This window comes from Bradyrhizobium sp. JYMT SZCCT0180, assembly GCF_018130165.1.
Taxonomy (GTDB): domain Bacteria; phylum Pseudomonadota; class Alphaproteobacteria; order Rhizobiales; family Xanthobacteraceae; genus Bradyrhizobium.
In genome coordinates this window covers 1-54,210 of record NZ_JAFCLZ010000037.1, presented here as the reverse complement: position 1 = coordinate 54,210, position 54,210 = coordinate 1, and the positions used below count along the sequence as shown (strand labels likewise).

The window sequence follows — 54,210 nt, the reverse complement described above, 5'->3', positions numbered from 1 at the left end:
CGCCAGCAGGCAAGCCAGGGATTTGAACACCTCGCGTCCCTTGCCGCCGCATTTCTTGACGACTTCGAACTCGCATTCCCGCCCGACGGTGGCGCGCGCCGCGATGCGTTTCTGGATCGCATCGAACGCCCGGGGATAATCGGTCTTGCACGCCGCCGACATCACGTCCTGGTTGCGGTAGAGACACTCCTTCAGGCGGGTGGAGTCGATATTGACGCCGCGGCAATTGGCGGTGATGTCAGGGGCGCAGCTCTTGCCGAGGATGGCTGCCCCCTCGCCAAAGCTGATGGTCTGCGCCGACGCCAGCGAGGGCGCCGTGAGCGCAAGGATCAGCAGGATGGATTTGCCCCGGAACATGGCCGCATCTCAACCGATGAATCCGCCGTTGGTCAAGGGCTTGGGCGAACAGAATGCCGTTCTGTCATATTGTCCGTTGTTCATGGTGTTTCCCTTCGCTCGGCAAGCGGGCCCGTCGTGGTCCCGGCTGGAATACAGGGGTCGGGAGGTCGAGCCCGACCGACCATGCGGCTGTGTGATTCGGACTCGAATATCGAACAGCGAGGGGATGTGAATCCGAATTCTCGCGGCGTGCCCAGGTCCGGATTGGTCTTCGCAGGCAAGGGCAGGGATGGTGCGTCTCCATACGATTCTGTCATCCCCCGCGCATGCGGGGGATCCAGTACGCCGCGGCTTCTCGGTTCTATCATCGGCGTCTCTGGAATACTGGGTCGCCCGGTCAAAGCCGGGCGATGACACCTGAATATGTGTACGCGTTCTCGCGGCGCGATACGCCCGAGGTTTTGCGTCCGTTGGACCCTCCGAGGATTCAGAGGGCGCAGGGAATGCCGGGTGCGCGCTGCACCCGCGGTCTCGTGTGCGAATAGTGCAAAGCTGCACACGAGCATACAGGGCAGCGGAGGCACTCCGACATTCCCTGCGCAATGGCTTTACGGCTTATGCCGTGCTCTCCCCGGAGACGAGTTCTTAGGTGACTCCGTCGCTGCCGTTTCCGCTCACGCTTCTCCGACAGCTTGACGCCTGCAACGGGCGCCAGGACCACACGGTTTTGCCGTACGCTTAATCCACGCCGTCGTCAGACGTGAACCAGGCGTCCATCGCGACCCGCCCCTCGTTGTGACGATGGCCAACGCCCTCTGAGTGGGGCGGGATGGGCGAGAATGTGCCGCTGATTTGGGTCGAAGGGAAGGGAAACATTTTTGATTTTCGTAAATTTTTGACTTGACATGATTTCCGTAAATCAGAACTGATTTGCCCGTCGGGTTGATTTGTCGCAGTCGCCGTATCCAAATTGCTCTTGCGCGCGGGGCGACGCAGGTCCGCCGAGCGCAGGTGAATGACTTCCGGCGTGAGCCTTCAGTGTCGGTTTGGGCCTCTGCATGAAAACGCCCGCGCGCGTTTCACTCACTCAAAGTACTCGAAGTGCGGTAGCGTGCGTTGGGTCGACCCGCGTCCGAGCTGGCGCGAGGTGATCGACTACACAAAGGCATTTAAAGGAGGCGTCCAATGTTTCGATTGGCTTTAGCTCTCTTTTTCGCTCTCGCCGCAACGGCCAATGCCCAAACCGCTCGGACCGAATTGAAAAAGGCCGATTTAACCGGCACTAACATGGAAATCATCGTCAGCTTTGTGGAATTGAAACCAGGTGATACTTTGGCCAGGCATACCCATCACGGCGAGGAAGCTGTTTACGTGTTGGAAGGCGCCACCCTGCAGCTACCCGACGGAAAGGAACGCCCATTCCCGACCGGCGCAGCGGTGATTAACGCGCGCGACGTTCCGCATGCCGGCTTCAAGGTAGCGGGAGACAAAGTCCTAAGAATGCTGACGGTGCACATTGTGGACAAGGGCAAACCACTCAGCGAGCCGGCGCAATAGACCCAAGCGCGGGACGCCGCCCCGTAGGCCAAGGTGGTTCCAGAAATAACCTGCAGCACCGATGTTCAGCTTAACAAGCTTTGCCAAACCGCTACGACAGCGTGGATTGTCTCGCTCGGAAGTGCATACCGCATGCCCGGGCATCAGGTCGCGGCAAAGCCGCCAGATGTTTTCATCATTTGACGGCTTTGCTCGTTCCCGTCCGTCACCCGTTCGCGAACGCTATACCGGGAGTTCCATTTGATTGTCGCGAACATTGGATGCCTCCTTCAAAGTAAGAAGCCTTCCGCCTATAGCGACGCAGTCCGCCTTGCACCACTAACGTTCCGCCGCGAACAATCTGACCCTTTCTGTGATGCCTTTCAGGGAATGGCTACCTTCGTCATGAAACCTGATGTTTGATCCGGCGACAAGGTCACGGACTGTATTCGACACCAGAACCTGCCCGGGCTTTGCCATCGTCGCGACGCGCGATGCAATGTGGACCGCAATGCCGCTCAGATCATCATCGGCCATTTCGACCTCGCCGGTGTGAAGGCCGGCCCTTACCTGCAGTCCAAGAGCTTCGACGCCTTCATTGATCGCCAGAGCGCACCGGATTGACCGAGCCGGCCCGTCAAAGGTTGCCAGGAAGCCGTCTCCCATTGTTCGCACCTCATGCCCTCTATGTCGCGAGATCTCCCGCCGCACGAGCGCGTTGTGCCGATCAAGCACGTCGTGCCATGCACGATCTCCGATCGTCTCGGCGCGCTTGGTTGAGTTCACAATGTCAGTGAACAGAACCGTCGCGAGCACGCGATCAGATTCGATTGCCGACCGCGAGCCTGTCAGAAATTCTTCGACCTCATCCAATATCCGTTCTGTCGCGCCAGTCCACAACATGTGATCGCTGCCGGGCAACTCGAGATATTTCGCGTTTGGGATTTGCCGGGCCATGAACCGCCCCGCTTCAACGTTGACGCGAACGTCCCCTTGTCGATGTATGATGAACGTCGGCACTCGGATCGACGGAAGGATTGGACGCACATCGATTTCGCTGTTCATTCGCATAAGCGCGACAACTGCGGAGGGGCTTGCGCCCAGACGTTCAAAACGGGCCCATGACAGCTTGAACGTCTCATCTGATGCCACACTGGGGGCGAACAAACGGAGGCTCTCGCCGGTGCCCCAATTTTTCTCCAGGCGATCCAGGGCGGCATCGATCCTGTCCGGAGGTATAACCCACGAGAGAAAGTGGCCATATGTGCCGTAAAGGACCAACGCTCGGGTACGCTCCGGATAGGTTGCCGCGAACAGGACTGACATCGCGCCACCTTCGGAGATGCCGAACAGGGCAGCCTGTTGCGAGCCCACGGCGTCCATGACCGCGCGAACATCGTCCATGCGCTCTTCGAGGGTTGGCACACCAACCGTTCTGTCGGAAAGCCCGGTGCCGCGCTTGTCGAACATGATCAGGCGGGCGAAGGCCGCCAGGCGGGTCCAAACCCGCGCCCGATAAGGCTCTTCCCAGGCAACATCGAGGTTCGAAATGAAACCAGGAACGAACACGAGGTCGAACGGCCCTTCGCCGACGACCTGATAGGCGATGCGAACATCACCGCTCTTTGCGTATTGGGTTTTCGGGACCATTTGCGCATCACCTCACGTTAACGTGGCGTGATCGGCTTCATCGACTTCCCGGTGAGCAGGTTTGACGGAAACCCTACCAATTTGCCGCGGTATGCGGAAGTCAAAACCGCGTAGCCCGGCCTCAGGATGCGGTAATCGGCTGCCTCAACCAGATATCACACAAGCGAATTTGGATTTGCAGGTGAAGCTTGCCAAGTCTGGGCGGCGCGCACTTGGCTTGATTCCGGTCCGCTCACACGGTTAGCTTCCACCGAACGTCCGGAAAAATCACATGACGCGCATTGTTGTCCTTGGTGCTGGATTTGCGGGGCTGTGGGCCGCCCTGGGTGCTGCGCGCAAGCGTGACGAGATCGGCGCGCCGGCGGCGGATGTCGAGATACTGGTCGTCGACCGCAACCCCTACCACAACATCAGGGTTCGCAATTACGAGGTCGACATCGGCGAGGCGGCGATACGGCTGGCCGAACTGCTCGACCCGGTAGGCGTCGATCACAGGGTTGCCGAGGTGAGGGCGGTCGATCCCGCCCGGCAGCAGGTGAGCGTCACCACGAATAGCGGCAGCGAGGTCATCGCATACGATCGGCTGGTGCTGACGCTCGGCAGCCAGCTCGCGCGCCCCGCGGTGCCGGGGCTGGCGGAATACGGCTTCGACGTGGATAGTTATGCGGCGGCCGTCCGGCTCGAGGCGCACCTCGCCGCGTTGGGCGGGCAGGCGGATGCCGAAGGCCGCGCGACGGTGGTCGTCGTCGGCGCCGGATTTACCGGCATCGAAGTCGCGACCGAGATGCCGGGCAAGCTTGAAAAGGCAGGTCTCTCCGGCGGGCGACGCATTATTCTCGTCGATCCAAATCCCATTGTGGGCGTGACGCTCGGAGAACAAGCGCGCCCGATCGTCAGTGATGCACTGGCGGCGCTGGGTGTGGAAACGCGGCTCAACGCAAGGGTCACGGCGGTCGATGCGAATACCGTCGCGCTGAGCTCCGGCGAAGTCATCCCGACGCGGACGGTGGTGTGGTGCGGGGGGATGAGGGCAAGCCCGGTGGCGCAAACGATTTATGTCGAGCGCGATCGGCTTGGCCGCCTCCATGTGGATCAGTTCATGCGCCTCACCGGTGCGACAAACATCTTCGCCGCCGGCGATGTGGCTTCCTGCATCGTGGACGGCGAACATGCCACCGTGATGTCCTGCCAGTTCGCACGGCCGATGGGCCGCTTTGCCGGAAACAACGTTGTGGCTGATCTGCTCGGGCAAGCGATGCTTCCGCTTGACATCGATTGGTATGTCACCGTGCTCGATCTCGGCGCCTGGGGCGCGCTGCACACCGTCGGATGGGATCGCCAGCTGCACGCCTCCGGCGCCGCCGCCAAGGCGACAAAACAGATCATCAACCGGCAGCGGATCTATCCGCCGCGGACGGGCGTTCGCGCGGATATTCTCGCTGCCGCCGCGCCGACGGTGCAGAAGCCGCCGGCTGTGCGCTAAAGCGGGAGGAGTTTAGATCAGATAGCAGCCGCGAAGGGACTGCGCTCCCTCTCCCGCTTGCGGGGGAGGGCTGGGGTGGGGGTCTATCCACACGACGCGCTTTCCAAGTGGAGAGAGCCCCCACCCGCCGCGCTTCGCGCGTCGACCTCCCCCGCAAGCGGGAGAGGTGCACCGAGCTTGCCGCCTGACCGGTTCAAACAATTTCATTATGCTCGAGCACAGCAGATAACCTCCGCTCACCGCTTACCTTCGATGGCGATCTCGACCAGATAGGGACGATTTCCCGCCACGGCACGCTCGATGACCGCGGCAATGTCGTCGGCCTTTTCGACCCTGACGCCTTCGACGCCCATGCCGGCCGCCAGATGAACGAAATCGAGGTCCGGGCCCGTCAGGTCCATCTGCTGATAGGGATGCTGCGTTCCCGCCTCGAAGTTCTGACGCCAGACGTCGACGTTGTGCTTGAGGATGCGATATTGCCGGTTTGAAAGAATGACGAACACGATCGCGAGCTTGTGGTGGGCGGCGGTCCACAGCGCCTGAATGCTGTACATCGCCGAGCCGTCGCCGGAGACGGCGACCACCGGGCGATCCGGCATCGCGACCTTCACCCCGATCGCGCCGGAAAATCCCTGACCGATGCCGCCGCCGCGCCCGCCGAAATAATCACCGAAGCCGCGATAATCGAACGACCGCGCCATGTCGAGGCTGGCGGTGATGCTTTCGTCCACGATGACGACATTATCAGGCAGCCCCCGCCGGAGCTCGGCCGTCACTCGCGCCATCGAGCTCGGCTCGCGGTTCCAGGCTTTCTCGAGCCGCGCCCGGTGCGCCTCCCGATCGCGGGCGCTCAACTCGGCGAGCGCCTGATTGCGGCGCACTGCGGCGAGCTTGAATTCGGCGTTTTGCCGGCTGCTTATGGTCTTCGTCAGCGAGCCGATGCTGGCCGCCATGGCGCCGACGATGCCGCCGTCGAGGCGGTGATTGAACGCCAGACGCTCGGGCGATTCCTCGATCTGGACGACGACGGCGCCGTCGGGGAAATGGCTGCCTTCCGCATGCCAGATGTCCTCGAAGAACGGACCTCCCAGCAGCAGGACGAGATCGGTATCCGACAGGGCTTTGCGAACCTGCGCAGCGTCGGCCGGGAGCGATTGGCGGTAGTTCGGATGGCTGGTCGGAAACGGCGCATGGGCGCGCAACCCTTCGAACCAAACCGGCGCGCCGATCGCCTCCGCCAGTGCGACGAGCGCTTGAGAGGCCTCTGATCGGGCCACGTCATCGCCGGCAACGATGGTGGGCCGCTCTGATTTCAGGAGAAGCGAGGCCAATTCCTCGATACCTGCGGGGTCCGGCTGTGGCGAACGCCACAATTTATCTGAGGCGATCGCCTCGATATTGGTTTCCTGCTCCAGCACGTTGATCGGAAGCGAGACGAAAACCGGTCCCCTGGGCGCATCGGTCGCGACCTTGAAAGCGCGCCGCAGCACGGGCGCGAGCTCATCCGCACGTTCCACCTGCACGCTCCATTTGGTGACCGGCGCGGCCATGGCGACGAGGTCGTGGCCCAGCACCGGGTTGGCCAGCCGCATGCGCGTATCCTGCTGGCCGGCGGTCACGACGAGGGGCGAATTGGCCTTGAGCGCGCCGTAGATCGCGCCGATGGCATTGCCGAGCCCGGGAGCTACGTGGAGATTGGCAACCGAAGCGCGGCCGGTGGCCTGTGCATGGAAACTCGCCGCGCCGACCGCCACGCCCTCATGGAGGGTCATGACATATTCGATCTGCGGATAGCTCACCAGACTGTCCAGCAACGGCGTTTCTGTCGTCCCGGGATTGCCGAAGATGTGGCTCACGCCGTTCGACACCAGCGAATCCATCACTACACGCCGTCCGCGCATTACTTGCTCCCTTTCAGGTTGGTTTTTTGGGACGATAACACGCGCGCAGCATCGCGAGCGAGCTCCCGGGCGCGCATGTGGGTTCCTCCTGGCGCGCTTGTTTTTGGAACAAACCTGGGTCAGGCTGGTTTCGTTTTCTCAACTGGAGAACGCACCGATGAAGCTGTTCGTGACGGCGTTCGCTGCTGCACTTGCAAGCAGCACCTTTGCGCTTGCTGACACCCCCGTGACACCGGCCGAGGCCGAGAAGATCAAGGCTGTCCTGGAAGGCCTTGGCTGCACGGGCGGCAAGATGGAAAAGGAAACCGAGGCCAGCAGCTACTTTGAAGTCGATGACGCCAAATGCAGGGATGGGCAGTTCGACATCAAGCTCGACAAGGACTTCAAGCTGATCGCCATGACCCGCGATTAAGCGGGCGGGACAGACCTTTGGTGCCCGTCGGGTTGAAGTGGCCACGAGTTGACGCCGCCTAAACAGCCATCAAAAAGCTGGCGCCTGTGTCGCACCCCGCGCATTCGAACGTGCGCAGTTCGATGTGGGAGCCGCTTGGTTCGATGAGGGTCAGCTTCATCGGCCTGCCGCATGTGGCGCACGGCAGCTCCGTGGTTTGGAAATGGGTACAGCTCGGCGGTGGACGCGCGATTTTCATGGTTGCCTCTTTCGACCTCGGAAGCCTTGTTCAATCCTCCCGGTCGACGCCGCCAGCTCAGTTCAAGACGTTAAAGGCAGAGTTTGAATTGTCCAAACCGCGCCCTGGTCAGAGCTGTGTAGACATTACTCTGCTCGACGACATCGCAGCCCTGCGATCCGTCAACCTGGCGGAGGCCATCGTCATCGATAATAAACGTGTTCCATCATGTGCATCGATTGCAAGAGTAGGCGCGGCTTCGTATTTTCCTGCTTCTCAACGGATTTTGAATCGGCTGGGGACGATGCTGCAGCATCTATTCAGCGTGCGGGTTACCAAGGTTGCCGGATTTCTCCGCCCGACCTCGCCATAACTCTATGGCCGTAGTCCACGCTGCCCAGCCGAAAGGTCGAAGAGGGGATCTGGTCGGATTGGTCGAAACCAACAGACCGTTATGGCTAAGGTTCCCGGAATCCCCTGACAAAGGCAGGATTGATTTTCCAGACAGAGCGACATTGATCAGCGAACGCCGACTTATAGCCGTCCCAAAGCCGGGTCAGTTGGACGACTCAATCGTCGCGGGCGACCAAGCTGCCTTCGCTTGCGATCTGAATGGTGCGGTGGCCGAACATTTCAACCGCATACCGGAGCCCCCCGGCCTGATCCTTGAATATCGCAACGACCGTTCCCTCGGCGTGGTTGCTGAATGCTTGATGGACCTTGTCACCGATCACGAATCTGGAAGCCATGGCGAATCCTCCACGCGACAGGCTTTGCCTCCAGTCAGGCTTATGTGCGGCTTCTTTGCGATCCATAAGTTGTCCACGGCGATGTGAAGTGCCCGGGCTCGGTGCTAGGAGCAGACTCGGACGTGGGCGCTTAGAACTTCGCTCTCTAAAATGGGGACTGACGGATTCAATTTTTTCGGATTCATTTTTTCCGACTGAGCCAAATTGACCATGCGGTGTTGCCGAAGCAGGCCATACTCAGACCATGACCTGGAGGCGACAATGCTGACCCATCAAGAATTCGCATCGCTGCTTGCGGTTGGCCATACCGCCGTAAATGACCGTCCGGCGGTCATCCCTGCCGAACACAGCGCCCGACTGATCGCGTTAGGCTACATGGCCGATATCGCCGGCAAGTTGCGCCTAACCACACCGGGCAGAAATCGGATTGCTGCCGGAATCGCAGCCTTGGCCTCGTAGCGGCCCGTGACACCCTCATTACGCTAACCGCGTCGGCGTTTCGGGATGCGTCGTTTTCGGATGGTGGTCGTGCAGGTACGACGCCAGATGTTTTCCGACTACAATGTCACCGGCCACAGCGGCTTCGAACAGGTTCTCTTGCACGTCGCGAGGAAGCTCCGGCCACAATGCGAGCACGGCCTTGCCCAGCAAGCGCTCGAACTCGAGAGTTGAGTTAGTCAACATCATTGGACCAATCTATTCAAAGCGGGCAGGGGCAGTCGATCCTCCTCATTCCGGTTCGCGGTGAACGAACTCGCGATAAATCTCTTTTCCGCTTTCGTTGACAACCAATATCTCAAGGTCCTGGTCGTCCCGCAGGCTGTTGTCGCGGAAGTCCTGCGCGATCTCCTTGCAGTGGCTGATCGCTTCAGCATTGGTGTTGAACTCGATGCCGATGCGGTCTCGCATCGGGACGCCGTCTTTCATATCAAAAAAGAATTTTTGCATGGTGAATGCTCGATTGAACGGGATGGCCGCGTATTCGCGACGGGCGTCGATGGCGCGTTGATGCCATACGATTGCTTCGTCGATCCAGTAGTCATGACGTGTTGGATCCCCGTGCGCGTTCTCACGACAGGTTGACGCTTTGGCGATGCACTCGTTGCGCCGATACATCAGGCCACCAATCCGCCGCGATCCAACCATGCATCAGTCACCGCGCTTTCGATGATGTGCCGTTGAATCCTCCTGCAATGCGGGCAAGTAAACGTTCGCAGGTCCTGGCCCGTATCGCTCGGTTCGATAGCGGTCAACTTCATCGGAGAACCGCAAGCCGTGCATTGTGGACCCTGGCTTTGTCTTTGGAGCATGGACGTTACCTCAGTTCGGTGTTCTGAGTTCTCCCCCGAGCCATCCGACCACCTTCGATCGCGAGCAGAAATTGTTGGGATGATGTCATGATGCTTCCCTGCATGGGGCGGGAGCGTTCCAGAACTCTCAGTCACCGGTAGATGCCGAAGCGGGCCGGTGATGGAACCAGCTTGGCACTCCCCCGGTCCCCCGTCTGCTCCATTTTGCTCACATTCCGAAAGTTAACGAGTTGGAGCGCCTTTCAAACAGCGATGCACAAACGTCGCGTCCGGGGCCGTCCCAATCAGGACCCGGCACATCTGTTTCGCATTGTGGTCAAAATTGAGCAGCGCCAGAGGCCGGGATGTGCTGACATTTGCAAAGGACGGGCGCGCCATTCGGCTGCGCCCGGTTCTCACAGACCGGCCCCAGCAGGAAGCCAGCCCCGGGCTGGGGCCGCTCTCATCGCGGCGCGCCGGCCGATCACATCGCCATTGCGATCACCAGAAATCAACGAGGCCGCGGCGCGACGTCGTCTCGCGTTCACGGTCGAGCGTGGTGAATTTGGACAGAATGACCCCGGCGCTTGGGCTTGGGGGCTGGTCACGCCGGGGCCACGTCTGGGAACGGCGCCGTTGCGGACAGCGACGTTCGGCTTCAAGCCGATCACATTCGGGGCGGCGGCGCTGTTCTCTTTTGCTCATTTCCAATTATAGGGACCAGAAATCCGGCAAGGTTGAACGTTCCGAAAGCTTCTGGAACTTGTGCGAGGGGCGGCGGTTGGTTCGCTCACAGGAGAGTTCGATGCATAAAGATGGAAAGCAAATCGTCGAGACGGCGGTGGAGGCAAGAGGAGGTCTGTTGGGCAGACCGGTTCTCCTGGTGCTGATCGTGAGCTGCATTCTGGCAGTCGCCGCACTTGTCGTGACGTATTCAGGGGCGTGAAGAGGTCCGTTGAAGCGACGCGCTCGATCGTTACGGTTCGCGCTTGATCTCGGGTTTGTCGTACAGGACCGCATTCAACAATGAACTATTGACCTCAATTTTTCCGTTGTAGCTGATGAACCCGAGCTTGCGGAATTTGTTCATGAAGAAGCTCACCCGGGACCGGGTGGTGCCGATCATCTCGGCCAGGGTCTCCTGGCTGATATTTGGAGTGATCGGCTGGGGACTGCCTTCCTTGCCGAAATTCGCCAGCAGAAGCAGCAGGCGCGCCAACCGCTTTTCGCTGGAGTTGAAGAGCTGATCGATCAGGTCTTCCTCAATGCGGCTGTTGCGGGTCAACAAATAGGCCATGAACATCTCGGAAAACGTCGGTTGATCGTGAAGGGCCGCAAGCATCGCTGCCTTCGTGATACCGGTAACCAGGCAGTCTTCCATCGCGGTCGTGGTCGCGATCCGCACCGAATGGCCGTTCATGCAGCCTTCGCCAAAGAACTGGCCGGGTCCAAAAATCCCCACCACCGCCTCTTTGCCCTGCTCGGATATGACAACAACCTTGACCCGGCCGCTTTGAATATAAAAGACGGTGTCTGCCGCGTCGCCCTGGGCGAAGACGACCTGATCCTTTTGAAATTCAAGGATAGTCTTGCCCTCGCCCACGATGGCGAGAAACGCCTTGGGATCAAAGGCAGCCTGATTGGTGTTGTTGGCCATATCCGGTTTGGTCCCGTGGCAGGACATCTACCTTAGCCGTTTTGGCCGTAGCGGTCCGGAATTTAACTACGTCCGAGGCGACCCTACTTATGGTCATCCACGGCATGGGCGGCCAGCCACTTTTTGTCGCAGGCGAGCGAGCGCATCGAAGCCGCTATCTGCCGGTGCTCATTGCGGGCGGGCCCGGGCGACATGGAGCGCGAGTGCCTGATAAGCAGCCGGCGCAGTTCGTAAAGCTCCGCCATCGTGTAGCGTTTGGTTTCGACGGAGTTATTTTCCACAAGCTCGCGGGCCCATCTCATCTGCCTGATCTTCCGATGTGGGGTGACGATACCATCATGCCGCGTCGCAACACCGACTCGCTGGTCAAAATTGCTCACATTGCCAAATAACGGGAAGGGAACCCCCTCAGGGCATCCTGCGCACGCCGCATGAGGTCCGAGAAGTGCCCAAACCGTCTCTCAATCCACGATTTTCCAGTACGAGTCCTTGCGGATCACCTTGCCGTCGCGGAACGTATAGAAGTCGCAGCCCTGGACTTCCTTTCGCGTGCCCTCGCGGGTGGTGCCCGTGAGGGTCCATTTCGAGATGCCGGTGTCGGCAGCCGCATCCACAAAATGCGCATCGTTGCCGTAATGGACGTCGGGCAAGCCCTCAAAGCGTGTCGCCAGCGCTTCCCGTACATTCCGCTTGCCCTCGAAACGGGAGCCCCACGGGCTGCTTCCCCTCGGCATCTCCAGCACGCAATCGTCAGAAAAGCATGCCATGATGCGATCGAGATCGTGCGCGTTGAAGGCTTCACACAGCTCCTTCAGTGCGGCGCGAATGTCCATTTGCCGTCTCCATCCCGTTTGGACAGTCCTGCATGCACGCGCATCAGAGGCCAAGCGTGATCTCGGCCCAGCGCATCACCCTATCGCCGTTGAGGAATTCGATCACGCTGGGCTCGGTCGCCGCCGGCCGGTCGTGGCCGAGCACAGCGGTTGCGGCGATCATGTCGCAGCGTTCGTTGAAGACGACCGATATCGCCGTTTTGCCGGGCGGATTGCGCGCGTTGAGCGCGTAGGCGCGGCTGCGGCCTTTCATCCACGCAATGTTGATCGGACGACCGGCGCCGAGCGGCGCAACGTCGCCGACGAGAACGAGATCTCCCATGCGATCCAGATCTTCATCATCCGCGACGCCGGTCGTGCAATTGCAGAACCCGATCTTGGCACGCAGATAAAGGCTCACCTCGGCGCCGCAGTCGGCCGCCTTGCAGCGGAACGCCTTGCCCTTGCCCCACTGATCGATCGGGAAGGGCCAGGCCACCTCGGTCCAAACAGGCGCCGTCGCAGTTGCCGCGGCGTGCCGTGGCAGACCGGACCACGCCAACGCCGCCGCGAGTACGCACCCCAGCGCGGCTGCTGCGACGGCGATAGCTACCCTTCTCATTGCACCACCGTTCTCGCTTCTGCGCTCTAGTTGCTGGCGAGATAGGTCTTTGCCGCCGCTACCTCGCGCCGCTCCGTGTCGGCGTTCGCCGCGAGCGCCATCAGTTGCTGATAGTTCTGTCGTGCCGCTGCCTTGTCACCGAGCGTGTCGGCGGCCTTGGCAGCCCCGGCGTAGCCCTGGAAGCGGTTCGGCTCCTTGGCCTTGGTGGCCTCGAATGCCACAAGCGCCTCCTTGGTCATGCCGCGATCGAGCAGCATGAAGCCGTAGAGCTCGCGCGCCGGCGCCAGCGGACCCGGCGTGACCACATGCTTCTCGGTCAGGTCCTCGGCGTCCGCTGCCGCGCTCATGGCCTTAAGGGCCTCGTCGTATTTGCCCTCCGCGTGAAGCACCCAGGCAGCGGCGACCTGATGCTGGATGTCGACGATCTGCGACCAATAATTATCCTTGGCGTCGCGCAATTTGTCGCGCAGTTCCGCGAGCTTCTGGACATCCGCCTTGGCGGCTTCCGGCTTGCCGGAGCGCGCCGCGCCGAGCGCGCGTGCGAAATGCGAGATCGCCATCGCGTAGTTCAGGCCGCTCGGCCTGACCGATAGTTGCGAGGCCGCGTCCCAGTCGCCGCGGTCGATCGCAAAGCGCGCCGGCGAGGCCGCCAGCGCGTAGTCGGCGGCCGCGACCGTCACCTTGAAGTCGGTCTCTTTGATCATGTCGTCGATGACGGCGCGCGCCTGCTGGTCCTGGGCGAGCTGAAGATGGGCATAAACCATGTAATCCTGCGCGTGCAGGTAATTGCCCACGGACTTCTCGGACTTCGCGGCTTTCACGGAGGCGGCGTTGGAGGCGATCGATTCCTTCCAATAGCCGACGCGGGTGTAGATGTGCGACGGCATGTGCTGCGCGTGTGGCGCGGCCGGCGCGATCTTGGCGTAGCGGTTGGCGGCGTCGAGGCCTTTTTGCGCGGTCGCCGGATAGTCGTAGAGGTGGATCAAATAGTGCGTCACACCCGGATGCTGCGGCAGCCGTACCGACATCGGCTCCAGGATGGCGGCGCCCTTGGTCTGCTGCGCGTAGGTCTTGTCCTTCAAGTCCGCCGACGTGTTGAGCGTGATGGCGTAGGCAATCTGGGCCTCGTCATCGTCTGGATATTTCGCCGCGATGTCGGCCTGCTTGTCGCGCAGCGCGCGCATGCGCTGGGCGTGGGGGATCGTTTCGTGGTCGGCGTACATCACCATCATCGCATCGATGTAGTCGCGTTCGCGATCGGTCTTGGCTCCGATCTCCCTGGCTTTGGTGATCGCGGCGAGGCCGGGCGCAAGATTCGGCCGAGGAATTGCGGCGTGCGGATTGTCCATCATCGTGAGCGCGATGCCCCAATACGCCATGGCGCATGTCGGGTCGGCCTTGATGGCCTCCTCGAAGATCTCCTTGGCATTGGTGTACCAGAACGAGTGCTGATAGCGCATCGCGCGATCGAAGCGACGCTGTGCAACATCGTTGCAGGAGGTTTTGAAGTTCACGTTACCGAGCTGCTGATCGACGTCGTCTTGCGCGGCGACCAGCGGCTGAGACGTAGAAAGCATAAGAGCCGCGACGGCGACACCGAATGGAGACTTCCGCATGGATTTCCTCCCTCTGGCTCATCTGGCAAAGGCTGGCTGGCACTATACGACTTTCGCCCCTTTGCCGTAACCACTTTGCCGTAACCACCGCATCATGGCAGCGCAATTGACCTTTCGGGCCCCCTCCGGGCAATCGGCTTGAATGCGCCTCGGCGAGACAATGGGGCGATCTAGATGCCGCGCATCTTGTGATCGGCCCAGTTCTTGAGATCGCGTACCGTCAGTACCTCGAGGAATGGGTTTGCCTTGACAAGTTTCTGGCGGGTGGTTCGACCGGTCGAGTCGGCGGCGGCCATGACGGATGCGGCGTCGGCATGTTCGGCGCCGGACAGCAGAGCGACGGCGCCGGCCGGTCCGGCAAAATAGGCCAGATAAAGCGAACCTGACGTGAGGGGCAGGCCGCGTTTGTTCAGTGTCCTGGCATATTGCTCAAGCAGCCGCGCAATGATCTCCCGCGTAAGTTCGGCGTCCTGCCGCAGTTCCAGCAGTTCCTTGTCGCTGCGGCCCTTGATCAGATCGCGGCGATGCTTTCGGATGGCTTCGAGCCAGGTGTCATCGAGAAATTGACCAGCCCCTGTGGCGCTGGACAGCTTGTTCTTTTTATTCGCAATTCCCGCCGATTCGACTTTGATGATGCGTTCCACCAGAGCCTTGACGTCAATCGACTCGATTGTCTGCCGGTTTGAAAGCAGCGTGCTGCGGAAGATGTAGAGGCTTGCAACAACGGCCAACGCTATCGCCGCCGCTAGAATGATTGCGGCGATTGATACGTAGCGTGAGTCTCGCGATCTATCAGGTGCGCATCGCTCGTCCGGGCGAGGCGGCCTGATTTCGACCACACGCTCTGCTTCCCTTGGGGCACGAGCGAGGCGCGCCGGTTCGGCGCCGGCCAACCCGAAATTGAACGAAAGCTGTTGTGCTAGGTCTGGCATCGGGCGGACAGCTTCAATGCTTGCAGCAGACCGTCGAAAGCGTTTGGACGACACGGCCTGGCCTCGACCATCGGCTTCGACCGAGCCATCCTTGCAGCTTTGTCGGGATTTGCGGATTTAGGTCTGGATTTGTCGGGCTCTGTGTACTTGGGTTCAGGCTTTGAGTTCCTGACAACAGGCTTTTTCTCGCCTTTACCGATTCCAACAGTGCCCGGATTCTTTTCTGGCGTTATGGCCGTCACATCCGGCGGCGGTGTTGGTTCGACAGATGAGATCGGCTGAACCGTTGCTTCATGCTGCAGATTGTGGATTTCGCGCCGATCAGCCGTCTCCAGGGTGTCACCTGATACGCTGACGCCGATAGTCACTTGCTCGAACCGATCTGGCGCGCTTGTCTTCGTGTGTCGCGGTGTCCCCAGCTCCATGATGGTCAGTGTGCTGAGGCCAACAACGATGAGACCTGCCCTCATCATGATTTACTGTTCCAGGACGAAGATGCTTGCCCCGAGCCGGGGGAAATAATCTGCCCAACGTCGCAGAGCGATTTCTAGGATCCAATGCGGCGGGTTAGCGGCAGAATTGACTTGCGTGCGGGAGCTGCGAAGTAAGTCTGACAACAGGGTTAATGCACCGAGCGCTTAAGCACTCCGTCGCGCTCACTGCAGGTCCGTTGAAGCTCAATGAAGGTTGAACAGCTCTCTCACCAGCTGCCCGGAAATGATATTCGCGAACGACAACCTGGTAGGCGGTGCGACCGGCGCCGGATTGCTACTCGCGACCACAGGCGTGTTGGTTACAGGCGTGCTGATTTGCGCATGGGGCGATGACGGGTGTTTGGCTGCAGCCTCCTTCACCAGCCTCTTCGTGGCCTTTGGCTTGCTTTTTTCTGCGCCAGTAACCGACGCATGAGAAGTTATCGGCGCGTATGATTGTGCTTGCGGGGGCGGCTCGTCCGGTATGGCTTCGGCGGCCGGCGCGGGCGGCGGAACGATCGTCGGAAGGTTGGTGTCGATGACGATCCGTTCCGGCGGCTGCTGCAGAGACGCGATCCGGATGACCGGCCTGTTAACCTCGTCACCGGCGGGCTCCGCCAAAGGTTGCGGAAAGAACCAGTTGGCCACGAACAGCAACACGAGCAACGATGCGCCGACCCAGGCTATGTATCGTCCGAGAGGCATAACCATCTCCGCCACAGAACCTGACGGAGAGCAAACGCCGTAATTCCTGACAGTCCGTAACTGAACGTGGTTACTGCCGGAATTGCTGCTGCTGAGTTCGATCACGAACTTCCGTGAGCTACTCGGTGTAGATTTGATGGGCGTTCGGCAGGTCCGGGAATTGACTGCCTGCTACCGATGAACCGGCATACGCGCATACCGCGATGACGAGCGCCCTGAAGATCGTGAACATTTGCTGCCTCTTGCTGTTGGAGGCAGCCTAGAGCGGATTCGTTTCAAGCCGCTTAGGGAAGGTGGTTTTCACGTCCTTGACCGACTTGGTAAACAGTCTGCCTGTATCCATTTTCCGTAGCGACACCGCCGGCGCAGCCCGTGCTGCACCGCATCAGGAGCGCCAGCGCTTCACCTGCCAGTTGCAGCGCAGCGGACCTCGGCCCCTCAGACGTACCAAGTCTGTTTCATGCCAACAGGTCTGTCTAATGCCAGGTCGGCCGGAACGATTTAGCCACCGCCAGCGCAGCCCACTCGTCGGTTTCCAAAGCAATTTTCTGTGCGAGCATGACGTCGCCGGGCACCAGTGGCTGGTTTGGCACAAAACACCAACCGGCTTTCGGGCGCCCATGCTGGTCAAGTTCATGAATATTTGTCGCGGTGCCATAACAGATCCGGTATCGCTTGCCGCTTTGGCAGCCCGTGACTTCGAACCACCCGTATTTGTTGAACTGAACCAGTTGTTCAGGCGATAGCCACGCTTGCAGCAACCTTATGCCGCGCACCTCCCTTTGAGGGCAGCCCAATTCCCGATATTGAGCCCGCAGCAATTGCCAGCGGTTGGCGCTATCCGCCAGCAATTGCCTGATGTTACGGACCGCATTACGTAGCGTTGTCTGCAACATGAGACGCTAACCGCCGACCAGCCTTGGATAAAACAGGGTTTCTTCGGCTTTCGGATCGAACCTGCGGGTTATCGTCGGATCGCCAGAGGAAGTTCTGATCGCCGCTGTGAAGCCGGCGCCTGTGAGCTGTTCAAAGCGCTTTTCCGCTTCAAGCAACGCCTTCGCGTCGTTCGCGTCAAACTCATGGCGGGTATCGCCGGTGTGGTCCATCACGATTTGGGTTGCCATTGCAAACACTCCTTGGGGTTCGCACCATCAGCAAATCTGCAATGGCAGAAGTTCCGAAAAGTTCCAAAGGCTCGCCAAAATACAATCGGCGCCCGCCGATTCATTCTCGAAATGCGGGCAGGATGCATTTTTCCGCCACGCTGGCCGAAATTGCACATATTCCGAACGGGGCAGGGCCGTTCAGGGTAATTCGCGTCGCTTTTGGTACATTTAAGGGCTGGGTGGGCGGCTACCCAACTGCTAATGAAATGGGCCTGCCACCATCATAGCCATCACCGGCCGGCACACCCGACAGAGTGTCGCCTAACCTCACTACGCACGATCAATCTCACCACGCATATGGATGCGAATAATGACCTTGACGACCTACTTGCTGTACCTGGCCGCCGTGGCCGTGTTGGTGCTGTCCCCCGGCCCAACCATGCTCACCTGCATGACGACGGCGCTGAACGAAGGCAAGTCGGGCGCGCTGGCAGCCGCGGCTGGCAGCATCAGCGCGGTTCTCGGCGTCATGGCGCTTTCTGCGCTGGGCCTCGGTGCATTGCTCGCGGCATCGGAGCTTGCCTTCACCGTGGTCAAGGTGATCGGGGCGATCTACCTCATCTGGCTCGGCATCAAGACGTTCGGCAACAACGCTGAAGCCGTCGATATCAAGAGCGCCCCAGCGGACAGCGGCCGGCGCTTGCGCACGCACTATGTCAGGGGCCTCCTGGTCGGGTCGAGCAATCCCAAGGCCATCCTGTTCTTCACTGCATTCTTCCCGCAGTTCCTCAATCCGGCCGAACCGTTCGCGCCGCAATATGCCATCCTCGCCCTCACATTCATCGCATGCGAATTCACTGTGCTGGCGATGTGTGCCTTCGGCGTTTCCGCGATCGCTCCGGTCCTGCGCTCCAGCTGGCACATGCGCTGGATCAACAGGGTGACTGGGGGACTGTTCGCGACGATGGGCGGCCTGTTGCTGTTCAGCCGGCGTCACGCCTGACAACGAGAGTTAGGTGTAGGGCCGTCACTCGGCCGCCTCCGCCAACAGTTCCGTCTGCTCGTGCAGGACAACACCCGACAGCGGATCGAATTCGCCGATCCACGGCTTGCGTTCGAGCACCGCTCTTGTGTGGCGATAGCCGGCGTCCCAGCGCTGCATGATGCCGGATGGGCTGAAGTCGATGTCCTTGGTGTGGTCTTCGCGGGCGAGCTGTGGAGCGAGCAGTCGCACCACATGCATCCGGGTCGGGCAACCATAGCTCGCCAGTTCCTTCACGACTTCACTGTTGCGCTCGGATTCCGGCAGGCGCGCGGCGAGCTGATTGATGACGTGGCGCAGCCGATGCGCCTGCTGCTGACGCGCGACGTGGCTGGCGATCCGGCTGGAATATTGCACGTCCTTGTGTCGATTCAGCACCTCCGCCATCGTGGTCGGCTCGCTGCCTGTCGGATTCCAGAGGTGTACGGCGAAGATCAGGGAATTCCGCCGCGGGTTGTCGTCGAACACGGCTTCCGTCGGCGTGTTCGAGAGAATGCCGCCGTCCCAATATAATTCACCGTCGATGCGAACGGCCGGGAACGCCGGCGGCAACGCGCCTGATGCCATGACGTGCTTGACGCCGAGTTCGCCATCGCGGCTGTCGAAATAACGCATCTGGCTGGTGCGGACATGCGCCGCGCCGACCGTCAGCCGCGGCCTGCACTGATTGACGAGATCGAAATCGACCAGTTCGGTCAGCGTGCGCTCCAGCGGCGCGGTCGAGTAATAGCCGGCCTGATCGGTTCCGAGCGGATAGAGGTCGCCGGCATGCGCCAGCGGGTTCGGCCGGAAGAAGCCGGGAATGCCATGGGTCACGGTCGACCAATAGGATAGCTTTTCGTTGAACCCCGGAAAGATGTCGCGAAGAGGCCAGGGCGTGTCCTGCTCCATCTTCTTCCAGAATTCGCGCAGCCGCGGCAGCCGCTTCTGCGGTGAATTGCCCGCGATCAGGCTGGCATTGATGGCGCCGATCGAGGTCCCGATGATCCAGTCCGGCTCGATGCCGGCTTCGTGCAGCGCCTGATAGACGCCGGCCTGATAGGAGCCGAGCGCGCCGCCGCCCTGCAGTACCAGCACGATCTGGCCCGGCTCGGATTTCGCGAGCGACTTCAGCGTTGAGAAACTGTCCCGGATGTCGTTCATGTCACGCTCCCTTGCTTCGCTATGTTCGGCACGTCAGTGCGCGGTCCAGCCGCCATCAACCGGCAGCGCGATGCCGGTGATCGATGCCGCGGCGTCGCTGGCGAGGAAGACGGCGAGCGCGCCCAACTCCTCGACTGTCGCGAAGCGCTTGCTTGGTTGCTGTGCCAGCAGCACGTCGTGGATCACCTGATCGCGGGAGATGCCGTGCGCCCTGGCCTGGCCGTCGATCTGCGCTTCGACCAGCGGCGTATAGACGTAACCCGGACAGATCGCGTTGCAGGTGATGCCTTCTTCGGCGGTCTCCAGCGCGGCGACCTTGGTCAGCCCGACGATGCCATGCTTGGCGGCGACATAGGCCGCCTTGAAGGGTGACCCGACCAGTCCATGGGCGGAGGCGATGTTGATGATGCGACCGAACTTGTTCTGGCGCATCGCCGGCAGGGCGAGCCGAATGGCGTGAAACGCGGATGACAGGTTGATCGACAGGATCGTGTCCCATTTCTCGACCGGAAACCGGTCGAGCGGCGCGACATGTTGGATACCGGCGTTGTTGACGAGCACATCGAGCCGGCCGTGCCCGGCGATGACAGCCGCGATCATCTCGGCGATCGCCTCCGGCCTCGTCATGTCGGCGGCGGAATAGCTGACCTGGACGCCAAAATCCGCCTCGATTTGGTCTTTGGTCCTGGCGACCTCGGAGGCGCCCCCCAGGCCGTTCAGCATCACCTCAGATCCGGCCTCGGCGAGTGCACGCGCTATCCCGAGGCCAATACCGCTGGTCGACCCGGTGACCAGCGAGACCTTTCCGGCGAGCGGCCGCGTGACCCTGGTATCCCGCGCCTTTACCTGAATGTTCATGACGGTCCCTTTCCTGCGGCCTCATGGGCCGAAACCTGCAGGATGGGCGCCGTGTTTTGAAATGCCATTTGGCTTCCTACACCATAGGCTCCCGCTATCGCGGTTTGAGTGTCATTAGGGGCCTCGATCGGCTAGTCTGCGTGCCAGTTGGATCGGGGCAGCACGATCATGGAAATGCATCAGGTACGATACTTCCTCGCCGTCACGCGGACGCTGAATTTCACGCGCGCCGCCGACGAGTGCAACGTCACACAGCCATCGCTGACGCGGGCGATCAAGCAGCTCGAGGCCGAATTGGGCGGCGACCTGTTCCGCCGGGAACGGCCGGCCGCGCAATTGACCGAGCTCGGCCTGCGGATGCACCCGCTGCTGCAGCAATGCTATGACGCCGCCAGCGGCGCGCGCATGCTGGCGTCGTCGTTCAAGAGCGGTGAAATCGGGGCGCTTCGGATTGCGCTCAGCCACTCGGTCGATTTGTCGATTCTGGTGCCGTTTCTCGACCAGATCAGGCGGCAGTTCAGCCAGCTCGAATTTCGCTTCTTGCGCGGCAACAGCGAGGAAGTCGGCGAGTATCTGAAGAAGGGCGACGCCGAACTCGGCATCGCTGCCGAACTCGGCGGCGACTGGGACCGGCTGGACACCTGGCCGCTGTTCACCGAGGATTTCGATCTCGTCGTCAGCCGGCGGCATCCGCTGGCGGAGCGCGACACAATCAGCTTCAACGACCTGCAGACAGAGCAATGGTTGTCGCGAAATTACTGCGAACATTCCGCTTCGCTAAGCCGGTCGCTTCGCGAGCATGGGGTTGCGGTTGATCGCAACCACGAGGTTTCATCGGAGCGCGACCTGATTGAACTCCTGGAAGCCGATATCGGCGTCGCCGTGGTCCCTCACACCGCGTCGCTCCCAACCACGTTGAAACGCGCACCGGTCGAGGGACTGGAATCGCGCCGCACGGTTCATCTCTATGGGGTCGCCGGGCGTGAGCGCACGGCGGTCGCGTCCGCCGTCATGAGGATGCTGCGCGGTTCGGACTGGCAGCAATTTCTGAGCAGGATCGCGTAAGCTTAGCGATGTCCTAGCGATCCTCGCTGGCGGTTCGAACCGCAACCAGCAGTTCGTCGATCTCCATCCGCTTGCGGAAATCGGGATCGACGAAGCGGGCTTTCACCAGCCCGTCGCGGCCGACCACGAAAGTCGCGGGAATCGGCAGCATGCAGCCGTCGTTGCCGTGAAAATCCGACAGGTCCAGATAGGAGAGCAGCTGCTGGATCTCCGTTCCAAGCCAGATCGCAAGATTGAGCGACAATGCATAGCCGTTGTCGAGGTCGGTCAGCACCGGGAAGGGGGCGCCGGCCTCGGATTTGAAGCGCTCGGCGTACTTCTGCGTTTCCGGCATAATCGCGACAATCTGTCCGCCCAGCGCGCTGATCTCGTCCTGAGCCTGCATGATCGCCATCACGTTCAGCCGGCAGTAGGGACACCAATGGCCGCGATAGAACATGACGATGACCGGTCCGTTGCCGGTCAGCGATGTCAGGCTGACAAGCCGGCCGGTCTCGTCCGGCAGCATGAACGGCGGCATCACCTCGCCCGGCCGTGGCGCGTTCTCGCCGCCGCCGTTCTCGTGAATTCGCGCGACCAGACGATCGACCGCCTCGCTGTAGGCCGGAAAGAAATCGCGACCGGCGGCGGCATAGGCTTGCAACCGTTTACCGAGCGAACCCTCCATGTCGCGGCAGCGCTGAAAGGCCTGCCGGAGGCGTTCGGCGTTGGCAGGCGAAAGCTGGGTCATGTCGTACTCCGGCCGGTCGGTTTGACTCGATACTATTTTCCAGCGCGGGCTCGCCCGCAAGGGGTGGCGCTGCCCCATCAGAGGGCGGATTGCTCCGCGTATGAAATGCCGTCGCCCAATGGGTTTGATAGCCGCGGCGTATCGAGCCGGGCACGGCATAGCGCCGCGCTATCGAGTCGAGAGCCAACCGGCATTTCATTCCTCAGGTGGTTTCAACGAATGTCGTGACGTAGCCGGCCAGATCATCCGGGCCCAAGGCAACGTAGAGGCAAACGAGGAGACAACGACATGTCCACATCCAACGTCACATCCCGCACGCTTTGGCAGGGCTTCGCGCTTGCCGGCATTCTCGCGGGCTCGCTCGCGACCGCACCGGCGGCTTTCGCCGGCGAATGTCCTGCCGGAAAGTTGCAGGCCAATGTCCGCGACAAGGTTGACCACAAGGCGGTCGGCGTCACCGACGTCACGCTCGGCGCGATCAACCTCGAGAAGCAGCCGGCCAATATCAGGGATCGCGAACTGCGCTTCCGCAAGCTGACGATCGAGCCCGGCGGCATCGTGCCGTGGCACAGCCATGACGACCGTCCGGCGCTGATCTTCGTGCAGCAGGGCGAAATCGTCGAATACGCCAGCAACTGCGCCGAACCGATCGTGCACAAGGCCGGCGAGATCAGACCCGAAGTCGCCGGCGTGGCGCACTGGTGGAAGAATCTCGGCAAGGAGACGGTCATCCTCTATGTCGGCGACGTTCGCAAGGATCCGCATGACCACCACATGTAACCGGATGTAACGCGCGCTTCCCGCGCCCGTTGCCGATGTGACGTCCTGGGATCCCCCGTGTTGCCCCGCACGCCCAGGCGTCACATCCCTTCCATCACCCAGCGAGACGCACCATGGCCGATACCTCCGCGCCAATGAAGACGCACGCCATAAACATGCGCGACCACTCGCCGGGCGTGGTGTTGCGCTCGCTCGCCATCGGCCTCACGGCCTTTCTCACCGTGGTCGACCTGTTCGCGACACAGGCCATCCTGCCCTCCCTGACCAGGCACTATGATGTAACCCCGGCCGCGATGGGTGTTGCGGTCAATGCCAGCACCCTGGGCATGGCGGTCGCAAGTATCGTGGTCGGCTTCCTCAGCCGGTATATCGACCGTCGGTTCGGCATCCTCGTGAGCCTCGCTCTGCTCGCGGTTCCCACGACGCTGCTGGCGGGCGCACCTGATCTCACCGCGTTCACCATCCTGCGTGTGCTGCAGGGTCTTTGCATGGCGTCGGCCTTTGCCTTGACGCTGGCCTATCTCGGCGAGCAATGCAGTTCGATGGACGCCGGCGGCGCGTTCGCGGCCTATATCGCCGGCAATGTCGCCAGCAATCTGATCGGCCGGCTGATGTCGGCCGCGCTGGTCGATACGTTCGGACTGGCGTCAAACTTCTATTTCTTCGCACTGCTCAATCTGGCCGGTGCGGCGCTGGTGTATTTCACGGTGTCGCGCGCCACGCCGATGCAGGCGATGCCGGCGGTGCTGTCTCCGTTCGAGGCAAGCATCGCCCATTGGCGCAACCCGTCGCTGCGCGCCGCCTACGCGATCGGATTCTGCATCCTGTTCGCTTTCATCGGGACCTTCACTTTCGTCAACTTCGTTCTGGTCCGCGAGCCGCTGTTGCTCGGACGAATGGATCTCGGGCTCGTCTATCTCGTCTTTGCGCCGTCCGTGGTCACGACGCCGTTTGCCGGAAGAGCCGTCGCACGGTTTGGCTCCCGGCAGGTGATCGCTGGTGCGCTCGCGTTCGCCGCGATCGGCCTGCCCATGATGTTGTCATCGCATCTTCCGTACGTTCTCGCCGGCATGGTGCTGGTCGGCGTCGGCACTTTCTTCGCGCAGGCCGCGGCGACGGGTTTCGTCGGTCAGGCCGCGCAGGACAACCGCGGCGTCGCCAGCGGGACCTATCTTGCCTGTTACTTCTTTGGCGGCATGGCGGGTAGCGCCGTGCTCGGCCAGTTGTTCGACCGTTTTGGCTGGAGCGCCTGCGTCGCGGGCGTCGGCGCGTCGCTCGCGATCGCGGCAATGATGACCACACAACTCAAACTTCCATCCAACAGAGGAGAGGCGCCAATGATGCCGGCAATGACGGCCGATTGATCACAGCGATTTGTTCACCACCGTTCGGTCGCCATTCGTAACGGAGGCCGATCGATCAACGTAATCGAAACAGCGGCTCACCGCTAACACGCACAACAAAGGGTATTGAACATGACAACCAGGAATCTGCGCACCTTGCTCTCGATTTCCGCTCTCGCTCTCTCGGTCGGGCTTGCCTCCGCGCCCGCTGCCTACGCGCAGGACAAGATGGGCAAGGAGGGGATGGCAAAGGACGCGATGTCCAAGGACGGCATGAAGAAGGACGATGCGATGTCCAAGGACGCGATGAAGAAGCACGACGGCATGTCGAAGGATGCGATGTCGAAAGACGGCATGAAGAAGTAAGGTCCGGTCACCAGAAAGCTGCAGGCTCGGTTCGGTGAAGCGAGCCTGCTATTCTTCCCTTGTCACGGCATGGGCGAGGCGCCGGATGACGGGCGCCGCGAACAGCACGACCGGCAGCATCAGGATCCAGGCGAACAGCCAGGCCTGCAGCCAGTGCATAACGAAATGGCCGGACCCGACCAGCGGAAAGCTGGCGATCGCCGCCGCTATCGCGCAGGTCAACCCTGACTGGATGAAACCAAAGACAAAGTGGCTGTATCGCCGCGGGATTCCCAACATGCGAGCCTCGACAGGGATTGTTCCCTGTCAGGAAGCAAGAGATATGCCTAACGCGGTTGCCGCGATTGCGTCCCCGCCGGACCAGCCACTTCTCCCGGCGAAAATCAGCCGCGCCGCGCGGCCTCGATCGCGGCGACGTCGATTTTCTGCATGGTCATCATGGCATCGAAGGCGCGCTTTGCTTCGGCGCCGCCCGCGGCCATGGCGTCCGTCAGCGTGCGCGGCGTGATCTGCCAGGAGACGCCCCATTTGTCCTTGCACCAGCCGCACGCACTCTCCTGGCCGCCATTGCCGACGATGGCATTCCAGTAGCGGTCGGTCTCTTCCTGGTCGTCGGTGGCGATCTGAAACGAAAATGCTTCGGTTTGCTTGAACATGGGGCCACCGTTGAGGCCGATGCAGGGAATGCCGGCGACCGTGAAGTCGACGGTCAGCACGTCGCCCTTCTTGCCCGAGGGGTAGTCACTCGGTGCGCGGTAGACGGCGTGCACGGCGCTGTCGGGAAAGACTTCGGCGTAAAAACGGGCAGCCGCCTCAGCGTCCTTGTCGTACCATACGCAAATCGTGTTCTTGGCAGTCATCTTGGCCATTTCTCATCCTTTCGCTTCGCTTGGGGCCGCTTGCGGTGTCCAGGCCGGCCCGATCGGCGTGACGAGACGACGAACGGGGTCGGCCGAATCCGACACCGTCCTGCGGTTTTTTTTAGGTTGAGTTACAGGGCGCCAACCTGTGTCTTCCACGTTCGACGACGCGGAACCTCCGCACGTCCTGCGCAAGTGGCGGCATATCAACCAAATACGCCCGACCAAGCCAGCCCGAAGCACACCATCAGGGCGCCGCCGAGCGCCAGGCTCGGCCGATCGGTGACGGCAAACGCCACGGGATCGTCGTGCAGCTCGCTGCGGCCGCATTTCAGCCAGATCCGGCACACGAACAGGAACAGGATGGCCGGAAAAGCCCAGAGCCAGGCGGTGTTGCCATAAAAGCTCTGCCGGAAGGCGTCATTGATGATGTAGAGCACCATGATGAGCACGGCGGCCACCCCGGTCGCCATGCCGATGCCCATGATGAGCGGCAGGTCGATGGACTTGTAGCCGCGGCCACGGACTTCGGTTCCGCCGCGCTCGATGACGCGGGCGACCTCGGTGTGGCGTTTTGCGAAGCTGAGCGAGGCGAACAGGAACATCGCGAACACCAGCAGCCAAGGCGACGGCGGTGCGCCCGACGCCACGATGCCCGCGCCGAGCCGCAACGTGAACAATCCGGCGAGAACAAAACCGTCGAGAATGGGGATGCGCTTGAGCGCGAACGAATAGGCCAAGGTGATGGCCAGATACAGCAGCACGACGGCAACGGTCGCCGGCCCGGCAAGCGCCGCCACGGCGATGCCCGCGAACAATCCGACCGGAACGGCGGCGATCGCCGTTGCGAGCGGCAGGCGTCCGCTCGCCAGCGGCCGGTTTCGCTTCGACCAGTGGCTGCGGTCGTCGGTCAGGTCCCAGATATCGTTGACGAGATAGGTGGATGAGGCAACCAGGCCGAGGGCGAGGAACGCGCATGTCGTCGCGTAGACGGCGTCGACATGAGAGACCAGTCCGGCGAGGATGAGCGGCACGAAAACCAGCGCGTTCTTCGCCCATTGGTGCGGACGCATGCTGCGCACCAGCGCACGGATCCGGGACGTTCGCGGAAACACCCTGACGACGGCCGCGACGCTTGCGGCGGCGTGCTCTACCGAACTCGCCGCTTCGACGACGATGGCGTTGTCGGCGCGGCGCCAGATCGGAATGTCGGCGCGCGCGTCGCCGGCATAGTCGAATCCATCTGGGAATCGTTCAGCGAGAACCTGGGCCTTCGCTTCGCCCTTCAGGTTGCGCAAGCCGTCGCTGCCGATGACGCCGCGAATGAACGCAATTCGCCGGACGACCTTTTCCGCTACCTTGGCATCGGCGGCAGTGGCGACATAGACCGGCCGTCCGCTCGCCGCGATATCGGCAGCGTAGGCGAGCAGTTCTTCATTGAACGGCAGAACGTCCGGCTCGATATTGGTTTCCTCGGCGAGACGGCGCTTGAGATAGGCGCGGCCACGCAGCATCCACAGGCCGATCTCGAACATCCGCCACGGCGCGGCTCGAAGCAGCGCGAGCACGGTTTCAAGCAGCATGTCTGCGCGCACCAGCGTGCCGTCGAGATCGAGGATCAGCGGCCGGGGTTGCGGCGCCTCGCGCCGATCGGAGAGTGGCGAATCGGAGAGTGCAAGCGGCAGGGGTAAGGTGGACATGCGGGCCCTTTCAGCGGGTACGGCTGTAGAAATCCCAGCAGGGATGCAGCTTGTGACGCGTGAACTCCCGTTCCAGCACGGTACGGAAGGTTGCGGGATTGGTGTCGGTCGCGCCGGGGAGGACACAGGTGCGGAAAAACACACCGTCCGCGTCCGCCAGATAGGCTGACGCTTCGGTTACGGAGAAGGCCGGCACGGTGCGGCGGAAATCCATCGCCAGCGTGGTGCTGCGCGCGGGCGTCAGGCCGAGCAGCCGCGGAAAGGATTCGGCGAAATCGATGGTCGTATAGCGCTGCGCCTTGGTCGCGTAGCCAAGCCGCTGAAAATTCGCGCCGGCCTCGGCAACGCTGACAGCCCACGCCGCGCGCGTCGCCGGGCTGGTGCTGCCGGGATCGCCGTCGAGGTCAAAGCCGTTGTTGGCGGTCTCGTCGAGGAAGGGCAGCCATTCGGATTGCAGGCGCGTCATCAGCCGGGAGCCGGCGAGGGTGGCTGTTGGCACGCGCATGCCCGGAAGGAATGTCGCAAAGCTGTGATCGGTCGTGCCCTGCCGTTCCCGGACGAAGGTCGAAACGACGCGCTTTTCGACGACATCGGCAAGCGGCAGCACCAGTGTCGCGCCCAGTACCGCTGCGGCGATCAGTCGCCAGCCGCGGGTCGTACGCAGGCTCGGGTGGAAAAGGACGGCCGCGGCGGCAATCAATCCGACGCCGCCGGTGTTCTGACTCTCCGCGGCCAGCGCTACCGCGACCAGCAGCGCTGCGTCCACGACGAAGGCTTCCCGCGCGATGGTATCGTGCACGAAATTGAACGGGCGTCTGACCGCCGCGGTGAAATCGAGTTCGCGGGCCGCGAGCACGACGATCGTGATCGTCACCGCAAGCGGCAGCCAGTTGCGCGCCGAGGAGGCGGCGAGCCGGAAAGCGGCGCCGCCCCGGTTCAAAGCGCTCATCGAGACGATGTCGTGCAGGTAGCCGGAGACGAGCCCCCCGGTTGCCAGTTCGACCAGTCCCGCCAACGCGGCGGTAACGAACAGCATGGCGAACAGCGCGGCGGGTCGCGCGCGTCCGAGCAGCACGGCCGCGACGACGAGGCCGAGCATTGCGATCGCGGCGGTGATCTTGATGAAAATCAGGGCGGTCAGCAGGTAACCCAGCAACACGCCGTCGCCACGGGCCTTCGGCAGCACATACCACAATGCTGCCAGGAACAGGATCGCGGTGGCGAAGCGGTTATAGGTGGCAAAATAGCTGATCTCGGAGAGCATGGTGGAGTCGAGCGTGTAGGGCACCAGCACCACCACCGCGAGAACCGCGAAGCTGGCGGCAAATCCCCAGGGCGATTGAATGCGCGACGCGATGACGGCGAACGGCGGCACCACCATGAGCCACGCCAGCGCGTGCAGGCCGATGAACGGCTGCCCGCCGGGAAAAAGCCGTTCGGCGAAATGGGTCAGGTAAAGCGTGAGCGGGCCGATCGGCGAAGCAAAGTCGACGTGCGGAACTTGCCCGACACCGATGCGATAGGCGCCATCGAGGATGAAGACGAAATCCCACACCGCGCGGCCGTAGGGAACGACGTGGACCAAGGCCGCAACTGCGACGACCAAAACGGTGAAGCCAGCAATCGCGGTGATCCGCCAATTGAAAGGTGCTGCCCGGGACCTGATGAGGTCATAACTTGCTTCCGACATATCGAACCCTCAGCTATCGCGCTTCGGTCGATATGGTCTTTTGGAGCGGGAGCAAACTCGATTTAAGAATTACGGTAACTATTTAAGATGAACGTTCATCGCACTGCTTTTCGGCGTCTCAGAGTGACGCTGTTGGCACAACAATGTCGATCATTGGCACACAATTTTTCGGCGATCGGTCGCTTGCAATCAGCGGCCCGCGAACCGCCCCAGCGTGTTGAAGCGCGCCTTCTGCTCGCTGGCCAGCGTGGCATAGAAATCATCGAGCGCCGGCTGCACCAGTTTGGCCGACTGCATCATGGCCTCGAGCCGCTTCTCCATCGCCTCCAGCCGCCCGACCGGTGTAAGCGGTACGTCCACCGGACAGGCAGCTTGCAGCGTCTGAACGGCCGTCTCCGTGGCCTCGCGAAGGCGGTCGAGCGCTTCCTTCTGTTTGCCCGCCGGACGTATCACCGTTTCGATCCGCTCGATCGGCAGGTTGGTCAGGCCGGGCTTTGGCTCGCCGCAAGTATCCGGCTGCGCGCTCGCTTCCTGCTGCGGCAGCGGTTGCGAACGTTCGCCGATGTCGGGGCCGAGTGCGTTGAAGCGCGCCTGTTGCTCGTCGCTGAGCGAGCTGTAGAATTTCTCCAGGGCCGGCCGCACGATCCGCACGGACTCGAGCGTGGCGCTGAGGCGGTTCATCATCGCCCGCAAGCGGCCGGGCGGGGTCATCGCAAACGAGTCGACGCAGGATTCCTTGAACGCATCAGCGGCCATTGCCGCCGCGTTCTTCAAATCGTCAAGCGCCGGGCGCTGCTCGGGCGTCGGCCGTACGGCCTCCTCGATCGAAGCGATCGGCCAGGCGGTGATACCTTTTTCAGGTTCCTTGCACAGTTGCTTGAGGGCCTGTGGGCTCACGTCCGAGCTTTCGCGCGGCCGGGAGCCGCCGATCACGCCGTCGCTCTCCGAGCGCCCGGTCGAGCCGAGCCTGGCGTAGGCGGAGTACGGACTGTCCGCGCCCCAGAACACGGTATCGACGAAGTCGTCGTAGGCGTAAGCCCAATAGCCGCTGTCGTACCCGGCGGGCCAGAACGTGTATTCGAAAATGTCGGAATAGGCGTAGGGCCAGAACACGTGGCCGGCCCACGGCACAAACGCGGCGCGCAGGCCGCGCTTCCAGGCGTGGCGGGGAGCCCAGCCGTGCCGCCCGCCCTCGAGTGCCGCCTGGACCTGCGGATCAGGATTGCTGCGGAAGCGCTCGGCAAACCGCCCGCGGGCGGCGGCCTGCACGGCGGCAGCGGCAGTCTCGGTCTGCCTGCCGGAGGGCGGCATTCCCAGTTCCTGCCGGCGCGCCACATCACGCTGCTGCAGGCGCTGTTCATGCTGGAGCTGTCGCTGCTCGGTTTGCAGCAACCGTTGCTGCGCGCGTTGTGCGCGCTGGCCTTCCGGCTGTCGCGACTGCAGCTCCTGCACGCGCCGCTGCAGCCGATCGATGCGCTGCTCGCGTTGCACGCTCTCCCGGCTGAGCGTGTCGCGCTGCCGTTCCTGCGTGGTTTGCTGGAGCCGCTGCAGACGCTCCTCACGCTGCAACTGCCGCTGTTCCGTCTGCAGCAACCGTTGCTGCACGCGTTGTGCGCGCTGGCCTTCCGGCCGTTGAGACTTCAAATCCTGCACGCGCTGCTGCAACCGGTCGATGCGCTCCTGGCGTTGCGCGTTTTGGGGCGAAAGCCTGTCGCGCTGCCGCTCTTGCACCTCTTGCACCGCTTGCTGCGGCGGTTGAATGCGCTGCTCGCGCTGGCCGATCCGATCCTGCCGGGATGGGCTCGCCGCGGCCGGTGCGCTCGGGCGCGACGGTGCTGCAATTCTCGGAGCGGCCGGGCGCGGTGGCGCGGCAATCTGTGGCGCCGGACGGGGCGCCATCGCCGGCCGCTGCAGCGGCGCGGCCGGACGGAACGCCGGCGCGGCGGGCCGCGCCATAGCGGGCGGCGGTGCAGGCCGTGCCATCGCGGGAGGCGGCGCGGGGCGGGCCATGGCAGGAGGTGGCGCAGGACGCGCCATAGCAGGAGGTGGTGCGGGATGAGCCATGCCGGGCGGCGGTCCCGCAGGCCGGCCCGCGCCCGCAGGCGGTCCATGCCTTTTCTCCTGGGCGGCGGAAGAGCCCACGCTCGCCGCTAGGATCGAAACGCCGAGAAGAATTGCTGAAAGGCGAAGGCTGGGTGCAAGCATGATCGTCGCTACCTGGCAGCTCGTTAGTCGCCCGTCTCTCTCAACGCGCGAGCGCGGCAATCGGTCTATGATCGCCATTGCGGCTTTGCGACGCAGGCTGACGGCGCACAAGCCTGACGAAACTCAAAACCTGACCAAACTCAAATCGGCGCAAGACCGTTTTACGGTTGGCGGGTCGATTGCACGTCGAGCCGCTCCGCTTCAGCGGTCGCAATCACCGCCGCTGTCGCAGTGACGGCAAGCGCCACGATTGCAAAGGCAAGTCCGATGAGTCTCAAGCCGCGCGTATCCGCCATCGGTCAGGCCCTTATCCGAACGCATATCGAAGCGACGTTGCGACGCTTGCCATCATGCCATCACCAATTCTCGGATCCCAGGCGATCCAGATACGAAAGTCCGGAGCATGTCAGTTCTTCAGGATCGCTTTCACCAGCTTGCCATTTTCCGCTCAGATATCTCTCAAGCGAGCAACGACGCGGATCGGCCGCGGCAACATCGTCGTGCGTGGCCAGATGCACTGTCCAGGCTCGATCGACAGCAGTCTTCAGCGGAAAATCGTCGTCCATTTCGAACTCCAAATCAGTCGCGTTTACATTCAATTCGATCGGGCGACAAAAGTTGCCGCTTTTTCCCGAAAATGTTTCATCCCGGCGGATCAGATGAAAGGCCGCCCCTGCCAGGTGCACGGGGGTATGTCGATCGAGGAACCGCAGAGCGGGAGCAACGTTTTATTCCGGTCAACATAGGGAGCATCGCTATGCGTTCGATCGTCCTGGTTCTGGTCATTCTGCTGACCGAGACTTCGCTGTCTTTTGCACAGGGTCAGAAGGGTACAGCGCAGGAACGGCAGGCCTGCACACGGGATGCGCAGCGCTTTTGTCGGCAGCAATTGGGCGATGATGGAGCGGTTCAAGCATGCCTGCAACAGAACAGGGCCAAGCTGAGCTCGAGGTGCCAAAAGGTATTTGCCAGCCGCGGCATGTGAGGCGCTGTGTTCTCGACAAGTCGGGTTTGGACCTGTAGCGGACTTGCGGGCGCTATTGTTTGCTCAGCGGATCACCCAGCCGGTCCCGGAATGAAGCAGCGCCACATAGGGATCATGCTTCCGCGGCTGTCGTAGCGCGGCCACCACCAAACCATCGCAATGCCGCTGAGGTTCGGCTGGTCGATCACGACGGAGTATGGCACGTCGAACCATTGCCCGGGTTCAGTTGGCCGATGCGGATGCTTCAGCAGGACCCTGTAACCACCTTTCGCCATATCCCACTCGGCCTCCACGTGCTGGCCATCTCCGGAGTCACAACAGCCTACGCCCGCCTTGTTCTTTAGGCTTTTGAACCACGTGTTGAGTTCTGGCCGCATCGCGTCATGCGGATAGGCTGTGCTGATCCCGAGAAAAGCAGCCGCACTCAATCCTGCCACACGAGCTGCGATCAACCGATAGAAACGCGTCGGTCGTCCATTCGAGTTGGTCATGGAAACCTCCGTTTCCCCCCAAACCCGCTCTTGTAGGTCATCGAGTCTACGCGACCTTTCAACCGGGCGGCGCCGCCACCTGGGGGTACTCCGTATGGCTGACCTGAACGGGAATAAGTGGCAGTTGGGCTGTGCTGCGGGACAAGGCTACGAACTTTCGCAGTGGTCACCACGGTCGCGTCGTTGAATCCGATAAGGGTACGTTAGTTCGGTCAGGCCCTCTGTCATATTTGATCCTAACAAGGGCCAGAACGCGTTCTGCCTTTTTTGCGCAGGAGTTAGTTTGCGTTTGGCAATGAACGTCTGAATTTGGCGCAGGCAGCGGACAGGCTCTCCAAGTCAGGTTGTGACCCGGAGCGGACGCCGGCCAAAAGCAATGCCGAGCTTGCGCTCCAGGATGTTGAGTGTTCCACTCGGTGCATCAGTTGCACCGATGGAGTGCCACTATTGCGGATTCAAGCGCTTCTGCTGCCGATCAAGACGCTGGTGCTCAGCAGACAGTAGGTCCTTGTTTAGCTGAGCGTGCGTCACCCTTCTAAACCTAAAAATCAGGAGATCGAGATGATGCAGGGCGACTAACCACATCACCACGGGAGGGAATAGTGGCGATTCTTTTCGAGATAAAACACGTCACCGGCTACAAATATGCGAACCCGGTTACGTTTGGCACACACCGCGCCATGTTCTTGCCGAGGCCTGCCGCACGCGGGCGCCTCCTCAGTTGGTCCGCAAGAACCAGCCTTGCTTCCAGGATTCGCTGGGTCAGTGACAGCCTCTCCAATAACGTGACAGTGATGGAATTCACTGAGCCCGGCAAGGAACTGACGTTTACGTTTCAGTTTCGGGGAATCCACTTCGGTGCAAAAGACGTTGAAGAGTTTCCGCTGGAGAAACGGGCTGAGCAAGTGCCGTTGCAGTACACCCCGGACGAGTGGACTGATCTTTCCGTCTATTTGCGCCCTCATGCCGAGGACCCTGATGCCAGTGTTGCCGCCTGGGCCAAGAGCTTCGTTGCCGACAACCAGGATCGCACGACGGATGTTCTACGACGGATGCTGGACACGTTCCACGATACCTTCCGCTACAATGCCAGGGACGCCGAAGGCACCCAGTCTCCCGGTGAAACGCTGAGCTCGAAGTCAGGAACCTGTCGGGATTATGCTTGGCTGATGATCGAGACATTGCGCCGACTCGGCTTCGCCTCGCGCTTCGTAAGCGGTTATATCTACGATGCCGCGCTGGATGGCGGCGAGGTGGGCATGACCGGCTCCGGCGCAACGCATGCATGGCTCCAGGTGTTTCTCCCCGGTGCCGGATGGATGCATTATGACCCGACCAACCGCATCAGCGCCGGCTATGATCTAATCGCAGTGGCGATTGGCCGCCATCCGGGCCAAGCGGTCCCTCTGGCAGGCTCGTGGGCTGGTAAAACGCAGGATTACCTGGGCATGTCAGTCAATGTCACGGTCCGAAAGCTCGGTGACGTCTCCGACTCGTCTGAAGGATAATTTGCGTCGATATCCTGAAACGGCGTGCTCCAATCCGGATTTCGTCGCCAAATAGATTCTGAAGCAGAGCGTTCAGCCGCCGCGCGGAAATCTCAGCTTTCGGTCGAGGCCAGCGCCGCCTGACCGGCAATCTCGTCGGCTCGCCAGCAGCGGACCGCGTGTCCGTCGGGCCGCGTTTCAAGCGATGGCCGGGGCTCGCGACGGCACACGGCTTCGGCGTAACGACAGCGCGGACTGAACGCACAGCCGTCCGGCGGATTGAGCGGATTGGGCAGCTCGCCCGGTATCGTAGCAAGCGGCGCGCGGCGCAGCGGATCGGGAATCGCGGATATCAGGGTCTGTGTATACGGGTGCGCCGGCCGTTCGAAGATTTCGCGCCAGTCGCCGCTCTCCACAATGCGTCCGAGATACATCACGGCGACCCGGTCGCTCATGTGCTCGACGACGCCGAGGTCGTGGCTGATCATGATGTAGGAGAGGCCGAGGGTTTCCTTCAATTCCAGCAGCAGATTGATGATCTGGGCGCGGATCGAGACATCCAGCGCCGATACGGGTTCGTCACAGATGACAATCCTGGGATTGAGGATCAGCGCGCGGGCGATGCCGATGCGCTGACGCTGGCCGCCCGAGAATTCATGCGGGTAGCGGCCGGCTTGTTCGGGCCGCAGGCCGACATGCCGGAGCATCGCGGCGACACGGTCGTCGACCTCGCTCTTGGCCCTCACGCCGTGCAGGCGCAGCGGGTCTTCCAGCGTGCGGCGAACGGTCTGGCGTGGATTGAGCGAGGCGTAGGGATCCTGAAACACGATTTGCACGATGCGGGCCAACGCCTTTCGATCGCCCGATTGCCGATCCGTCACGACCTGGCCGTCGAGCACGATGCGGCCGCGCGTCGGCGCCTGCAGGCCCAGTATCGAAAGCGCCAATGTCGACTTGCCGCATCCGGATTCGCCGACCAGACCGAGGCATTCGCCGCGCTTCAGTTCGAGATCGACGCCGTCGACCGCACGGAGCAGCCGCCGGCCGCCGCCCAGTAGGCCGCCACCGACGGGAAAATGGACCGCGAGATCCTCCACGCTGAGGATGACATCGTCGCCGGGTCTTGCCGCAGGTTCATGCATGGTGATGGCACCTGACCAGCCCGCCCGCACTGAGCAAGGTCGTCTCCGGCTCGGTGGTCCGGCAAATGTCGGTCGCCCGCGCGCAGCGTGGATTGAAGCGGCAGCCGTCCGGGAAATCCGTGATCGCGGGCACGACGCCCGCGATCTCCGTCAGCCGTGTCCGGCCAAGGGCCGCGCGGCTCCCCAGCCGCGGCAGCGAGTCGACCAGGCCTTGCGTATAGGGATGCGAACTGGTGCGGAAGATGTCGTCCGAGCCGCGCTCCTCGACGATGCGGCCGGCATACATGACGGCGACGCGGCGGCAGACATTGGCGACCAGGCCGAGATCGTGGCTGATCATCAAGATGGCGGTGCCTCTCTCGGCGCATAGATTCCGCATCAGCTCGATGATCTCCGCCTGCACGGTGACGTCGAGCGCAGTGGTCGGCTCGTCGGCGATCAGGAGATCCGGCCCGCAGGCGAGGGCGATGGCGATCATCACGCGCTGGCGCATGCCGCCTGAAAGCTGGTGCGGGTAATCCTTCACCCGTCGTTCGGGTGCGGGGACGCGAACGCTCGCCAGTGCCTCGACCGCCAACCGGTTGGCCTCCCGCCAGTCCTTGCCCTGGTGCAGCACGAACATCTCGGCGATCTGCCGGCCTACGGGCGAGACCGGATTGAGCGCCGTCATCGGCTCCTGGAAGATCATGGCGATGCGATTGCCGCGCAGCGCGCGTTGCTCGGCCGCCGAAAGCCTCTGGATCTCCCGGCCGTCAAATCGGATGGCGCCGGCGCCGATCGAAAGTGGCTGGCGCAACAGGCCGATCAAGGCCAGCGCTGTAATACTCTTGCCGCAGCCGGATTCGCCGACGAGTCCAAAAGTCTCGCCGCGGTCGATGCGGAATGAAACGCCCTCGACCGCCGCAACATGGCTGGATCGATAGTTGAGATCGATGCGCAGATCCTCGACTTCGAGCAGCGGAGGGCCCGTCATGTGCGCCGGCTCCGCGACTGTGGATCGAGAATGTCACGCAGGCCATCGCCGAGCAGATTGAGTCCGAGCACCGTCAGGAAGATGGCGAGGCCGGGGAAAATCGAGAGCCACGGCGCCGTTGTGATCTGGTCGCGGGCCTCCGAGAGCATGCTGCCCCAGCTTGGGTAGGGCGGGCGGACCCCGAGGCCGAGGAACGAGAGTGCGGCTTCGGCCAGTATCGCGCCGCCCATGCCCAGCGTGCCGATGACGATGATCGGGCCGACCATGTTCGGCAGCAGCTGCGTGATCATGATGCGCAAATCGCCGTAGCCGAGCACTTTTGCGGCCTGCACATAGCCCTGGCTCTTGAGCGACAGCGTTGAGGCCCGCGCGATCCGGCAGGTGAAGGACCAGTTGGTCAAGCCGAGCGCGATGAGCAGGCTGGTCAGGCCCGGTCCAAGCACCGCCATGATGGCCAGCGCGAAGATCAGCGACGGGATCGCGAGCATGAGGTTGGTCAGCCCGTTGACGAAATCGTCCCACCAGCCGCCCCAATAGCCCGCGGTCAGGCCGAGTGTCACGCCGATGACGCTGTTGACGAGTTGCGAGACGATACCGACCGTCAGCGAGATGCGCGCGCCATGCACGACGCGGGAATAGATGTCGCGGCCCTGCGCGTCGGTGCCGAACCACCAGATCCAGCTCGGCGGCTCCTCGGCATTCAAGAGGTTGGCATCCATGACGGGATCGGTATGCGCCAGCCAGGGCGCGAGCAGGCCGACGATGACCGCCAGCGCGAACAATGCCCCGCCGATGATGAGATTGGCCCCTAACCTCATGCGTATCGGATCCTCGGATCGATCACGCCATAGAGCAGGTCGATCAACACATTGATGGTCAGAAAGAACAGCACCACGACGAGGATGGAGCCCTGGACGGCAGGAAGGTCGCGCTGCAGGACACTGTCGACCAGCAGCGAGCCGATGCCCGGCCAGGAGAACAGTTTCTCGACGACCACCGCCTGGCCCATCAACGCGCCGAACTGCAGGCCGATCGTGGTGAGGATGATGACGAGCGCGTTGCGCATCACATGCCACTTCACGACCCGGGTTTCGCTCATGCCCTTCGAGCGCGCGGTGCGGACAAAATCCGCGGTCATGATCTCGAGGACGGCGGCGCGCGTCGTCCGCGCCAGCAGCGCCATCGGCGAGACCCCGAGGGTCACGGCCGGCAGGATCAGGTATTTGAGCCCGCCGTCGCCATAGCCGAAACTCGGCAGCCAGCCGAGTTTCAACGCAAACAGGTACATCAGCAGCAGCCCGAGCCAGAATTTGGCCATTGAAAGCCCCGACACCGCCAGCACCATCGAGAGCGTGTCGACGAAGCTGCCCGGCCGCAGCGCCGCGATGAAACCCAGCGGTACGCCGATCACGATCGCAAACGTCATCGACGCGAATATCAATTGCAGCGTCGGCCACATCCGTTTGGCGAGCATGGTCGTGACCGGCTCGCGCGTGCGGAACGACGTCCCGAAATCGCCGGTCGCGAGCTTGGCGACGTAGGAGCCGAAGCGGATATAGACGGGATCGTCGAGGCCGAGCTGTTTTTTCATGCGCTCCACGACCTGCGGGTCCGTCGGACCCCGTCCGTCATCGTTCATGCTCGATATGATGCTGCCTGGCACGACGCTGAACAGCACGAAGATCACCAGCACGACCGCCAGCACGGTCGGAACGGTTTGCAGGATTCGACGGATCGCGAACGAGAGCATCAGGCCTGTTCCTCCCTCCCTCTATCGTTTTTGCGTTTTTGCGATGGAGGGAGGGCGAGAGCGCGTGTCACTTCTAGGTCATTTGGCGGGCGAGGTCTCGGCGACCCAGAGGTCTTCGACATTCTGATGCGTCAGTTCGGTCGCGTTCAACTGAATCCCCTTCAGCCAGGGCTGCACCGCCATGACCGCCTTGTTGTAGTTGAAGAACCACACCGGCGCTTCGTCATAGAGCAGGGCATTGGCCTTTTGCAGCAGCTGGACGCGCTTTGCGGCGTCGTCGGTCTGCCCGGCCTCATCGAGCAGCTTGTCGAAATCCGCGTTCTTGAAAGCCGTGTAGTTGCAGGCCGATTGCGGCGTCGCCGAGTGGAAGCATTTCAGCGCGGCCTGAGGGTCCGGGCCGGTGGCCTGGGAATAGATGAAGGCCTGGAATTCGCCCTTGCGGGCGACCTCCGCCAGCACGGCGGTTTCGACCTGCTTGACCTTCACCTTGATGCCCACCCTGTCGAGCATCGGGATGATGGCCTCGACGATCGGCAGGCCCCAGCTTTCATTCTGGCTCGCCGTCCATTCGAATTCAAAGCCGGTGGGATAGCCCGCATCCGCGAGCAGCTGTTTTGCTTTCGCGGGATCGAAGGCGTAGGGCTTCATGGTCTTGTCGTAGGCGGGGGAGGTCAAAGGCAGCCAGCTCGTGGCGCGATAGGCCTTGTTCTTGACCAGCTTGCTGATGATCAGATCGGCATCGATCGCGTGGTTGATGGCCTGCCGCACCCGCTTGTCGGAGAACGGTTTGAATGAAGGATTGATGCCCATGTAGCGCGTGAAGACCTCGGCGACTTCGACGATGGTACCCTTGAGGGCGGGGTCGGCCTGATAGGCGACGTACTGCGCGGGTCCGAGCACCGAGGTGTCGATTTCCTTGTTACGGAAGGCGACATCGCGCGCCGCGGCTTCGCCCATGATCGACACGATCATCTTGTCGGCGTACGGCTTGCCGGGCTTGTAGAACTTGTCAAACCGCTCCAGCACGACGCGCGATCCCGGCACGTGCTCGACGAACTTGAACGGCCCAAGGCCGATCGGCTTCTGGATGAAGCTGTCCTTGGCGCCCTCGTCGGCCGGATAGATCGAAGTCAGCGCGGTGAAGAAGTAGAAGCCCGGATCGACCTTCTCGGTCAGCTTCATTTCGAGCGTGAAATCGTCGATTTTCTTCAGGCCGGAGATTTCCTTGGCTTTGCCCTTCTCGACCTCGGAGGCGCCCTCGATCATTCGGACAAAACGCGCGCCGGGATAGGCCTTGGCGCCGTCCATGATGCGGTTGTAGCTCCAGATGACGTCGTCAGCCGTCATCTTGCGACCATGGTGGAAATAGGCGTCGTCGCGCAGCTTGAAGGTATAAACAAGACCTCCGCCCGAGACGATGGCCTCCTTGGCGAGCTCCGGAACCGGCTTGCCCTCGGCCGAGTCCCAAATGTAGAGCGACCGATGCAGGCCCTTGGCGACGATCTCGTCCTGGGCGCGCTGCGTCGTATGAATGTCCATGCTGGTGAAACTCGAGCCATAGGGCGCCGTCATCCGAATGGTGCCGCCCTTGCGTGGCGTCTGGGCCTCCGCCGTGACTGATAGCGCCAGTCCCAAACCAGCCACGATCGCAATCTTCTTGAACATCATGTTTTCTCCAACCGTGCAGGAGCATTCCGGTTCGAGAGTTGATCACTCGCGGCATATCGAGCGCAAGGTTTTCGTTTGGTATCGTGCGCGATCCTGTGCGGCCTCAAGGCGAGGGCTGGGATGACCGCGGAAAGGCAGCACGCGGTGCGCCATCTGGTCCGGGATGTCGTCGCGTTCACCGGAATTGATTTGATCGCTCCCGCTCCTTGCCGGCAACTTGTGCGGGCGTGTAAGCGATTGCGATTGAATGGATTTTCGGTTCCGTGCTGAGTTCGTAGAGCCAGGGTTCCGAACGATGAAATGACCGTGGCAAGGTCTGATGCCGGCTCCTTACTCCGCTGCGTGAGCGCGAGCAGGATATTCGACGAACGCAACCACAGCGTCTTTTGCTTCTTCAAGAAATTCCGGGTTATTGCGAAGTTCGTCGATGGTGCTTGGGGCTTTGAAGCCCGTCGAGCCGTCAGGGTTGGTCCAGTCCTCCGCAGCAAATTGCAGGACTTCACGCGCCTGTTGCATGGCTTCGTCGACGGTGTCGCCGGCAGTGAATACGCCGGGAATATCGGGGAACGATACGCCGTAGCAACTGTCCGGATCTTTATGGATCAATGCGATGTAATGCGGCATCGCGAACTCCTAATCCCTGTCCCAGCCAACCTGGCGGTAAATCGCGCGGACTGTGCCAATTGGCATATCTCGCTTCGGATGAGTGACGATGGTCATCTTGTTCGATACCGGATGACGAAACTTATGGTGCGATCCTCTTACGCTAACCAGTCTGAAGCCATCCTGCTCCAGCGTCTTATAATATCACGGCTGTCCCTCAGCATCACTGCCTCCCCGTCGAACTATATGACGGAAAGCCAGTCGCGGCCAGACCGGGTCAAGTAGGAATTCACACCCGCTCCACAAAACTATCGACCACCTTCTTCTCGCCGGCTTTCTCGAACGCGATGGTGAGCTTGTTGCCGTCGATTTTCACGACGTTGCCGTAGCCGAATTTCTGGTGGAAGACGCGGTCGTCGAGCGAGAATTCCGAAACGGTGCCGGTGGATTTGGCGACCAGTTCGCCCTCGATCACCATCGGCCCACGCTTGGTGCGGGAGAAGCCGCCGCGCGCGTCGCCGGAGGATGAGAATGACGATTGGCTTTCCTCAAACCCGTCGCGGGTCTGGCCGTGACGGCCTCCTTGATTGTTGCGCGCGCGATTGGCCTGCGCGCGCTGCCAGCCCGGCGTGGTGTAGCTGGAGCCGAAGGATTCCACGTTGTCGAAGCGGGAGGCGCCGTAGCCACCGCTGCCGCCCCAGCCCGAGCCGCCCTTGGATTCCGTGATCTCGACATTGTCAGCCGGCAATTCGTCGAGGAAGCGCGACGGGATCGTGGTCGACCAGGTGCCGTGAATGCGGCGGTTGGTGGCAAAGTATAATTTGGCGCGGCGGCGGGCGCGGGTCAGCCCGACATGGGCGAGGCGACGTTCTTCTTCGAGGCCGGCGCGGCCCTGTTCGTCGAGCGTGCGCTGGCTCGGAAACAGGCCTTCCTCCCAGCCGGGCAGGAACACGTTGTCGAATTCGAGACCCTTGGCCGAATGCAGCGTCATCAGCGACACGGCTTCTTCCTCGGCGCCGCCGTCGCGGTCCATCACCAGCGAGATGTGTTCGAGGAAACCCTGCAGGTTTTCGAACTCTTCCATCGAGCGCACCAGCTCCTTGAGGTTATCGAGCCGTCCGGCGGCATCCGCGGAGCGGTCCTTCTGCCACATCTCGGTATAGCCGCTTTCGTCGAGCACGATTTCGGCGAGCTCCGTATGCCTGGTGACCTCGCGCTGGGCGCGCCAGCGGTCGAAATGCAGGATGAGATCGCGCAAGGACCCGCGCGCCTTCGGCTTCAACTCGTCGGTCTCGACCACGGCGCGGGCGGCCTCGAACAAGGGAATGCGGCGCTTGCGGGCGTGGTCGTGCAGCATCTGCACGGTGGCGTCGCCGAGTCCGCGCTTGGGTACGTTGACGATGCGCTCGAAGGCGAGATCATCCGCCGGCGAATTGATCACGCGCAAATACGCCAGCGCGTCGCGGATTTCGGCGCGCTCGTAGAATCTGGGACCACCGATCACGCGATAGGGCAGGCCGAGCGTGACAAAACGATCTTCGAATTCGCGCATCTGGAACGAGGCCCGCACCAGGATCGCGACCTCGTTGAGGTTCTCGCCGGCGCGCTGCAGCTCCTCGATCTCCTCGCCGATGGCGCGGGCTTCCTCTTCCGAATCCCAGGAGCCGGTCACGGTGACCTTCTCGCCGAGGGCGTCCTCGGTGCGCAGCGTCTTGCCGAGCCGGCCTTCATTATGCGCGATCAGATGCGAGGCGGCGGCGAGGATATGGCCGGTGGAACGGTAGTTGCGTTCGAGTCTGATAACCTTGGCGCCCGGGAAATCGTGATCGAAGCGCAGGATGTTGTCGACCTCGGCACCGCGCCAGCCATAGATCGACTGGTCGTCGTCGCCGACGCAGCAGATGTTTTTGAGGGGCGAGGAGGGAGCGAGGTTTCTCTCGTCATTCCGGGGCGCGCCGACAGGCGCGAACCCGGAATCTCGAGATGAGTCCTCTTCACCTCGAGATTCTCCGATGTGCAATTCCACATCGGAGTTCGCGTCTTCGACGCGCCCCGGAACGACGACAGGATCAAGCGAGCCCGGAATGACCGCAGCCAGGGCTTGCGCCTTGGAGGGTGACGACGGCGCCTGCGACAGCAGCCGCAGCCACAGATATTGCGCGACGTTGGTGTCCTGATATTCGTCGACCAGAATGAACTTGAACCGGCTCTGGTATTGCCGCAGCACGTCAGGGTGCTCGCGGAACAGGCGGATGTTCTCCAGCAACAGATCGCCGAAATCGGCGGCGTTGAGGACCTTCAGCCGCTCCTGATAGCTGGCGTAAAGCTTGCCGCCCTTGCCGTTGCCGAACACGGCGGCTTCGCCCGCCGGCACCTGCGCAGGCGTCAGGCCGCGGTTCTTCCAGCCGTCGATCAGGCCGGCCAGCATCCGCGCCGGCCAGCGCTTGTCGTCGATGTTCTCGGCCTGCAGCAATTGCTTGAGCAGGCGGACCTGGTCGTCGACGTCGAGCACGGTGAAATTGGATTTCAGCTGCACCAGTTCGGCGTGGTAGCGCAGGATGCGCCCGCCGATCGAGTGGAAGGTGCCGAGCCACGGCATGCCTTCGACGGCCTGGCCGAGCATCTGGCCGAGCCGCAGCTTCATCTCGCGCGCGGCCTTGTTGGTGAAAGTCACGGAGAGGATTTCGTGCGGGCGCGCCCGGCCCTGGCTCAGGATATGGGCGATGCGCGTGGTCAGCACGCGCGTTTTGCCGGTGCCGGCGCCGGCCAGTACCAGCACCGGGCCGTCCAGCGTCACGACGGCGTCGCGCTGCTCCGGATTGAGCCCGCTGAGATATTGCGGGGCCGCCGTGGCGCGCGCACGCGCGGCGATGCCGCCAGCTGCGGGCTGGTGCTCGGGAACGCCGTGATGGGGCAGCTTGCTCGGCTCTGTCATGCGAATCGTCTTGTCCCCACGATGGCACCGTGAGGCGGTGAAGGGGAGCCTTCTTAGCAGGGATTAAGGGCCATATAGGGCCTGTCCGGCCGTTTTGACAGGTTTAATCCGGCGTTATCCCGCGACCGATTTTGGCAGGCCCCCCGCGATTTTGTTCCGCCTTGTTGACAAATATTCCCGGTTTCGCACCCAGGAACCATCGCTTTCGGGCCGGATTGTTTTGGCATGAGCTGGTGCGAGCCGTCCGGGCCGCGCCGATCGCAACCAAACAGAGGTCGTGTCATGCTGAGCTGGGTCGTTACGTTTCTGGTCGTCGCGCTGATCGCAGGCATTCTGGGCTTCGGCGGCATCGCCGGCGCCTCGGTCGAAATCGCCAAGGCGATCTTCTTCATCGCCATCATCCTGTTCCTGGTCTCGGCGGTGGTCGGCCTGGTGCGCGGGCGAGGACAGGTTTAGCCCGCTCTATCTCCCGTCATCCCCGGACGAACGCGCTTGCGTTCGCTCGGGAGGTGCGCGCCCTTGCGCGCCTCGAAGGATGTACGGCCCGTGGCCCATCCTTCGAGGCTCGCTGCGCTCGCACCTCAGGATGACGATCGCATGCAGCGCTATTTCGAGGGCATCGCCACCTTTCGGCCGATGCCCTCGGGACGTGGAATGGCCGCGTGGCTATCCACCACCGCCTGGATGCGGGCGCGGATATCGGGCGGAAACGGCGCGGCCTTGCGCGCGTTCATGTCGATGTGAATGGTCATGTTCTCCGAAGTCGCGGAGATCCAGCCCTCGGTGGCGTGACGCAGCTCTTCAAACGTATGAATGCGTTTCTCGTCGGCCGCGAGCAGATAGACCGTGACCTGCACGGGATCGCCGAGGTGAATCTCGCGCAAATACCGCACATGGCATTCGGCGGTGAAGGTCGAGCCATGGCGCTCCTTCATGTACGCAGGGCCGATCCCGAGATGCAGCCACATCTGGTCGATCGCGCGGTCCATCATCACGTTGTAGTAGGCCATGTTGAGATGGCCGTTGTAATCGATCCATTGCGGCTCGATCTGCATCACCGACGACAGAAACGGTGCGGAAGGCAGGGGCATTTCGGATAGGTTATTTTTGGCGGCTGAAGCTGAAGTCATCATCCATCCCTGTTTGGCCGATCTCTCTTGACCCCTCATATATCCTTTGCCACGGTCCACTCAAAGCCGGGAGGAATTTTGCGTGGCGATGACGATATCGGGCAATGAGAAGCGGCCGGAGCCGCAGGCGCTGGCAAGCGCCGTTGAGGCGCTGGCGGCGCGGTTCGGCAACCGGCTGATCACCTCGCAGGCGGTGCGCGAACAGCACGGACATACCACCACCTGGCTGCCGAACCAGCCGCCCGATGCCGTGGTAATGGCGTTGGAAACCGTCGATATCCAGGATGTGGTGCGGATTTGCGCCAGGCATACCGTTCCCGTGATCGCGTTCGGCACCGGCACCTCGCTGGAGGGGCAGGTCAATGCGCCGGCCGGCGGCGTCTGCATCGATCTGCGCGACATGAACAAGATCCTGGAAGTCCACGCCGACGACCTCGACTGCGTGATCCAGCCCGGTGTGACCCGCAAGGCGCTGAACGAGCATCTGCGCGATCAGGGCGTGTTTTTCCCGATCGACCCCGGCGCCGACGCCTCGCTCGGCGGCATGGCCTCGACCCGCGCCTCCGGCACCAACGCGGTACGCTACGGCACCATGCGCGACAACGTGTTGGCGCTGAAGGTCGTGCGCGGCGACGGCGAGATCATCACCACGGGCACGCGGGCGAAGAAATCCTCCGCCGGTTACGATCTGACGCATCTGTTCGTCGGCGCGGAGGGCACGCTCGGCATCATCTCCGAACTCACGATAAAACTGCGCGGCATTCCCGAGACGATCGCCGCCGCCGCCTGTTCGTTCGAGACGGTGCGCGGCGCCTGCCAGGCGACGATCCTTGCAATTCAAACCGGCATTCCCGTCGCGCGCATCGAACTGCTCAACGCCGAGCAGGTGCGCGCCTGCAATTCCTATTCGAAGCTGACGCTGCCGGAGACGCCGCTGCTGCTGCTGGAATTCCACGGCAGCGCCAATGAGGTCGCAGAGCAGTCGAAGAATTTCAAGGAAATTGCCGGCGAATGCGGTGGCGGTGATTTCACCTGGACCACCAAGCCGGAGGACCGCACCAAGCTCTGGCAGGCGCGGCACGACGCCTATTGGTCGGTGAAGGCGCTGCGTCCCGGCGCCGGCGTGGTCGCGACCGACGTCTGTGTGCCGATCTCGCGGCTGGCCGATTGCGTCACCGAGACCGAGGAGGATCTGAAGCGGCTCAATCTGCTGTCGCCGATCGTCGGCCATGTCGGCGACGGCAATTTCCACTGCTCGCTGGTCTGCGACGTCGACAACGCCGACGAGATGGCCCGCGGCGAGGATTTCATGCACCGCCTGGTCGAGCGCGCGCAGGCGATGGGCGGCACTTGCACCGGCGAACACGGCATCGGACAGGGCAAGCAGAAATACCTGAAAGCCGAACTCGGTGATGAGGCGATCGACGCCATGCGCGCGCTGAAGAAGGCGCTCGATCCGCAAAACATCTTCAATCCCGGGAAGATCGTGCCGGCGGTTTAGCGCCGGGCGCAAACTCTCCTGCGAATTCCCCGAAGGCTCGTCCTCTTGCCGCTTCGCAAGTGGAACTTTCGCTCCCCGTCGGCGTCTGTCTGTTGCCGCAAATTATGACGAGTGGCGCAAGGGAGCGTGCCATGCCCAAACCGGCAATCGGAATTGTGGTCTTTGTAGTGGCGATCCTGCTTTCGAGCGTGGCGATCGGCAAGGGCGGAGGTCATGGTGGGGGTCATGGCCACGGGCATGGCGGGGGTCACCATGGCCGGGCCCACGGTGGTGGGCACGGGCATTTCGGCGGGCATCACCGTCATTTTCGTGGTCACCACGGCGGCGGGAAGTTCGCGATATCGCGCTCATATTCGCGAGGCAGTTTTCGCGGCCATCGCGGCTTTGCCGGGCGCAGCGGCCCGAATCTCAGCCAGATCCGCAACGCCTCGGTACGATCCGGAAACTTCCGCCATGCGATGAATTCGCTGTCGCGCGCCAGCGGGTCGCGTGGCGGGCGTCTGCTCAGCAATCCCATGGCGCGGGCACAGATCGCCGCCGGTCTCGCCGTCGCGGGCTGGCAGCAGGGCCGTGGCGGAGGCGGGTGGTGGCAACACGGTAATGGCGGCTATGGGTGGGTTGGTCCGCTGTTCTGGCCGTTCGCCTATCACGACATCTACGATTACACGATCTGGGGAGACCGCATCGGCTTCTGGGACTACGGCTACACTGATATTTACGCCGGAATATTCGCGCCCTACGGCTACGATGCCTTGACCGGCTATCTGGAACAGCGGCCGTCCGGCCGCAGACATCGTGGGCTCGCTCCGCTGGCGCAAATGTGCGGTGACGACAGGCGCGCCATCGCCGGCCTGCCCATTGATCAAATCCAGCTCACCGTTCTGCCGACCGAAACGCAATTTGCCGCGCTCGACGAACTCGGCAACGCATCGATCGCGGCTGCGCAGAACATTCGTGCGGCATGCCCGTCGCAAATCGTATTGACGGCGCCAAGCCGGCTCAGCGCCATGCAGCAGCGGATCGAGGCGATGATTTCGGCGGTCGCCACGGTGCGGCCACCGCTGGAGAAATTCTATGGAATGCTGGACGACGAGCAGAAGGCCCGCTTCAACGCGCTCGCGCAGGATCAGCGCCGGATATCCGTGGCCAACAATGCGAGGAGCCAATCTATCGAGGTGCCTGCGCAAGGGACTGCGCAGGGCTGTGGCGTGGCGCAGTCTGCCGCCATGGCATGGCCAGCCAGCGAGATCGAAACCAGGTTGCGTCCGAACGAGACCCAGCGCTCCGCCCTGCAAGTGCTTCAGGATACCAGCGCCGAGGCTGCCGAGACATTGAAGGCGGCCTGTCAGCCGGGCGAGGTGATGACGCCGCCGGCGCGGTTCGCCGCCATCGCCAAGCGGCTCGATACCATGCTGCAAGCCGTCAAGCAGGTCCGGGCCGCGCTTGAGGATTTTTACGCCACGCTGGACGATGAACAGAAGGCGCAGTTCGAGGCGATCGGACCAAGGCGACCGTCGTAGATAGCCGCCTGAGATCATGGAGGCCGGCTGCACGCCACGAGCAACGAACCGGATTTGCAAATCTCTGTTGCCGGAATGTCACCACCGATTGATTTTCCCGGATGAGAATGCGGCCGCTGATCGCAAGATCGCATTGTTTGTCCTGCAAACGCGCTGGCTGTTGATTCCATGCAATGGTTCAAAAAGGACGTACCCGCACCCAAGGAGATCTGGGACGAGCCCATCGAGGGGCCGATCGGCGATCTCCAGGCTGCGAACAAGATACGGGCAATCTGCCGTTCTGCGGCCAGCAGTGCGGAAAAGATCAGCGGCGCTGCCGACCGTTCGCACGCGAAAATCAAACCCGAAATCGAACGTTATGAGCGCGCGGCGAAAGTCGCGATGCAAATTGCCATGAAGATTTCCGATGGTCTGTTGCGTGACGCCGCCGTGCGCCAGATCCTCGAACTCTGCCTCCAGGCCAATCACACCACGACCGCGCGAACGCTGTTTCGCGCCATTCAGTCCAAATCGATCAGTGACGACGTGCTGAAGCAGCATCCTTCGCTGGGCACGGCGTAGCAGCCCGCTATTTCGCGCGCGGCGAAGTGATGGCTTTGCGGATCGCCGCCAGCGGGGCAGCGTCGTCGAATTCGAGGCTTTCGCCCTGCGGCTTGAGGCCGAGGTCGCGCCACAGGCCCGCGAGATCGGGCGTCACGGGCTTTGAACCCATCTCGTCATGAAGCCTCGTCAGTACGTCGACGCCGACGGCCTTGTCGGCGGTGGAGAGAAGGCGATCGAGCGGCCAATCCTTTTCATGATTGCCGCCCGCGGCGAGGACGCCGCGCATGGCGTCCTGCAGGCCGAGGCGGTTATTCGTTCGCTTGCGGATTTCGATGTCGGCGAGCAGGCAGAACAGCGCGCCGCCCCAATATCTCCGGCCCCAGGTGTCGGTGTTGTCGAGGCCCTGATCGCCGGCCTGTGGCAGGCCCTTCGGCATGTCGCGCATCATCGCCTGCCAGATCTCCGCTGCCGTGAGATCGCCGGCCTGCACCCGCGCCACCGGCTCGATATAGACGGCAAGACCTTCCGACAGCCACGTGTGGCGATGGTTCAGATCGGGCAGGGCGGTGTGCACCATCTCGTGCACCATCACCCAGTCGCGCCGCAAAACCTCTTCAGTGGAATCGCGGCCGAGCGGAATGCGGATCGCGGCGCCGCGATAGCCCCACGTCGTGCCGCCGCGAATGCGGGCGCCGTCGACCGGCACCAGCAGCAGCCGCAGCTGCTCGACGGGGAATCGGCCATAATAGGTGGCGACGGCCTTCGCCGACATCCGGACCCAGTCGAGCACCTTTTCCCTCGGCAGCGCCATCTCGCCGGGCGCGAAGCCGACATGGATAGTGCCGCCGGCGATTTCGAGATCGGTCTTGGGCATCCGGTCGAACGCGTCATACGGCATCCGGTCGCCGCGCAGATACTCCGATTGCGCATCGGCGCGGAACGAAATCACGCTTGCCGGCATGGCGGTGAGGACGGCGGTCAACACGATCCAGCTGATGCCGCCGAGGGTTTTCATCGCGACACGCTTCTGGTCGTAACGGATCGATCGGTGTCGGTGCCCATGTCTCGGGCCTCTGTTATCAGGTGGAAACCGCCGTCAGGGTTGCTGATGTAATCCAGCCGTGCAGATAGCCGGCGCCGCGCGGCGCCGCGCCATCGGGATCGTCATAGGTAGCTAACATCTCGCAGAGCACGCCGAACGGAATGCCGTTCGCGGCCTCGTCCCACATCATCGCCTCTTCAGGGGCAAGTTCGCGGAACATCGGGGTGGCGTCCTGGCGCCAGACCAGGATGCGCGACGGTTCTTCCAGCGTGGCCGCGTCCGGTGGTGTTTCGTCGTTCTTGAGCGCCAGCCAGACCGCGGAGGCGTTGGTGGAAAGATCAAGTCTCGCGGCACTGGGGTGCGGCTGGAACTTGAGATCGTTCCATTGCTCCGGCGCGAACGCGGCCATGGAGGCGAGGTCAAGCACTTCACCTTCCGCGGCGTCGAAGGCGTCGTTGAGCGCTTTCTCCAGCGCTGCGAGATCAGCGAGAACAGGATGATTGCAATAGGGCTCGGCCGATCTCAAAAACTCCGGCAGGCCTTGCGAGAACCAGCGCAGGTTCGGATGCTCCGAGGGACGCGCCTTGACATAGGCATGGCCCATCTCGTCGAACGTCTCGTCGCCGAGATACGAATGCAGCAGCCCGTGGTCGTTACGCAGCGCTTCCACCAGCCGCGAGCCATAGGCATAGCGATAGACGCCGTACAGCGTCTCGCGCTTCTCGCGGGGGCTGTCGAGGATTTCGGCGAGCACCGTGTCGTCGCCGGTCAGGATGCCGCGCTGGAAATCAGCCTGCTGCCGCGCGAAGTCGCTCATCCCGCCTGCTTGCCCAAAGGCGGCAAGACTCTTTCGGCGATCTCGCGGGTTCGGTTCACTTCCACGAGCAATTCGTCGAGCGGCGGGATGTTGTCGTCGCGCTCGATCATGGTCGAGACCCGGCCGAAGCGCTTGATGGCGGCGACATAGAGATCCCAGACGTCCTCGCAGACCGGATGATCATGGGTGTCGATGATGTGGGTGCCCATGTGGCTGTGGCCGGCCATGTGGAATTGCACGACGCGGTCGGCAGGAATCCCATTCAGGAAGGTCATGGGGTCATAGCCGTGGTTGAAGGCGCTGACATAGACGTTGTTGATATCGAACAGCAGCCAGCAACCGGAACGGCGCGACAATTCGGCAAGGAATTCCCATTCCGTCATTTCGGAATTGTTGAACTGGACATAGGTCGAGACGTTTTCGAGCACGATGGCGCGGCCGAGGAAATCCTGCACCAGCTGCACGCGGCTGACCACGTGGTCGAGCGCCTCTGCCGTATAGGGGATCGGCAACAGGTCGTGCAGGTTCTTGCCGTGCACGCCGGTCCAGCACAGATGGTCGGAGATCCATTTTGGTTCGACACGCCTGGCGAGATCTTTCAGGCCCTGCAGATATTCGAAATTCGGCGGCGCGGTCGATGCGATCGACAGCGACACGCCGTGCATCACGACGGGATAGCGTTCGCAAATCCGGTCAAGTACGCGCAGCGGCTGGCCGCCGGGCAGCATGTAGTTTTCGCTGATGACTTCGAACCAGTCGATCGGCGGGTTGCCGCCGAGGATTTCGTCGTAGTGTTGCGCGCGCAGGCCGAGCCCGAAGCCAAGGAAGGGAGGCTTATCCGACTGCAGCGGGCGCTCTGCAAGCGCCGCCGGGGAGCTGGGCAATCTGCTTGCGACGTTCATGTCGTCTCCGCTTCGCGCATCGCGATCAGGCGATGGGTATTGCCTCAAATTATCATGGAAAGGGGACCCGGCATACACCGGGCCCCGTTCCCGGAACGGAGCCCCGTTCCGGATGGCCTCGATCAGGCGGGCGAATACTTGCCCTTGGCGGCGTCGCACTTTTCCTTGGTCATGGCGGAGAAGCCCTGACCCTTGCAGGCGTTCTGACCCTTGCAGGCGCTCGCGCCGCTCTTGCAGGCGCTCTGGCCCTTGCAGGCGTTGGCGCCGACGCATTTGCCTTCGCCGGCGGCGTAGGTGACGGTCGACATCGTCGCGCCGGCCAGGAACAGAGTGGCTGCAGCGGCGGCAATCGTGGCACCGGATTTGGAAGTCATCTTCATGGACGTCTCCTCGAGAAAGAAGTGTGAAGGTGCACCACCCGCAAGCCACTGACATCAGGACCGACAGATGGTACCCGGGGATAAATACGCGGCGAGTTTGGCTTGGTTACACGGCGAGCGAAATTTATTTCAAGGATCGGGCGGGCTTAAGTGAAACATTCCCGGGCTGGAATTGAACCGTGAGGGCCCGGCATCGATGCCGGGCCCTTTTCACGTCAATTCGGGACGATCAGGCCTTGACGAACTTGCCGCCCATGGCGGTGCACGCCTTCTCGGTGGTCATCGAGAAGCCCTGACCCTTGCAGGCATTCTGTCCCTTGCAGGCGCTCGAGCCGCCCTTGCAGGCGCTCTGTCCCTTGCAGGCGTTGCCGACCATGCACTTGCCGGCGGCGGCGTTTGCCGACGTCGAGCCGGTCGACACAACCGCGCCGGCGAGGAACAAAGTGGCAGCGGCGGCTGCGAGCGTCGCACCGGATTTTGTATTCAGCTTCATGACCTTCTCCTTGATGATTGTTTGACGACAATAGGACGCCGTGAGCGTTCGATGACCTTGATGTCATCGACCCGCACAACGCTAAGGAAACAACGGATGCCAATCAGATCGCGGTGGCTCGCGAAGGCCGTTAGCCTCCGTGATTTGAATGCTCATCCGGACACAGCTACGGGGCATCGATCGATTTGGTTACAAAGTTTCGAAAGAAAGTTTTCTTTTTTCGATTTGGGTGACCCGGTCATGTCTAACCGCAGTGTCCCGGGAGTATTTCGTTGCGTTGCACAACGGAATTGTTGGCTGGTGCGCGTTTAGGGCGTGTGATCCATAAGACGCTGGCGTGCCATCCGACCTCAGACGGTGGTGCCGAGCTGAGCGAGCAACTCTCCGATCAGTTTGCGCCCGTCGGCATCTTGCGTCATCGCCAACGCGTTGCGATAGTCCGCGATCGCAAGGTCGAACCGCCGCATCATCCGGTAGGTCAGCGCGCGGTTGCGCAGAAAGGCGGGATTTGCGGGATTGATCTCGATCGCTTGCGTGAAGTCGGCGATGGCAAGGTCGTATCTGCGCAAGGTGTGATGGAGCAGACCGCGGTTGCTGATGGCGCCGGCGTGTCGCGGCGCGATCTGCAGCACCTTGCCGTATTCCGCGATGGCCAGCTCTTCGAAGCGGCCCTCGTTGACGAAGGCGTCGAAATCGGAGCCGGCCTTCTGCTGCAACGCCGCTGCACGGCCGAAGTAAGCATTGACCCACTTCGGATTGATCACGATCGCGGCGTCGTAGTCCTGCATCGCGCGGTCAACGCGGCCCTTGTCCCGATAGGCGTCGCCGCGGTTGGTTAAGGCAAGGGAATCGTTGGGATTGAGCCGGATCGCAGAATCAAACTCCGTGATGGCGCGATCGAGCTGCTTCTGGCGCAGGAACGCGACACCGCGGCTGTTGAACGGGCCAGGGGCGGTCGGGTGGGCTTTCGTCGCCGCGTCGAAATCCGCCACCGCCCGGTCGTAGACGCCGAGGGCCAGATTGGCATTGCCGCGGATGAGGTAGACACGGGCAAGTTCCCTGGCCTCGGCGGGCGGCGCATTCGTGATGACGAATGAGCAGGCCGCAGCCCTCGGGGCGGGTGGGGTGGCATTGTCCAGGCACATGCGCTGCTGCGCTTCGGCCTGCGCGCCTGCCGGCGCCAGGATGATTGTGACGGCGGTGAGAAGCACACTGGCAAGGACCCGCATCGCGCGCTCCATGTTTCCTGACTGTCCTGTTGCTGATCCGGGCCGCTGCGTCGCTTTCATGTCACGTGCGTCCTGGCTGGCGCGCGATCGTGTCGGAAGCCGTCTGCGGCGGGGACTTGGCACGCGCTTCGTCTTGCAGACGCCGGTTGGTCTCGGCGTTGCGGCGCATGAGTGTGTCTATTGCCCGCGCGATTTCGTCGTCGTGCCGGCCGAGCACGCAGCCGCCCATCGCGATCGCGCCATAGTCGAGCACCGCGTGACGCTTCGGATCGGTGGCTTCGACGAGGAGGTGGGGGACCACGTGGCCGGCCTGTCTCAGGGTCTGCACCATGGGGGTCTGCTGAGCGGCTGTCGGCACCTGCTGGTCATTCGGGTCGCTGATAACCATCATGCGCAAGGCGCGGTTCTGCGCGAGCCATTGCACCTTGCCCGTGATGTCGAAAAAAGTCCTTGCGGGATCGCCGGGCTTTGCGGGACCCCGGGTCACGATCTGTCCCGAGCCGGAAATCAGGCAGGCGACGTCGCGCCGCATCTGGGCCAGGCCGAACACAAGCCGGCCTCCGCCGGACTCCCCGAACAGATGGAAGCCTTCGAACTGGTAGCGTTGCCGGAGCGCCTCGAGCGCCATGTCCATCAGCTGCAGCTCGACGAGGGTCTTGCGTGACAGATGGGTGCCGGACGTGCCTTCGACGCCGATGCGTCCAAGATAGATCGCCGTGGTCTTCGCCATCTTCGAAAAATGGTCGGCGATAGCGACGAGTTTGTCGGTGTTGACGTCACTGGCCTTGGACGGATCCGCCCAGGTCCAACGGGCCGGATCAACCGGACCGTTGTGATCGCCGTTCAGAATGATGACCGGGCGCGAGCCCTGGCCTCCGGCGGTGGAAAGATAATAGCGGACACAGAAATCCTGGCTGTAGACGTTGAGCCAGAAGGTCTGCGGTTTCGCGGCGCACTCTTCGCGCGTCATCGTGATCCCGCGCAGCGAGTCTTCTTTCCTGATAATCTCCGCGCCGGCAGGGTCGGCCACAAACACCGAGATGGCCAGCAGCATCGCTGCGAGCGAGCCGCGCGCCACATTCGACCAGCAAGCATATTTTGAGCAAGCCATGACGACCAACACCGGTTCATTCCTGTTGGCCGTTTGTCGCTTGAAGCGGGTGGAGGCGCTGTGATGCCGGTCACACAGAATGGAGCTGGAGGCGAGTGGGACAGGTCAGATAGCAACCGCGAAGGAAGCGCACTCCCTCTCCCGCTTGCGGGCAGGGCTATCGCATATGGCTGAGGGTAGCCAAGAGGAAGGCGTCGTCCCAACCGGCGCGCTTGATTTTACGCCGG

At 62.2% G+C, this 54,210-nt stretch carries 59 protein-coding genes; 20 read left to right on the top strand and 39 right to left on the bottom strand.

Translation table 11 applies throughout. The features are described from left to right. Positions 1-1,524 precede the first annotated feature (1,524 nt). Complete coding sequence (locus JQ641_RS35930; protein WP_212001702.1) at positions 1,525-1,896, top strand: cupin domain-containing protein; 372 nt, start codon at positions 1,525-1,527, stop codon at positions 1,894-1,896. Between the two features lie 318 nt (positions 1,897-2,214). Here JQ641_RS35930 and JQ641_RS35925 read toward each other — a convergent pair whose 3' ends face one another. After that, positions 2,215-3,525, bottom strand: a complete 1,311-nt coding sequence (locus tag JQ641_RS35925; RefSeq protein ID WP_212001698.1) for an adenylate/guanylate cyclase domain-containing protein — start codon at positions 3,523-3,525, stop codon at positions 2,215-2,217. 271 nt (positions 3,526-3,796) lie between these two features. Between JQ641_RS35925 and JQ641_RS35920 the strand changes: the two genes are divergently transcribed. Then, on the top strand, positions 3,797-5,008 hold the full coding sequence (locus JQ641_RS35920; RefSeq protein WP_212001696.1) for an NAD(P)/FAD-dependent oxidoreductase: 1,212 nt from the start codon (positions 3,797-3,799) through the stop codon (positions 5,006-5,008). A gap of 236 nt (positions 5,009-5,244) precedes the next feature. Here JQ641_RS35920 and JQ641_RS35915 read toward each other — a convergent pair whose 3' ends face one another. Further along, a complete protein-coding gene (locus JQ641_RS35915; protein ID WP_212001694.1) occupies positions 5,245-6,909 on the bottom strand; it encodes a thiamine pyrophosphate-binding protein in 1,665 nt (554 codons plus the stop codon). Between the two features lie 157 nt (positions 6,910-7,066). Here JQ641_RS35915 and JQ641_RS35910 point away from each other — a divergent pair, with 157 nt between their 5' ends. Then, a complete protein-coding gene (locus JQ641_RS35910; RefSeq protein WP_212001692.1) occupies positions 7,067-7,321 on the top strand; it encodes a hypothetical protein in 255 nt (84 codons plus the stop codon). A gap of 143 nt (positions 7,322-7,464) precedes the next feature. Then, on the top strand, positions 7,465-7,911 hold the full coding sequence (locus JQ641_RS35905; RefSeq protein WP_212001689.1) for a hypothetical protein: 447 nt from the start codon (positions 7,465-7,467) through the stop codon (positions 7,909-7,911). A 196-nt stretch (positions 7,912-8,107) separates the two neighbouring features. On the opposite strand, the gene JQ641_RS35900 is transcribed toward JQ641_RS35905, so the two are convergent. Next, entirely contained in the window at positions 8,108-8,353 is a 246-nt protein-coding gene (locus JQ641_RS35900) for a hypothetical protein (RefSeq protein WP_212001687.1), read from the bottom strand. A gap of 195 nt (positions 8,354-8,548) precedes the next feature. Between JQ641_RS35900 and JQ641_RS35895 the strand changes: the two genes are divergently transcribed. Both JQ641_RS35895 and JQ641_RS35890 read left to right on the top strand, forming a co-directional pair. Next, complete coding sequence (locus JQ641_RS35895) at positions 8,549-8,746, top strand: hypothetical protein (RefSeq protein ID WP_212001685.1); 198 nt, start codon at positions 8,549-8,551, stop codon at positions 8,744-8,746. 45 nt (positions 8,747-8,791) lie between these two features. Further along, the gene (locus JQ641_RS35890) at positions 8,792-8,959 is read left to right on the top strand and encodes a hypothetical protein (RefSeq protein WP_212001683.1); all 168 of its coding nucleotides are present in this window, start codon (positions 8,792-8,794) and stop codon (positions 8,957-8,959) included. 57 nt (positions 8,960-9,016) lie between these two features. Here the strand turns inward: JQ641_RS35890 and JQ641_RS38320 are convergent, their stop codons facing one another. Next, complete coding sequence (locus tag JQ641_RS38320) at positions 9,017-9,433, bottom strand: DUF6894 family protein (RefSeq protein WP_249151126.1); 417 nt, start codon at positions 9,431-9,433, stop codon at positions 9,017-9,019. A gap of 948 nt (positions 9,434-10,381) precedes the next feature. Between JQ641_RS38320 and JQ641_RS35880 the strand changes: the two genes are divergently transcribed. Next, entirely contained in the window at positions 10,382-10,522 is a 141-nt protein-coding gene (locus JQ641_RS35880; RefSeq protein ID WP_212001681.1) for a hypothetical protein, read from the top strand. Between the two features lie 30 nt (positions 10,523-10,552). On the opposite strand, the gene JQ641_RS35875 is transcribed toward JQ641_RS35880, so the two are convergent. Then, the gene (locus JQ641_RS35875) at positions 10,553-11,233 is read right to left on the bottom strand and encodes a Crp/Fnr family transcriptional regulator (RefSeq protein WP_212001679.1); all 681 of its coding nucleotides are present in this window, start codon (positions 11,231-11,233) and stop codon (positions 10,553-10,555) included. A gap of 89 nt (positions 11,234-11,322) precedes the next feature. Between JQ641_RS35875 and JQ641_RS35870 the strand changes: the two genes are divergently transcribed. Beyond that, positions 11,323-11,625, top strand: a complete 303-nt coding sequence (locus JQ641_RS35870) for a hypothetical protein (protein ID WP_212001677.1) — start codon at positions 11,323-11,325, stop codon at positions 11,623-11,625. A gap of 69 nt (positions 11,626-11,694) precedes the next feature. Here the strand turns inward: JQ641_RS35870 and JQ641_RS35865 are convergent, their stop codons facing one another. The 8 genes from JQ641_RS35865 to JQ641_RS35830 form a co-directional block, all read right to left on the bottom strand. Beyond that, positions 11,695-12,066 carry a nuclear transport factor 2 family protein gene (locus JQ641_RS35865; RefSeq protein ID WP_212001675.1) on the bottom strand — a complete coding sequence of 124 codons (372 nt, stop codon included), beginning with the start codon at positions 12,064-12,066 and terminating at the stop codon, positions 11,695-11,697. A gap of 43 nt (positions 12,067-12,109) precedes the next feature. Continuing rightward, positions 12,110-12,667, bottom strand: coding sequence for a hypothetical protein (locus JQ641_RS35860; RefSeq protein ID WP_212001673.1), 558 nt, complete (start codon positions 12,665-12,667; stop codon positions 12,110-12,112). A gap of 26 nt (positions 12,668-12,693) precedes the next feature. Then, positions 12,694-14,283, bottom strand: coding sequence for a tetratricopeptide repeat protein (locus JQ641_RS35855; protein WP_212001671.1), 1,590 nt, complete (start codon positions 14,281-14,283; stop codon positions 12,694-12,696). Positions 14,284-14,453: 170 nt separating this feature from the next. Beyond that, positions 14,454-15,014: a lytic transglycosylase domain-containing protein gene (locus JQ641_RS35850; protein ID WP_249151125.1), complete on the bottom strand. Its 561-nt coding sequence runs from the start codon at positions 15,012-15,014 to the stop codon at positions 14,454-14,456. A 188-nt stretch (positions 15,015-15,202) separates the two neighbouring features. Then, entirely contained in the window at positions 15,203-15,688 is a 486-nt protein-coding gene (locus tag JQ641_RS35845) for a hypothetical protein (RefSeq protein WP_212001669.1), read from the bottom strand. Between the two features lie 204 nt (positions 15,689-15,892). After that, positions 15,893-16,393 (bottom strand): hypothetical protein, encoded by a 501-nt coding sequence (locus tag JQ641_RS35840; protein WP_212001668.1) that lies wholly within the window; start codon positions 16,391-16,393, stop codon positions 15,893-15,895. 476 nt (positions 16,394-16,869) lie between these two features. Then, entirely contained in the window at positions 16,870-17,289 is a 420-nt protein-coding gene (locus tag JQ641_RS35835) for a hypothetical protein (RefSeq protein WP_249151124.1), read from the bottom strand. Positions 17,290-17,295: 6 nt separating this feature from the next. After that, positions 17,296-17,517: a hypothetical protein gene (locus JQ641_RS35830; protein ID WP_192738037.1), complete on the bottom strand. Its 222-nt coding sequence runs from the start codon at positions 17,515-17,517 to the stop codon at positions 17,296-17,298. 41 nt (positions 17,518-17,558) lie between these two features. Between JQ641_RS35830 and JQ641_RS35825 the strand changes: the two genes are divergently transcribed. Then, positions 17,559-17,786 (top strand): hypothetical protein, encoded by a 228-nt coding sequence (locus JQ641_RS35825; protein WP_212001666.1) that lies wholly within the window; start codon positions 17,559-17,561, stop codon positions 17,784-17,786. An 83-nt stretch (positions 17,787-17,869) separates the two neighbouring features. Further along, positions 17,870-18,502, top strand: a complete 633-nt coding sequence (locus tag JQ641_RS35820) for a LysE family translocator (protein ID WP_212001664.1) — start codon at positions 17,870-17,872, stop codon at positions 18,500-18,502. A gap of 24 nt (positions 18,503-18,526) precedes the next feature. Here the strand turns inward: JQ641_RS35820 and JQ641_RS35815 are convergent, their stop codons facing one another. After that, positions 18,527-19,684 carry a patatin-like phospholipase family protein gene (locus JQ641_RS35815; protein ID WP_212001662.1) on the bottom strand — a complete coding sequence of 386 codons (1,158 nt, stop codon included), beginning with the start codon at positions 19,682-19,684 and terminating at the stop codon, positions 18,527-18,529. Positions 19,685-19,717: 33 nt separating this feature from the next. After that, a complete protein-coding gene (locus JQ641_RS35810) occupies positions 19,718-20,542 on the bottom strand; it encodes a 3-hydroxybutyrate dehydrogenase (RefSeq protein WP_212001660.1) in 825 nt (274 codons plus the stop codon). 168 nt (positions 20,543-20,710) lie between these two features. On the opposite strand from JQ641_RS35810, the gene JQ641_RS35805 reads away from it, so the two are divergent. Next, complete coding sequence (locus JQ641_RS35805) at positions 20,711-21,607, top strand: LysR family transcriptional regulator (RefSeq protein ID WP_212001658.1); 897 nt, start codon at positions 20,711-20,713, stop codon at positions 21,605-21,607. 13 nt (positions 21,608-21,620) lie between these two features. Here JQ641_RS35805 and JQ641_RS35800 read toward each other — a convergent pair whose 3' ends face one another. Further along, the gene (locus JQ641_RS35800; RefSeq protein ID WP_212001655.1) at positions 21,621-22,337 is read right to left on the bottom strand and encodes a peroxiredoxin-like family protein; all 717 of its coding nucleotides are present in this window, start codon (positions 22,335-22,337) and stop codon (positions 21,621-21,623) included. Positions 22,338-22,625: 288 nt separating this feature from the next. Here JQ641_RS35800 and JQ641_RS35795 point away from each other — a divergent pair, with 288 nt between their 5' ends. The 3 genes from JQ641_RS35795 (at position 22,626) to JQ641_RS35785 (ending at position 24,826) form a co-directional block, all read left to right on the top strand. Next, the gene (locus tag JQ641_RS35795; protein ID WP_212001653.1) at positions 22,626-23,117 is read left to right on the top strand and encodes a cupin domain-containing protein; all 492 of its coding nucleotides are present in this window, start codon (positions 22,626-22,628) and stop codon (positions 23,115-23,117) included. A 113-nt stretch (positions 23,118-23,230) separates the two neighbouring features. Then, a complete protein-coding gene (locus JQ641_RS35790; protein ID WP_212001651.1) occupies positions 23,231-24,481 on the top strand; it encodes an MFS transporter in 1,251 nt (416 codons plus the stop codon). Between the two features lie 111 nt (positions 24,482-24,592). Next, the gene (locus JQ641_RS35785; RefSeq protein WP_212001649.1) at positions 24,593-24,826 is read left to right on the top strand and encodes a pentapeptide MXKDX repeat protein; all 234 of its coding nucleotides are present in this window, start codon (positions 24,593-24,595) and stop codon (positions 24,824-24,826) included. Positions 24,827-24,874: 48 nt separating this feature from the next. Here the strand turns inward: JQ641_RS35785 and JQ641_RS35780 are convergent, their stop codons facing one another. The 6 genes from JQ641_RS35780 to JQ641_RS38315 all read right to left on the bottom strand — a co-directional run bounded on the left by JQ641_RS35780 (position 24,875) and on the right by JQ641_RS38315 (position 31,967). Beyond that, positions 24,875-25,105, bottom strand: coding sequence for a DUF2798 domain-containing protein (locus JQ641_RS35780; protein WP_212001647.1), 231 nt, complete (start codon positions 25,103-25,105; stop codon positions 24,875-24,877). 104 nt (positions 25,106-25,209) lie between these two features. Continuing rightward, entirely contained in the window at positions 25,210-25,686 is a 477-nt protein-coding gene (locus JQ641_RS35775) for a VOC family protein (protein ID WP_192738148.1), read from the bottom strand. A gap of 206 nt (positions 25,687-25,892) precedes the next feature. Beyond that, the gene (locus tag JQ641_RS35770) at positions 25,893-27,386 is read right to left on the bottom strand and encodes a UbiA family prenyltransferase (protein WP_212001643.1); all 1,494 of its coding nucleotides are present in this window, start codon (positions 27,384-27,386) and stop codon (positions 25,893-25,895) included. 10 nt (positions 27,387-27,396) lie between these two features. Then, the gene (locus JQ641_RS35765) at positions 27,397-29,076 is read right to left on the bottom strand and encodes a hypothetical protein (protein ID WP_212001641.1); all 1,680 of its coding nucleotides are present in this window, start codon (positions 29,074-29,076) and stop codon (positions 27,397-27,399) included. A 189-nt stretch (positions 29,077-29,265) separates the two neighbouring features. Next, positions 29,266-31,032: a Spy/CpxP family protein refolding chaperone gene (locus JQ641_RS35760; protein WP_249151123.1), complete on the bottom strand. Its 1,767-nt coding sequence runs from the start codon at positions 31,030-31,032 to the stop codon at positions 29,266-29,268. A 605-nt stretch (positions 31,033-31,637) separates the two neighbouring features. Next, positions 31,638-31,967 (bottom strand): hypothetical protein, encoded by a 330-nt coding sequence (locus tag JQ641_RS38315; RefSeq protein ID WP_249151122.1) that lies wholly within the window; start codon positions 31,965-31,967, stop codon positions 31,638-31,640. Between the two features lie 71 nt (positions 31,968-32,038). On the opposite strand from JQ641_RS38315, the gene JQ641_RS35750 reads away from it, so the two are divergent. Further along, on the top strand, positions 32,039-32,266 hold the full coding sequence (locus JQ641_RS35750; RefSeq protein ID WP_212001637.1) for a cysteine rich repeat-containing protein: 228 nt from the start codon (positions 32,039-32,041) through the stop codon (positions 32,264-32,266). 71 nt (positions 32,267-32,337) lie between these two features. Here the strand turns inward: JQ641_RS35750 and JQ641_RS35745 are convergent, their stop codons facing one another. Continuing rightward, the gene (locus JQ641_RS35745; protein WP_212001635.1) at positions 32,338-32,757 is read right to left on the bottom strand and encodes a hypothetical protein; all 420 of its coding nucleotides are present in this window, start codon (positions 32,755-32,757) and stop codon (positions 32,338-32,340) included. A gap of 602 nt (positions 32,758-33,359) precedes the next feature. Here JQ641_RS35745 and JQ641_RS35740 point away from each other — a divergent pair. Beyond that, on the top strand, positions 33,360-34,265 hold the full coding sequence (locus JQ641_RS35740) for a transglutaminase family protein (protein WP_212001633.1): 906 nt from the start codon (positions 33,360-33,362) through the stop codon (positions 34,263-34,265). Between the two features lie 92 nt (positions 34,266-34,357). On the opposite strand, the gene JQ641_RS35735 is transcribed toward JQ641_RS35740, so the two are convergent. From JQ641_RS35735 to JQ641_RS35700, 8 genes are all read right to left on the bottom strand, one after another. Next, positions 34,358-35,386, bottom strand: a complete 1,029-nt coding sequence (locus JQ641_RS35735; protein WP_212001630.1) for an ABC transporter ATP-binding protein — start codon at positions 35,384-35,386, stop codon at positions 34,358-34,360. Further along, positions 35,379-36,359, bottom strand: a complete 981-nt coding sequence (locus tag JQ641_RS35730; protein WP_212001629.1) for an ABC transporter ATP-binding protein — start codon at positions 36,357-36,359, stop codon at positions 35,379-35,381. Before JQ641_RS35730 ends, JQ641_RS35735 begins: the two co-directional genes overlap by 8 nt. After that, positions 36,356-37,177, bottom strand: a complete 822-nt coding sequence (locus JQ641_RS35725) for an ABC transporter permease (RefSeq protein ID WP_212001626.1) — start codon at positions 37,175-37,177, stop codon at positions 36,356-36,358. The genes JQ641_RS35730 and JQ641_RS35725 overlap by 4 nt, the downstream gene beginning before the upstream one ends. Further along, entirely contained in the window at positions 37,174-38,109 is a 936-nt protein-coding gene (locus JQ641_RS35720) for an ABC transporter permease (RefSeq protein ID WP_212001623.1), read from the bottom strand. The genes JQ641_RS35725 and JQ641_RS35720 overlap by 4 nt, the downstream gene beginning before the upstream one ends. Before the next feature lie 78 nt (positions 38,110-38,187). Beyond that, on the bottom strand, positions 38,188-39,777 hold the full coding sequence (locus JQ641_RS35715; RefSeq protein WP_212001621.1) for an ABC transporter substrate-binding protein: 1,590 nt from the start codon (positions 39,775-39,777) through the stop codon (positions 38,188-38,190). A 330-nt stretch (positions 39,778-40,107) separates the two neighbouring features. Further along, positions 40,108-40,401, bottom strand: coding sequence for a type II toxin-antitoxin system HicB family antitoxin (locus tag JQ641_RS35710; protein ID WP_212001620.1), 294 nt, complete (start codon positions 40,399-40,401; stop codon positions 40,108-40,110). A 9-nt stretch (positions 40,402-40,410) separates the two neighbouring features. After that, entirely contained in the window at positions 40,411-40,551 is a 141-nt protein-coding gene (locus tag JQ641_RS35705) for a type II toxin-antitoxin system HicA family toxin (protein ID WP_502755029.1), read from the bottom strand. A 118-nt stretch (positions 40,552-40,669) separates the two neighbouring features. Next, positions 40,670-43,315, bottom strand: a complete 2,646-nt coding sequence (locus JQ641_RS35700; RefSeq protein WP_212001617.1) for an ATP-dependent helicase — start codon at positions 43,313-43,315, stop codon at positions 40,670-40,672. Positions 43,316-43,597: 282 nt separating this feature from the next. Between JQ641_RS35700 and JQ641_RS35695 the strand changes: the two genes are divergently transcribed. Continuing rightward, a complete protein-coding gene (locus JQ641_RS35695; protein ID WP_192738021.1) occupies positions 43,598-43,771 on the top strand; it encodes a DUF1328 domain-containing protein in 174 nt (57 codons plus the stop codon). Between the two features lie 149 nt (positions 43,772-43,920). Here the strand turns inward: JQ641_RS35695 and JQ641_RS35690 are convergent, their stop codons facing one another. Next, positions 43,921-44,406 carry a thioesterase family protein gene (locus tag JQ641_RS35690; RefSeq protein ID WP_212001616.1) on the bottom strand — a complete coding sequence of 162 codons (486 nt, stop codon included), beginning with the start codon at positions 44,404-44,406 and terminating at the stop codon, positions 43,921-43,923. A gap of 127 nt (positions 44,407-44,533) precedes the next feature. On the opposite strand from JQ641_RS35690, the gene JQ641_RS35685 reads away from it, so the two are divergent. The 3 genes from JQ641_RS35685 to JQ641_RS35675 all read left to right on the top strand — a co-directional run bounded on the left by JQ641_RS35685 (position 44,534) and on the right by JQ641_RS35675 (position 48,027). After that, entirely contained in the window at positions 44,534-45,946 is a 1,413-nt protein-coding gene (locus JQ641_RS35685) for an FAD-binding oxidoreductase (RefSeq protein ID WP_249151127.1), read from the top strand. 131 nt (positions 45,947-46,077) lie between these two features. Then, positions 46,078-47,466 (top strand): Spy/CpxP family protein refolding chaperone, encoded by a 1,389-nt coding sequence (locus JQ641_RS35680; RefSeq protein WP_212001608.1) that lies wholly within the window; start codon positions 46,078-46,080, stop codon positions 47,464-47,466. A 168-nt stretch (positions 47,467-47,634) separates the two neighbouring features. Further along, positions 47,635-48,027 carry a hypothetical protein gene (locus JQ641_RS35675; protein ID WP_212001607.1) on the top strand — a complete coding sequence of 131 codons (393 nt, stop codon included), beginning with the start codon at positions 47,635-47,637 and terminating at the stop codon, positions 48,025-48,027. Positions 48,028-48,034: 7 nt separating this feature from the next. Here JQ641_RS35675 and JQ641_RS35670 read toward each other — a convergent pair whose 3' ends face one another. From JQ641_RS35670 to JQ641_RS35640, 7 genes are all read right to left on the bottom strand, one after another. Continuing rightward, positions 48,035-49,024, bottom strand: coding sequence for a gluzincin family metallopeptidase (locus JQ641_RS35670; RefSeq protein WP_249151121.1), 990 nt, complete (start codon positions 49,022-49,024; stop codon positions 48,035-48,037). Between the two features lie 64 nt (positions 49,025-49,088). After that, on the bottom strand, positions 49,089-49,868 hold the full coding sequence (locus JQ641_RS35665) for an HvfC/BufC N-terminal domain-containing protein (protein WP_212001601.1): 780 nt from the start codon (positions 49,866-49,868) through the stop codon (positions 49,089-49,091). Next, a complete protein-coding gene (gene bufB, locus JQ641_RS35660; RefSeq protein WP_212001599.1) occupies positions 49,865-50,770 on the bottom strand; it encodes an MNIO family bufferin maturase in 906 nt (301 codons plus the stop codon). The genes JQ641_RS35665 and bufB overlap by 4 nt, the downstream gene beginning before the upstream one ends. Positions 50,771-50,892: 122 nt before the next feature. Continuing rightward, entirely contained in the window at positions 50,893-51,150 is a 258-nt protein-coding gene (bufA2, locus tag JQ641_RS35655; protein ID WP_192738016.1) for a BufA2 family periplasmic bufferin-type metallophore, read from the bottom strand. A gap of 229 nt (positions 51,151-51,379) precedes the next feature. After that, positions 51,380-51,643 (bottom strand): BufA2 family periplasmic bufferin-type metallophore, encoded by a 264-nt coding sequence (gene bufA2, locus JQ641_RS35650; protein WP_212001595.1) that lies wholly within the window; start codon positions 51,641-51,643, stop codon positions 51,380-51,382. Between the two features lie 350 nt (positions 51,644-51,993). Next, complete coding sequence (locus tag JQ641_RS35645) at positions 51,994-52,872, bottom strand: tetratricopeptide repeat protein (RefSeq protein ID WP_212001584.1); 879 nt, start codon at positions 52,870-52,872, stop codon at positions 51,994-51,996. Between the two features lie 61 nt (positions 52,873-52,933). Continuing rightward, positions 52,934-53,995 (bottom strand): hypothetical protein, encoded by a 1,062-nt coding sequence (locus JQ641_RS35640; protein ID WP_212001572.1) that lies wholly within the window; start codon positions 53,993-53,995, stop codon positions 52,934-52,936. Positions 53,996-54,210: the final 215 nt, after the last annotated feature.

What these genes read in the sequence shown, in the direction of transcription:
- JQ641_RS35930 (WP_212001702.1), top strand. Translation starts at nt 1,525, where the DNA reads ATGTTTCGATTGGCTTTAGCTCTCTTTTTCGCTCTCGCCGCAACGGCC.
- JQ641_RS35925 (WP_212001698.1), bottom strand. Translation starts at nt 3,525, where the DNA reads ATGGTCCCGAAAACCCAATACGCAAAGAGCGGTGATGTTCGCATCGCC.
- JQ641_RS35920 (WP_212001696.1), top strand. Translation starts at nt 3,797, where the DNA reads ATGACGCGCATTGTTGTCCTTGGTGCTGGATTTGCGGGGCTGTGGGCC.
- JQ641_RS35915 (WP_212001694.1), bottom strand. Translation starts at nt 6,909, where the DNA reads ATGCGCGGACGGCGTGTAGTGATGGATTCGCTGGTGTCGAACGGCGTG.
- JQ641_RS35910 (WP_212001692.1), top strand. Translation starts at nt 7,067, where the DNA reads ATGAAGCTGTTCGTGACGGCGTTCGCTGCTGCACTTGCAAGCAGCACC.
- JQ641_RS35905 (WP_212001689.1), top strand. Translation starts at nt 7,465, where the DNA reads ATGAGGGTCAGCTTCATCGGCCTGCCGCATGTGGCGCACGGCAGCTCC.
- JQ641_RS35900 (WP_212001687.1), bottom strand. Translation starts at nt 8,353, where the DNA reads ATGGATCGCAAAGAAGCCGCACATAAGCCTGACTGGAGGCAAAGCCTG.
- JQ641_RS35895 (WP_212001685.1), top strand. Translation starts at nt 8,549, where the DNA reads ATGCTGACCCATCAAGAATTCGCATCGCTGCTTGCGGTTGGCCATACC.
- JQ641_RS35890 (WP_212001683.1), top strand. Translation starts at nt 8,792, where the DNA reads ATGCGTCGTTTTCGGATGGTGGTCGTGCAGGTACGACGCCAGATGTTT.
- JQ641_RS38320 (WP_249151126.1), bottom strand. Translation starts at nt 9,433, where the DNA reads ATGGTTGGATCGCGGCGGATTGGTGGCCTGATGTATCGGCGCAACGAG.
- JQ641_RS35880 (WP_212001681.1), top strand. Translation starts at nt 10,382, where the DNA reads ATGCATAAAGATGGAAAGCAAATCGTCGAGACGGCGGTGGAGGCAAGA.
- JQ641_RS35875 (WP_212001679.1), bottom strand. Translation starts at nt 11,233, where the DNA reads ATGGCCAACAACACCAATCAGGCTGCCTTTGATCCCAAGGCGTTTCTC.
- JQ641_RS35870 (WP_212001677.1), top strand. Translation starts at nt 11,323, where the DNA reads ATGGTCATCCACGGCATGGGCGGCCAGCCACTTTTTGTCGCAGGCGAG.
- JQ641_RS35865 (WP_212001675.1), bottom strand. Translation starts at nt 12,066, where the DNA reads ATGGACATTCGCGCCGCACTGAAGGAGCTGTGTGAAGCCTTCAACGCG.
- JQ641_RS35860 (WP_212001673.1), bottom strand. Translation starts at nt 12,667, where the DNA reads ATGAGAAGGGTAGCTATCGCCGTCGCAGCAGCCGCGCTGGGGTGCGTA.
- JQ641_RS35855 (WP_212001671.1), bottom strand. Translation starts at nt 14,283, where the DNA reads ATGCGGAAGTCTCCATTCGGTGTCGCCGTCGCGGCTCTTATGCTTTCT.
- JQ641_RS35845 (WP_212001669.1), bottom strand. Translation starts at nt 15,688, where the DNA reads ATGATGAGGGCAGGTCTCATCGTTGTTGGCCTCAGCACACTGACCATC.
- JQ641_RS35840 (WP_212001668.1), bottom strand. Translation starts at nt 16,393, where the DNA reads ATGCCTCTCGGACGATACATAGCCTGGGTCGGCGCATCGTTGCTCGTG.
- JQ641_RS35835 (WP_249151124.1), bottom strand. Translation starts at nt 17,289, where the DNA reads ATGTTGCAGACAACGCTACGTAATGCGGTCCGTAACATCAGGCAATTG.
- JQ641_RS35830 (WP_192738037.1), bottom strand. Translation starts at nt 17,517, where the DNA reads ATGGCAACCCAAATCGTGATGGACCACACCGGCGATACCCGCCATGAG.
- JQ641_RS35825 (WP_212001666.1), top strand. Translation starts at nt 17,559, where the DNA reads ATGGCAGAAGTTCCGAAAAGTTCCAAAGGCTCGCCAAAATACAATCGG.
- JQ641_RS35820 (WP_212001664.1), top strand. Translation starts at nt 17,870, where the DNA reads ATGACCTTGACGACCTACTTGCTGTACCTGGCCGCCGTGGCCGTGTTG.
- JQ641_RS35815 (WP_212001662.1), bottom strand. Translation starts at nt 19,684, where the DNA reads ATGAACGACATCCGGGACAGTTTCTCAACGCTGAAGTCGCTCGCGAAA.
- JQ641_RS35810 (WP_212001660.1), bottom strand. Translation starts at nt 20,542, where the DNA reads ATGAACATTCAGGTAAAGGCGCGGGATACCAGGGTCACGCGGCCGCTC.
- JQ641_RS35805 (WP_212001658.1), top strand. Translation starts at nt 20,711, where the DNA reads ATGGAAATGCATCAGGTACGATACTTCCTCGCCGTCACGCGGACGCTG.
- JQ641_RS35800 (WP_212001655.1), bottom strand. Translation starts at nt 22,337, where the DNA reads ATGACCCAGCTTTCGCCTGCCAACGCCGAACGCCTCCGGCAGGCCTTT.
- JQ641_RS35795 (WP_212001653.1), top strand. Translation starts at nt 22,626, where the DNA reads ATGTCCACATCCAACGTCACATCCCGCACGCTTTGGCAGGGCTTCGCG.
- JQ641_RS35790 (WP_212001651.1), top strand. Translation starts at nt 23,231, where the DNA reads ATGGCCGATACCTCCGCGCCAATGAAGACGCACGCCATAAACATGCGC.
- JQ641_RS35785 (WP_212001649.1), top strand. Translation starts at nt 24,593, where the DNA reads ATGACAACCAGGAATCTGCGCACCTTGCTCTCGATTTCCGCTCTCGCT.
- JQ641_RS35780 (WP_212001647.1), bottom strand. Translation starts at nt 25,105, where the DNA reads ATGTTGGGAATCCCGCGGCGATACAGCCACTTTGTCTTTGGTTTCATC.
- JQ641_RS35775 (WP_192738148.1), bottom strand. Translation starts at nt 25,686, where the DNA reads ATGACTGCCAAGAACACGATTTGCGTATGGTACGACAAGGACGCTGAG.
- JQ641_RS35770 (WP_212001643.1), bottom strand. Translation starts at nt 27,386, where the DNA reads ATGTCCACCTTACCCCTGCCGCTTGCACTCTCCGATTCGCCACTCTCC.
- JQ641_RS35765 (WP_212001641.1), bottom strand. Translation starts at nt 29,076, where the DNA reads ATGTCGGAAGCAAGTTATGACCTCATCAGGTCCCGGGCAGCACCTTTC.
- JQ641_RS35760 (WP_249151123.1), bottom strand. Translation starts at nt 31,032, where the DNA reads ATGGCGCGGCCCGCCGCGCCGGCGTTCCGTCCGGCCGCGCCGCTGCAG.
- JQ641_RS35750 (WP_212001637.1), top strand. Translation starts at nt 32,039, where the DNA reads ATGCGTTCGATCGTCCTGGTTCTGGTCATTCTGCTGACCGAGACTTCG.
- JQ641_RS35745 (WP_212001635.1), bottom strand. Translation starts at nt 32,757, where the DNA reads ATGACCAACTCGAATGGACGACCGACGCGTTTCTATCGGTTGATCGCA.
- JQ641_RS35735 (WP_212001630.1), bottom strand. Translation starts at nt 35,386, where the DNA reads ATGCATGAACCTGCGGCAAGACCCGGCGACGATGTCATCCTCAGCGTG.
- JQ641_RS35730 (WP_212001629.1), bottom strand. Translation starts at nt 36,359, where the DNA reads ATGACGGGCCCTCCGCTGCTCGAAGTCGAGGATCTGCGCATCGATCTC.
- JQ641_RS35725 (WP_212001626.1), bottom strand. Translation starts at nt 37,177, where the DNA reads ATGAGGTTAGGGGCCAATCTCATCATCGGCGGGGCATTGTTCGCGCTG.
- JQ641_RS35720 (WP_212001623.1), bottom strand. Translation starts at nt 38,109, where the DNA reads ATGCTCTCGTTCGCGATCCGTCGAATCCTGCAAACCGTTCCGACCGTG.
- JQ641_RS35715 (WP_212001621.1), bottom strand. Translation starts at nt 39,777, where the DNA reads ATGATGTTCAAGAAGATTGCGATCGTGGCTGGTTTGGGACTGGCGCTA.
- JQ641_RS35710 (WP_212001620.1), bottom strand. Translation starts at nt 40,401, where the DNA reads ATGCCGCATTACATCGCATTGATCCATAAAGATCCGGACAGTTGCTAC.
- JQ641_RS35700 (WP_212001617.1), bottom strand. Translation starts at nt 43,315, where the DNA reads ATGACAGAGCCGAGCAAGCTGCCCCATCACGGCGTTCCCGAGCACCAG.
- JQ641_RS35695 (WP_192738021.1), top strand. Translation starts at nt 43,598, where the DNA reads ATGCTGAGCTGGGTCGTTACGTTTCTGGTCGTCGCGCTGATCGCAGGC.
- JQ641_RS35690 (WP_212001616.1), bottom strand. Translation starts at nt 44,406, where the DNA reads ATGCCCCTGCCTTCCGCACCGTTTCTGTCGTCGGTGATGCAGATCGAG.
- JQ641_RS35685 (WP_249151127.1), top strand. Translation starts at nt 44,534, where the DNA reads ATGACGATATCGGGCAATGAGAAGCGGCCGGAGCCGCAGGCGCTGGCA.
- JQ641_RS35680 (WP_212001608.1), top strand. Translation starts at nt 46,078, where the DNA reads ATGCCCAAACCGGCAATCGGAATTGTGGTCTTTGTAGTGGCGATCCTG.
- JQ641_RS35675 (WP_212001607.1), top strand. Translation starts at nt 47,635, where the DNA reads ATGCAATGGTTCAAAAAGGACGTACCCGCACCCAAGGAGATCTGGGAC.
- JQ641_RS35670 (WP_249151121.1), bottom strand. Translation starts at nt 49,024, where the DNA reads ATGAAAACCCTCGGCGGCATCAGCTGGATCGTGTTGACCGCCGTCCTC.
- JQ641_RS35665 (WP_212001601.1), bottom strand. Translation starts at nt 49,868, where the DNA reads ATGAGCGACTTCGCGCGGCAGCAGGCTGATTTCCAGCGCGGCATCCTG.
- bufB (WP_212001599.1), bottom strand. Translation starts at nt 50,770, where the DNA reads ATGAACGTCGCAAGCAGATTGCCCAGCTCCCCGGCGGCGCTTGCAGAG.
- bufA2 (WP_192738016.1), bottom strand. Translation starts at nt 51,150, where the DNA reads ATGAAGATGACTTCCAAATCCGGTGCCACGATTGCCGCCGCTGCAGCC.
- bufA2 (WP_212001595.1), bottom strand. Translation starts at nt 51,643, where the DNA reads ATGAAGCTGAATACAAAATCCGGTGCGACGCTCGCAGCCGCCGCTGCC.
- JQ641_RS35645 (WP_212001584.1), bottom strand. Translation starts at nt 52,872, where the DNA reads ATGCGGGTCCTTGCCAGTGTGCTTCTCACCGCCGTCACAATCATCCTG.